The sequence below is a fragment of the Microcoleus sp. D3_18_C2 genome, assembly GCF_036702395.1.
Taxonomy (GTDB): Bacteria; Cyanobacteriota; Cyanobacteriia; order Cyanobacteriales; family Microcoleaceae; genus Microcoleus.
Genome location: NZ_JAUBTG010000015.1, coordinates 1 through 57,671 on the forward strand (window position 1 = coordinate 1; position 57,671 = coordinate 57,671).

The window sequence follows — 57,671 nt, forward strand, 5'->3', positions numbered from 1 at the left end:
ATGATAATTTTATTGGGCAGTTGTACGGGATATTGGGGATATAAGCCCTTAGCTGAATTTACGAAAAATCATCGCTCAACTCTGATAAAACTCTTTCACCTCCCACCAGATATTCGTTTTCCATGCGACTCAACTTTTAGAAACATCATTATCTCATTAGATTTTGAGGTAATTGCCGTCCTTTTTAATATATGGGCAGGGCAGACATTACCGAGCACGCCAGGAGAATTGATGGTAATTGATGGTAAAAGTATCAAAAGTACAAGTTTTGGGGGTAATAGTTCTTACCAAAATTTTGTGAGCCTGGTTTCTGTGTACAGTCACAATCGCGGCTGGGTAGTCCGACATAAAGTCATGGAAAATCAGCAGCAAAGTGAAATCGAAGTTGTCGAAGAACTCGTGCAAGAACTTGCGGGTTCTCAAGTAGTAATTACTGCCGATGCACTGCACACTCAAAAAAAAACTATTCAGTTAATTATTGATGGAGGTAATGACTACATAATTACCATCAAAAAAAATCAATCTAGTTTGTTTAAAGTGGCTCAAAAATTAGTCGCATCTGTGGGCGCGATCGATTCAGCTCAAACCTCAGAACGCTTGCATGGCCGCACCACAACTCGCTCTACGACAATTTATCCCGTATCTACTCAGTTATTACCAGCGTGGGCGGGTGTCAAACATATAATTGCTATCAAAAGAACTGGCAGTAGGTGGTCAGGCAAAAAAAGTCGTCGTCGGTTAGTTGATTTCCATGAAACGCATTATTATTTAAGTAGTAAGGATTGGTCGGCAAGCCAATTTGCGTCGGCAATTCGAGGACATTGGTTAATAGAGAATCGGCTGCATTGGGTTAAAGATGTGACGTTAAATGAGGATAACTGCATCCATCGAGGTGACAATGCACCTGCGAACTGGGCAATGGTCAGACAATTTTTACTATCTCTAGCTTGGATGCTCGGTACAAATACACTTCCTGAAGCTTTAAGATTTATGGCCAATCAACTTGAATATGTTAGCGAATTACTTTTCGGTTTATCTCATCAAGACAAACCAATTAAATCTGGCGCGTGCTCGTCAGCAAATAGCCTAACCCCACTGGTTTACTCTTTTGACAATTAATCCACCCTGCTAAATCCCCCTGATTGTTGGGGAGTAGGGGTTGACTTTGAGAAGATTCTTGTCCCCCCCTTAAGAAGGGGGGCTAGGGGGGATCGAGCCCTAATCGTCAGACAGTTTACCCGTACTACGTTTGACGTTAAGTTGACACCAAGAAGGGCACGGGGCGGTGTCCCTAATTACGCAAAGCCTATGTGTCATGCTGAGTGAAACGAAGCATCAAGCCAGATGCTTCGCCCAAATGCCTAAGTCCTATTTTTCATAACGAACTAGAAGATGCCAGAGAAAGATATCCGGGTCGTCATGAGCTATCATCTCTTTAAACATGGAAACAAAAGGCTCATAGTCCAAAAACTGCATCTCCAAACTGAGTTGTTTTAATCCCGCTTCTTTAAAGATGCGATTTAACCGCAAGGGAGTGTAATAAATCTGAGCCTCTTGCCACTCAGCATCCCAAACTTTATTGCCGTAGACATCGATAAATCCCTCTGTAACACAGTGAGCGTGTTTGCGACTAAAATAGGCAATTTCTAAGAAGCATAAGGTGGTTGGAAAATATCCGTATATCTTGCCACCTGGCTTGAGAACTTTACCAAATTCCCGAATCATCTCGCGGTTGGTTTTATCCTCACTGGAAACCACGGAATTTGCGAGTAGGACGTAATCAAATTTCTCGTTCCACTCCGGTTTTAGTTCGGTGATTCGCGTGGAGTCTACTTCCTCAAACACGATTTGCCGATTGTTGAGTCGGGAATCTCCATCTGCTGTTTTCCAGTCTGCTTGTGCTTTTTCAATGGCTGTTTTGGAAAAATCGGTACAGTAGATTTGTCCAATTTGCGGGCAAAATTCTAGTAAGGTTTTCTGAAGATAAATTTCCGAGCCACAACCGGGAATTAGGACTTTGATGTCAGGCGAGTTGGGAATATCATAGCCGGGAGAGCGCTCTGGACGGATTAGGGTTTTGCAGATTTTGGGGTCTTGGGTGATGCTGAAAGAGGTGTTGGTATAATCTTCATGGTTTTTATCCCAGAGAGCTTTCTCTTCTTCAAGAGATTTCGAGCCTAGGTTATGAGAAGAGGGAATTAGCCATTTGTAATCATTTGTGCCGGTCATAATTTTTAACTCCAAAATATTCAGTACAGGTCAAATCTGTGTGTCATACCAATTTAATGTGAAGTTGCATATATCTCGATCCCCCTAAATCCCCCTTAAGAAGGGGAGTAGGGGTTGACTTTGAGTGAGCGGAATCTTGTCCCCCCCTTATTAAGGGGGGCTAGGGGGGATCGGATTCTATGCAGCCTCATAAAAAATTGGTGTCAACCGCTAACAACCAAGCTGCCGTTTTCCAGCACGTACATGACATCCGCACGCAAGGCATGGGCCATGCGGTGGGTGATGAAAATCACTGTGCGTTCTTTGGTGATGCGCTCGATAGTGGCGAGGATTTCGGCTTCTGTGGCGGGGTCAAGGGCGGATGTGGCTTCATCCAGAATCAGAATTGCTGGATTTCTTACCAAGGCTCTAGCTAAGGCAATTCTTTGCCGTTGTCCCCCTGATAACTGTCCGCCCCTGTCACCAACTGGTGTGTCGTAGCCTTGGGGTAAGGACAAAATAAATTGGTGAATCTCGGCGGCTTTGGCTGCGGCTTCGACTTGTTCGTCAGAGGCTTGTAGATAGCCCATGCGGATGTTTTCCCGCACCGAGCAATTAAAGAGAATTACATCCTGAGAAACCAGTCCAATTTGAGAACGAAGGGAGCGTATTGTTGCATGACGCAAATCAATTCCATCAAACAGAATGCGTCCTTTATCAGGGTCATAAAATCGCGTCAGCAAGTTGACAATTGTACTTTTGCCGGCTCCACTTTCACCGACAAATACCGCGAAGTCTCCTTGGCGAATTTTCAGGGATAGATTTTTAACTCCTCCTCTATCTTGGGAGTAGCTAAAGGTAACATTGTCAAAGTTAATATCACTGAAAAAGTGAGGTAAATCAATCGCACCCGGTGCATCCTGAATCGCCGGAGTTTCTGATAAAATATCGCTGATGCGTTGCAGCCCTGCTACTCCATCGATAAATGCAGGCAGTGACGAAGTTAAACCGAGAATATTGAGATTCAATCCTAGCATTAAAACTTGAAAGGAGGTAAGAGTTCCTACAGAAATTGTGTTCCTGTAGGTCATCACTGCACCAATACTTAAAACGATAAGCTGCGTCATGACAAAACCAATCATGGGAGCTTTCTGCACTAAGTAGGAGAGAAAGGTTGCGCGGACATAAACCTGTTTTAAGTCATTCAAATCCCTGGAAAAATCCTCAGTCATTTGGTTCTCCAGCCCGAATATCTTGACAACGGTTTGCGAGAGGATATTCTCTTCGACGACGCTGGCAATCTGTCCTTCTTTTTGCAGCAACTTATAGCCGACTTCGGTGGCAAGGCTGGCTATTTTTGCTGGGGCAATGGTGCAGAGGGTTAAACCGATTAAACTGAGCAGGGCTAATTGCCAGTTGAGGAAGAAGAGGAAAACCAGAGAAAATAGGAAGTTAGACAGTTCTAACACAACAACTGTCAGCCCCATTGTAATTACACCGTTTTCCACCTTTTGGACATCGGCAATCAGACAATTGACAATATCCCCGGCTGAACGTCGCCCAAAAAACTCCATTGAAAGGCTTTGGAGATGCTCGAATAGAGAGTGTCGGATATTGTTGGTGATTAAAATGCCCAAACGCGCTCCGAGGAAAATTCCTAGCAAACCGATGCAGGCATATAGAATTGCTCCGACGACTAGCAATGACAGGATTAGAACCAGAAGACTATAGTTTTGGGGAACGATGGCGGCATCGATGATAAATTTTAAGCTGGCTCGGAAGACTGAATCGAATGCTGCGTCGAATATCAGGCAGATAAAGAGTAAAATGAATTGCCATTTGTAGGAGGCAATGTATTTGTTGAGGGTTTTAAAGAACCAAATAAGTTCCATGAGTTAGGGGAGTTTGTCTACAGGCACGATTTATACTTTTACTTTGGCAGTTTTAATTTGGATAGCATTCTTATTAAGCAGGGGCTGTTTTAAAGAGCAGAGGTTCGGCAAGTAGGGGAAGGTGGTTAAGGGAGCATCTCATATTTGTAAAAACACTTCTTCTGGCTCCTTCCTTCTGCCTCTTGCCTCCTGCCTCCTGCCTCACAACTTAGATTTCTAGCTGGGCTGCCAAAGTGAGATGCTGCCGGTGGTTAAAGCAGCAATGCTAATCCAACTTGATAAACTGTTGAATTGCCTCTACAACTGGAACCTTTTGGTTCTTATAGTAAACTTCTCCACAATCGAGATAGCATTCAGCGGCATCTTTCAGTTCTTCACAATTGTCAGGATTGTCGATCTCTTCGCTGATTTCTTTAGACTGATTCTTCTGTGTTTTAATGTATTCGTTGTAGGGCTTTTCTCGCTTGGTCAGCGTGCGTCGCAGACGACCGGGCTGTTGTTCTCCTTGGAAGCGCTGGTTTAGATCGAAATCCAAACGCAGATAATCCCCCCCTGTACTTTCCATGATTTGGTAACAGATAGCTTCAGAATTTTGAGCAGCAGGATTCATGAACATATCCGGTAGGCGCCGAGCCCAGCCCAACTGTCCCCACTCATTGATCTCTTCATAGCTGTAGGGACAAGTTGTATTGCCAGTGCCAATGGAGAGGACAGCAATATCGCTCAATTGTAATTTGTTTTGTTTTTCAATCAACAAAGCGTGGGCGATCGCCACTAACGCCGGGTTATTGGCTGAGACACCGCCATCGATATGGGGAAGACTTTGCTCCTCGTTATAGGGGAGGTTGTAAGGGGGGAAAAACGTGGGTGCTGATGCTGAGGCAGTGCAGATTTTCCAGAGTTCAATGTTGTCGTACCACGTTTTTGCATCGGCCGGGTTATTCGTAAACCACGTTGTGTTTCGGGAATAAACGTCATAAGCAGGTATCAGAATATAGGGTCGATCGATCTCGCTCATTTTCGGAGAACCCAACTCCGGGTGAATCAATTTTTTCTGCAATATTTTAGCTAAACCCTGCTCTCCCTGTTCGTGGGGGTATAACAAATTACTGCCGAGAGCTTGACTTACTTTTCTCCATTTTCGAGCCTCACGAACCGACGGTAGGAATATATTTTTTCCCTCTTCTAAGTAGAAATCAATCATTTGCTGAACATTCATCTGACAGGTAATCGCCGCCGCCAGAATTGAGCCAGTGGATGTGCCAGAAATCAAGTCAAAATATTCATGCAATTTCTGACCAGTCTTTTCTTGTATGGTTGTCTCTACCTGCTTGAGAATTGTAGCAGATAATACTCCCCGGATGCCGCCGCCATCTAAGCTGAGAATTTTGAATGTCATGGTATCCTCCCCGATCGGTTAATTTTTAAGTGAACAGTGCCTAACCTTTAGTTAGGATTGGAATTGAGAACGAAATCTTAGCTGTCATTTTTCATTGTTACATTTTTAGACGATCGCCCTGGTGAATATCTGAATTTTTAGAGCTCCGAGAATGGGTTGAGATTACACAGGTGTGTAATATTGCCAGAACCAATATCCTAACCCCAAAAAAGTCAGCCCAACTAACAGAGCGATCGCTATCTTGGTAAAATCAATAGATTTTTCGGGCAAAGTATCTGTTACTTCGATCAAACTTCCTGGCTGGTTGAATTTATCGAGTAACTCGTTAACATCGGCTTGGTTTGTCATGACCAGATCGAACCCTCGCCAAATATATTGGCTATTATAAATATTTGGCTGTTTCTTGACTCCACCTAACTTGGCAAATAACGCATCATCAAAATACGTGGTGTCGGTTACGGCCTGGTTGTGAAAGGCAATTAAGGGAGGATTCGACTCCTTATTAGACAGCGAAAAGTAAATTTTCTTCGTGTGACTAGCGATGCAATCAAAATTAGATGTTTTTTGCCCAAATGCGCGGTCAATCCAAAAACCAGGCTTCACAATTTTGTCATCTGCTCCATGCAAAATTCCAATGGGTAGAATTAACCTACTGCCGATTTGACGGATGTTTATTGGTTTGGCAGTAAACGGAGAATTGAAGATTTTTAAAATCCAGATGGCTATCTGAGGAATGCCCATGTCCGTACTTGGGGCTGGAGCGGCAGTAAGAATCTGTTTGGGTAAAAACTTTTGTTGATTTTCCTCGATATAGAGAGGCCAACTCATGGCTAATAATCCTCCCAAAGAATGACCGAACACATAAAAATCAAACTCCGATTGAGCAAGACTGGGATTATCTTGACCTAATTTTTTCCAAGCTGCATCAGTTAGACCGATAGCTTGTTGAATCCATTCCACTGGGCTGTGCAAAAGACTGAGGTCAACAGTGTAAATAAGCTGCTTCAGATTCTTTCCATAGCGGTTTTTGAACAATTTGATTACTAAAAATAGTACGACCAAGGCTAAGGAAAGGCGAAGGTACTTGAACAGGGTAGGTTTGAGGAGCTTGCGGACAACCGGGCCAATCTTCTTTCGCCGATATTGCAGTAAAGTATCCTCTATCTTGAATTTATCCCATTTTGAAACTACTTTACTCAAAATGTTCAACCAAAAAGATAAGGGTTCTTTTTCTTCACTGGCTTTGTTTGTTGTTATATCGTCGGGATAGCGGCTGTTTTGAAAATCAGGAAAAACTACATAATAGCCTTGCTTAGCCAATTCTTCTAAATGAGATTCATAGAATTTTGGCAGACACAAAGCAAAGCCGTGCAAGTAAGTAATTAACCTCAGTTTTCCTTCCCCATCCCGGTAAGGAGCATCAGGAGCGAAAACTTGGATAAAATTTCCTTTAATGTGACTCCCTGACTGATATATTTTGTAGCCATCTTTGGGGATAATATGCTCCCAGTCAAACGCGGCTTCTGGATTTTTATTGACCATAAATATATTCTCTTGTTGTTGTTGGTTTCTAGCTAGTTTTTTGCCGATTATCTGTACTTTATCCTCTGTTAACAGCAAACTTAGAGCCATTACTAATTCAGATGCGCTACCAGGGAGTGTACCTACTGTAGATGAAGGCATAGCATTACCAAGTAGGGCAATAAATGTTCCTACAAATAACCACGACCATTTCAGCCTGACCCAGATACCGATACCAATCAGTAGCATGAACAAATTAACTACAATGGTAATAATTGGTGGGCCAGTTAAGTTAGCAGGGCTATAACGCAAAATTTCCGCAAAAAACCTTGGCTCCAACTCCAATCCTATGTAGTTGGTGGTAATATCTATCCCCGCGAGTCCGAATGCAACTACCCAAGATAAAACTCGCACTATTGTAGTCGCCCAAGCTGCTCCAGCACGGTGAGCAAGTTCAACACCAATTACAATGAACAGCGGCACAATTAAGTCGTGCAAGAGAAAGCGAACCCTACTGAGAATTTCTAAAAGCTCTCCTTCACCAATTAAATTTCCTACGGACAGAATGAAATTGTCATAGCTAAGGCTGGCTAGCAATAAAGGTAAAACAATCATCGCTAAGCTGGGTGATAGCCGCCACAGCAGAATCCCCCAACCTAGTAATACCCATTCAATCAGAGCTATACCGAGATGTCCAAGGGGATAAATCATGAACAAAATGTTGTTAATCGGCAAGGAATCAGCTATTGATATAACCATATTTGCTAATTTTCTATTGCTAATTTTTCTTGATTACCGTGACTGAATTCAGCAATGCCTTTGCTGTAAACTAACCAAGTGAAGATAGCAACTCCTGCTTCTGTTCCACCTAAGTCATGAAGAATATGAAATAAAGCATTTAAAGCGACTTGGGGGTTGGTATAGGGATCGCCTCCATATTTGTCGAGAAGAAATACAAAAGTTAAGTTTACTCCTACTGAAAAAATTGGGACTAGAATAATCTTCCAATCTTTGAGAAGCTGATAACCTCGGTAGGTCAAGACTCCAAAAACTATAGTAAGTGCAATATAAATTGGCACTTTAAAGGTAGGGTTGTCAGCTTTATAACCTAAAGGGTATAAAATTGATATAACCAACAAACTGATGGCGAACAAAATGTTAACTAATCTCGTGAGGGCAGTTGTCTTGATAACCAGGCCATCTGACCACAATACAAATGCTGAAATCAAGAAAAAGTAGAACATAAAATTCAGCATGGTGAAATCGTTTTGATAATACCAGCATTGGGTAACGTGCCAGCCAATTTCAGCGGCGATCGCTACCATAATAAAAGCTAGACCTAGTTGGGAAGCAAAAATCACTTTGAACCCCAATCCCAAATTTTTTAAACCGTCGTAAAAAATTCTCATTGCTAGCGGAATCAGCGCAAAAGTGAGAATGTGCGTGACAATTAAGCCAAATTTCCAACCGCCAGTAATACAGATTCTATTTGGATTGACTAACTGAGATTGTGCGATTTCTGGCAATATTGTCAGAGTATAACCCAATCCAAATAAAGCTATGAAGAAACAGAATGCGATAAAAGCTAAGTCAGAATTGAATATTTTGCCCCTAGGGCTTTTTTGAATGTTTATCATGGATTAAATGAGTTATTTTCAGTAGTTATATTGCGGCTTTTATGGTTAACTTTATTAGCTGATACCAATTTAATAGGTCGTTGCATATATTTCGATCCCCCTCGCATCCCCCGCGGGAGGGGGACTTTGAGCACCCTCTTGTCCCCCCCTTATTAAGGGGGGTTAGGGGGGATCGGATTCTATGCAGCCTCATAAAAAATTGGTATGAGCAAAAATCGCATAAAATTTAAACACAAATAGTTATATATTGAATAATATTTAGCTATGTGTGTTTGAAAGGACAGCTAGATAAACTCTTTTATCCCAACTAATGAGTGTTATCTTTTTGATTACCCTTAGTTAGATTTGAAGTTAATGCTTAAGATCGCGGGTTCTGTTCCAAAACCACTTCCTTGTGCCTGATATCTGACATCTCCAGCTTCTAAAATCGCTGGTCCACCGCATAATTCAATTAGGTTAGTACCTTGCTGCACTTTGCTAGGCATACAACCAAACTCACGTTTTCCCCCAGGACCAGTAATTTCAATCTTGTCAATTATTCCAGTTGCAGTAGAAGGCTCTAAGGAAACTACAGCAGTGTCAATTCTTTTTGATTCTTTCAGGCATCTTATATTTGTATCAACATTGAAACTTCCGTTATCAATTTTAATCTGTCTCAATGGCTGCGGAATTACAGGATTTTCAGGAGAAGAGCAAGTATCTGCCATTGCTGCTGTAGGAAAACAGAAGATCAAAACTGACAGAGCAAATGCCAAAATCTTGGCCAATCGCATAGTTTTTTTCATTGAATTCATGATGGTGTTACTTGTCGATTTTCTGATTTGAGGCGAGACGAAGTTGTATTTTTGTCTCTACATCTATAAGACGAATCCAGAGGTCACTTTCTGAATTTTTCGAGTTAGGGGCTGTTTTTTCCTAGATCAACGTACCCTCAGCACAAGAATTTTAATTTCCACCCATTGCACCAGGTTTTGTCCTTAACTTAAGGTCAGCAACAAAATATCTAGGGTAGGCGCTGACGGCAGTGCCTACCCTACTACATCAATTTTTAATCACAGATGTTCAATTACTGATAAATATTCCACTATCAGAATTGATTTTTGATGTTAGAATCTCCAGCGTCGCATTATTTTTCTCCTTTTTGCTAGTTTTAGTTGTTGTTTCTGATTGAGGTTTTATCCTCAATTTTGTTCGAGATTAGTCGAGACGAAATTTGATTTTTGTCTCTACACCTATAAGACGAATCCAGAGGTCAATTTCTGAATTTTTCGAGTTAGAGGCTGTTTTTTCCTAACTCAATGCACTCTGAGAGGTTCAGCTCCCCGACTTCTCTAAGAAGTCAAGGATCTACGCTTTAGCCCGATCGCCCTTTCGCCTCTTACCTTTCAGCCGTTTCACAGCCTCCTCAACCTCCCCGCGAAAAGGGTAGAGCAACCGCCGACTCAGCGCACATCGATACGCCTCCACAGCCTCCGTCACATCCCCCAACCCCAACAACGCTCTCCCTTGCCAGTAACAAGCGATAGCCGGGTCAAACTCCATCAATTCCCGGAACTGACAAGCCTTTTCCAACCATTTCCGACTCGCCACCTCATCCCCCAACACTCCATAACTCTCCCCCAGCCACACCGCAGCAGACACAGATTGCAGATAACCCCCCTCTTCTGGTAGCAACTGCCATCCTTGCGCCAAAGCATCCACCGCTTCCCGGTGTTTCCCCGCCAGTGCCAACACCCGCCCGTGACCAAACCAAGCATCAGGTAACTGCGGCTCAAGTTGCGTCCCCTTCGCAGAGACACCACACCCTCGCTCAATCTCCTGAAAACTTTCCACCAACACCCGCCCCGCCGTCGTCCAAACACTCCAGCGTTGGGGAAAACGATCGAGCATCTCTTCTACTATTGATGCAAGGGTTACTTCAGGGTTCGATCCCCCTAAATCCCCCTTAAAAAGGGGGACTTCCAGAGGAGTTCCCCCCGTGCAGTTAGAAGGCTTTGCCTCCTCTAGCTCCCCCCGTGAAGGAGAAGACTTTGCCTCCTCTGGCTCCCCCCTTTTTAAGGGGGATTTAGGGGGATCGAGAGGAGCTGGGGGAGAGGTTAAAGGCAAAATCTCGCACAACGCCCGATAAATTTCACAATCCTGGGGATACAGACGATAAGCCTTCAGCATCGCCTCAGCCGCTTTCTGATATTCCCCCGTATGGAACAAGCACCGCCCATAGGAATACCAACCCCTAGGATGATTCGGGTGTTCCTCAGTAAACCCTTCCAACACCGCAACCCCGTTAGCCGACTCCCCTCGGAAAAGGTGATAATATGCCAGCAACTCGCGGGCATCCGCCGCATCAGGAGCCTGTTGCAGCAAAGAACTAATTATTTTTTTAGTCTGTTTGCCTTCCTCACCCGATACCAATCTCATCCGGCAACGAGTATCCGCCAGTCGTTTGAGCGCTCGGAAATCACCCGGAGCCACCTCTAGCGCTTTGCTCAACCGCCGCTGCGCTTGGCGCACATTCCCCACCGCATGACTCGCGTCATAGCTGTCAATCAGCGCTACAACATCATCTGGCTGAAGGGACAAAACCGTATCAAAGGCTCGCAAAGCTGCAACCGCATCCCCTCTCCCCCTTTGCACCTGCCCCAAGGCCAGCCAGTGAGCCGCATTATCTGGTTCAAGGGTTGCCGCCGACTCAAAAGCGAGTATCGCGGCTTGAGTGTCATTTCTACAGAGTGCGATCGATCCGCTGATATGCTGCCGAGTCGCCTCATTGCGTGCATTGGCCGAGGCACTTTCATAAACCGCTACTGCCTCAACCTCTCGTCCCATAAGCTGCAAGAGTTTCCCCAATTGCAACCGCACGCCAATCAATGGTTGCTGCCGATCGATTACTTGGCGATACTCCTCAACCGCCTGCTCAATACGACCCATTGCATACAGCAGATTCGCCAATTCCAACCGTTTCTTCCATCCCGAAGGATACTGCTGCACGTACTCACTTAATGTTTTCAGCTTCTGGTCAATTCGGGCTGGCTTTTCGTCTAAAACTAGGTAAGCATTCAACTCCACCCCAGAGGACTGAGTGAGGGATACCACCCGGAGTGCAGTGTTTCTAGACATATTGCTGTTACCTGATAATTAATTGTCTCGCCAATGTTCTGAGGGATGGGGGCGATCGAGTCGGATGCGATCGTTTCATCGGATTGTAGGGGCAATTCCCCTGCGTCAAGCGAAGCTATCCCGTAGGGAATCGCCCCACCATCTTGACGCGGTAGGCACGGGGGCACTACCCCTACAGCAAAATCATCCCCGATCGAGGCAACGTCCCCCTTTTGAGACGACTCGGAGGAATCTAACAAACCATCATCCAACCCTGACAAATACCTGCTCAAACGCTTTTGCAGAATTTCTCGTGCCTGTTGAATGCGCTTGTAAACGTTATTGAGCGAGAGAGCAAGTTTTTGGGCAATATCTTGATAGGCAATCTGGTGGCAGTAACGCAGAATAAACGGATTGCGTAATCGAGAAGGAAGAGTATCAATAGCGCGGCGAATGTACTGTCCCAACTCATGATGTAGAAGTGCTTCTTCAGGAGAGTTCAAACCAGAAATAAATGCTGAGCTTCCTGTAGCAGCTACTTCTTCAATATCCTCCATTTGCATTGCTTTCCGGCGACGTTCTCGGTGTATATCTATACAGAGATTATGGGTTAAGCAAAGTAGCCAAGCTCGGAGGTTGGTGATTTTTTCGGCATAGTCTGGTAACTTATCCCAAGCTTTGAGCATGGCGCGACTGAGCACCTCTTCGGCATCAGTAGGATTCCCTCCCATCCACTTGACACAGCAACGGTAAAGATAATCTCGATTCTGCTGCCATAGCTGCCAAAATGCTTTCTCTATATCTTCAGGACAATACCGAATGTCTGTTGCAATAAGTGATTGAGAATTTGACATGATTTTAAAGGTGGTGAAAGATAGATGTGAAGGAACATTTTTCTGTTACTTTTTTCGTTGCACCCCAATCCCGCAAACATCTAGCTGAGTCTAGTCTGAGTATTTATCCGGCTAAAGATTGGATTCAGTGTCCTTAGCCAATATTCAAGGTTTATTGTTGTCAGGGTGATTCATGAATCACCCCGATTCAAGCCAATCAAGCAAAAGGAACCGAGAACAAGACACCGCCCTCGGTATAAGGCGCTTGCAAAGGGCTAACAGGAATACCCGGGAAGTTGCGAGCGGTCATTTCGCTATAGTTCCCCACTGCGGAAATCGCATTCAAAGCAAAATTATTCGACAAACCCAGACTTTCACCCACATTTCCTTCCACTCCCAAAAAGCGGCGAACAACTGGATCTGAGCTATTGATTTCCTGGCGCACATTTTCTGAAGTTAAACCCAGTTCTAACGCTTCATAAAGAGAATAAGTAACGCCAGAAACCACATCCTTCCACTGGGATTGATTCTCGTCCACCACCATTGCTAAAGGCTCCTCTCCCAAGACTTCTGGAAAGGGCTGATGCTGGTCTCGCTGCTCTGGGGGTAAGGTGAGAAGACGAGAGATAATCAGACCTCCATCGCCGGTGAGCGCATCCAATTCGCCCTTGATATAACTATCAAATAGGGTCTGGAAGCTATCTAAGGCTACGATTTCCGCATTAATACCCGAAGCACTCAGTTTTTCTCGCAGAGTTGCCTCAGAAGTGGTATTTGCACTCACGCCAATTCGGCGACCTGCAAGCTGTTCAAAAGAGGTAATTCCGCTGGCGGTTGGTGTTACTACAAATTGAGCATCGTAAGTATTAATGGGGGCAAAATCTACCCCCAGCAAAGCATCCCGCTTGAGGTTGTGGGTGGCATTGCGGCTAGTTACATCAACGATGCCATTGGCGACATCGCTGAAGCGCTGAGCCCCCGTTTTCTGAATTACGAATTCCACTGCGTTGGGGTCGCCAAATAGGGAAGCTGCTAGTCCCCGACCCAAATCCACATCAAATCCGGTTAAATTGCCGTTGGGGTCAGCAAAACCCAGTCCAGGTGCATCATTTCTCACCCCAACGCGCACGAAACCCCGGTCTAAAACTTCCTCTAAAACGTTGCGGTTGTCGTTATTTACTAAGGGTACACTTAATTCGTCAGTCCCCGAAAAGGGTGGATAATAGAGCAGTCCCCCAGGCTCGACAAACATTAGTTCATTGAGCTGGCGCGGCAGCACTTCGGGATTGAAATTGCGATTGTAAATCTCTTCGTAATTACCAATTTGTTGGATAACTTTCAAGGCAAAATCATTTTTGAGTCCCAAAGATTCTCCTAAATTCCCTTCCACGCCTAAAAAGCGCTTACTGGCGGAATTTCCATCAAGAAATTCATTCACATTCTGGGAGTTAATGCCAAAGAATTCGGCTTGGATGGGAGCGTTGACCGCCCACCGCACCACATCAGCCCATTCAGACTGATTTTCCGGCACGATGAGTGCTAAAGGCTCTTTGGAAATGGCTTCATCCAGGATGACTTGATTTCCCGGATTGGATAAGGTGGGAATGCGATTGCTCAGCACCCCGCGATTAATCGAAACTGCACCGATTTGTCCCGCATCGTAAGCGCCAAACAGAGCATCTTGTGAGGGGAAAGTTTGGATGTTGAGGGCGATTCCGGCACGTTGAGCGGCATCTATTAAATTTTGCCCAGAGCGCGTTCCTGCTAATACGCCGATGGTTGTTCCTGATAACTGGTTAACAGAACTAATTCCACTATTACCACGCACCAATACCGCTTGAGTGTCGAAGAAAACGGTAGGCGAATAATCTACTCCTAAACTGGCATCGCGGAGCACAGATTGAGTGGGCAAAGTGGCGGCGATATCCACTGCGCCACTGGCAACACTATTAAAGTCTTCACCGGCTTTGACGACTGCGAATTCTACTGCATTCGGGTTCCCAAACAAAGCAGTGGCAATGGCGCGACTAAAATCAATGCCAATCCCACTAAAAGAACCGTCGGCTTCCCGGTTGCTAAATCCGATCGCATCCTCGTTAACTGCAACCCGCACAAACCCGCGCTTTAAGATTTCTTGAAGTTGAGATCCTGTGGGTGTGGTACTGGCAACGGGCGATCGACCTTCAGCCGCTCCAAACCGCGCATAATGTTCAAATCCGCTTGAGAAACTACCGTTGGCCACTGCTGCTGCTACCTGGGGGTTAGCATCTAGATAAAATTGCTCGTTGAAGGAAATTTGTGGGTTTCTTTTTTCAATAAAACCAAACTTTACCCAATGCTCGAAGCCGTTGGGAATAATGCCTGAAGCTACGGCTTGTGCCACGTCGGGATTTTCTTGCAGGTAGGTAGTTTCGTTGTAGTTAAGGATGGTCATAATCCTGGTAATTAGATAATTTGTGTGTTCAATTAACAGGGGTTCCGATCAATTCTTATTTCTGCTCCAACCGCAGCCTATTTCGGCACGTTGCTATTGTTGGATGGTTTTGTTAAGCAATAGGTGAATTATGCTATTGCTGTTGTGTTAACCGAGCGATCGCTTTGACTTGGAAAACAGCTAAGTGCACCCACTTTCTTCCATATCTTTCAGCATTTTTCAAAAAGAGCGTTGCATATTTGCGGGATGGTTTTGAATTTTATCAAAGCTGAAAACCCTTATTTTTCCGGCGGGATCTTCGATCGACCCTACAAAATTCATCCCAAAATGATGCAATGCTTTTTCTTGAGGCTGTATCCTTTCCATATCTCTATCATCGCTCCCCTCCCCTGCCCCTGTCAGTCGGAAAAGTCGGATCGTAAAGTCGGAAAAGTCGGACGCCCTGGTTTTACTATCTATCTTTAGATGGAGCAGATCGACAGCATGACTGGCACTGTTATCTGTCTTTTGGTAGATGCTATTAATAGTATGTTGGGAATATAGGCATAAAGCAAGTCGGAAAAGTCGGATCATAAAGTCGGAAAAGTCGGATCTTTGCCTAATGGGCATATTTCTGAGTGAGGTTTACACTATCACGCGCTAAAATACATCAGTGATAATACTGAAAATTAATGGAATTGTCGGCGCTAATCGGCGGATGTTTTTATCTGACCATATAAAAACTAATCAAGGCTTGTCTTTTGGATAAATACAAGCCTTGGTAGTGAGTTATACGGTTCTCCGCTAGGTAGCGAACTCAGATTTATGAAAAATGAACCCGTTTTTCAGATTTGTTAACAGCTTTATATATTTCAAAGAGTCGATGTCGTAGGCGTCGAGGGGGTGGCAAGCAACTTAAAAGCCTTGTAGTGACAAGGGTTTAAGCCGATCGCCATCACAAAGAATTAGGGGGGCGCGATCGCTACTTTTGCTTCGACAAGGTAAAATGAGGATCGGGGGCGATCGTCCAGGAGCGTAAGTGTCAATAAGTCTGTCATAATCACTATTAGGAATTTCTCCACCGACTTACTACGGTGTATAACTCAAAGCTAGGGTGCAAAACTGAAAAACCTTACCCGATGAGATTGATTTGTATATGACTTTTGAAGAAGCCCTAGAATTTCTAGAATCAGCCTTAGAGTCCAAAACCAGTAAACCGTTAAATTTTCTTGAGCAGGAAATCTTAAAAGCTGCTTGGAAAAACGCAACTTATAGTGCTGTTGCTGACAGCTTGTACCTCAGCATAGGACATATCAAAGATTTAGCAGCCATCCTGTGGCACCGGCTTTCAGACGTAATGGGAGAAAAAGTTACGAAGAATAACTTTCGCTCTCTGCTAGAGAAGCAAAACACCACAAGTGAGTTCGCCGATGCCAAAGGCGAAGGCAAACTTATGGCGATGGCTGCGGCTGAAACAAGTGACATCAATCAATTAGAAACTCCCAAAGGTAACATCTTAATTGTTGATGACCTCCCAGAAAATCTGCGTTTTCTAACAGAAATTCTCACTAAAAATGGGTATAAAGTTCGCTGCGTAACCAATGGTGCGATGGCCTTGAGAACAGTTCGCAATCATCCCCCCGATGCTATATTGCTGGATATTAAAATGCCAGATATAGACGGCTATCAAGTCTGCGAAGCCCTCAAATCCGATGAAAAAACCTCAGAAATTCCGATTATTTTCTTAAGCGCACTTGACCAAGTATTTGATAAAGTCAAAGCTTTTAAGGTAGGAGGAGTTGACTATATCTCTAAACCTTTTGAGCCGGAAGAAGTGCTAGTTCGCCTCGATACTCAGGTCACTATCCAGCAGCAAAAACGCCAGCTTAAAGAAGCAATCGAGCGACACCAGCAAACCGCAGAAATTGCCTACCAATCTCGCAGCCTGCTGGCAAATTTGCTAAATTCATCTCTGGATGGAATAGCCGCAGTGCAGGCGGTGAGGGGAGATATCGCTGGAGAAATTGAAGATTTTCGCTGCTTGGTAGTTAACCCTGTCTTTGCCAGACTCTTAGGGAAAAAACGAACAGAACTCGCGGGGGAACCCGTGCTCAAAAAACTGTTTAATCAATTAAGTCCCGGAGTCTTTGATTTATTAGTAGAAGTTGTTGAGACTGGAGAATCGCTTGAAGGAGAGGTTCATCTAGAAAGTGATTACCTGGGCAAATGCTATTATTTCACTGCTGTTAAATTGGGAGACGGTTGCTCAATTACCATCCGCGACCTTACAGACTTAAAACTGTCGGCATTAAAGTCAATGATGGAACAGAACCAACCCCGTGCTATCAAATAGCATAAACGGGGCTTACGCAATCTTACCCAGAAACCGGGTTTTTTAGCGAATCAACGGGCTGCAACGCGTCTTTTCGTCAGGATTTACGCACTCCGACGCCTAGAAACCGGGTTTTTTAGCGAATCTAGGGACTTTAACCAAGTATTATCGTAAAAAAACCCGGTTTCTGACCACCCGTGTGTAATTCCTAAAAATATCATCATTCACCAACCAAGGATTCAGTTAAATCGAGAATCTTCTCAAACTGAAACCTCGTCACCCAATTTCTGAGAGTTTGAAGCTCGAAAGCGTGAGATTCAGGAATCTCCTCAAGGAGTTGACAAACTAATTCCGCATCAGCGTCCATAGCTGCTTCATATAATTTTACTATCCATTCTTTTGACATCGCTGCTAATAAATCCGTGAAATTTAACGATTCTCCAGTCACATTAGAAGGGGGAGATGGTAGCTCTTGCTCCTGATAAATATAAAGGACGCCCAAATGTTTAGTCATGATGTCAAAGATGGCCTCTGTGTGGAACGGTTTTCGCACAAAATCATCACAACCAGCCGATAAAATAACTGCCTTTTCTTCTTCCCACACGCTAGCAGTAATAGCAATAACAGCAGTAGCTTGACCTTTGATAGTGCCTTTAATGCGTTTCGTGGCTTCATAACCATCCATAACGGGCATTCTCATGTCCATCCAGATCAGATGAGGTGAGTAGGAATCCCAAATTGCAAGCGCTTCAATACCGTTACTCGCTTCTTGCACTTCAAAACCAACAGGTTTGAGGAGTTTAACTAACAGTTGCCGATTGTAATCTCGATCGTCCACCACGAGGATGCGATATTGGGGTTGGTTAGGCGCTAGCGCAACGACGCGACGACTTTGGGGTTGATTTTGAATTGTGCTGGCATCAGCGATGCCCACAGGAATGTCAAATTTAAATGTTGTACCCGTTGTGTCTTCTAAAAATTCCTTGAGAGGCATTCCAGGGGTGAAAGCTTTACCGTGACTAATGACTGTTATTTCACCTCCCATCAAGCGGACAAATTGACGGCTAATCGTCAGTCCTAATCCGGTTCCTTGCTGCACTTTTTGACCGGATGCTGTTTGCACGAAGGGTTTGAATAGATTCTCCATTTCCTCTACTGCAATGCCAATTCCCGTATCTTTTACTTCAAAGGTAATGGTTGTTGATTGTGGGTTGTTGGTTGTTTTAGTTTCGGCTTCTATTGGGGTTTTTACCTGTTTGTTTTTTACTTTTAAATACACACTTCCAAAAGCGGTAAACTTAACGGCATTACTGATTAAATTAATCAGCACTTGCCGCAACTTAATTTCATCAGCGTAGATATATTTAGGAACATCGGCAGCACATTCAAATCGTAAGTCTAAGCTTTGAGCGATGGCTTTTAAGGCAAACATATCCTCAATTTCAGCTAAAAAATGATGAAGGTTCAAATTGTTTTTAGATACCGTCATGCGTCCAGCTTCAACTTTAGAAAGGTCAAGCACCTGATTAATTAGAGATAATAAATGCTCTCCACTGCGCTGAATGATGTTAAGGTTCTCTTTTTGTTCAGTTAACAGATTGGTATCCTGATTCATCAGTTGCGAAAAACCCAGAATGGCATTCATGGGAGTTCGCAATTCGTGGCTCATGTTGGCAAGGAAAATGCTTTTGGCGAGGTTGGCGGCAACGGCTGCTTCTTTGGCTCGTTCGAGTTCTGCTTCAACTTTTTTGCGCTCACTAATTTCCTGTTCTAAGCGGACATTTTCGATCAGCGTTTTTTGTGCCTGCTTGCGATCGCTAATATCTTGAAAAGCTGCGATCGCGTACTCTACATTACCCGTCTCATTGAAAATTGGCGTACTCGTTGCTTCTACAAAAATGCTCCCGTCGCTGTGGTGGAGTTCCAAGTCATCCGCCTGAGCTTTTTCACCGCCAAGCGATCGCACCAGGGGCAACTGTTCGACTGGATATATCTCCCCTGTCCCTGCCCGATAAATGTGATAGGTTTTTGAGAGTTGCTCGATTTCGGCTTTTGGTAAATCTTGAATATTCAGTAACTGCTGTGAAACTGGATTGGCGTAAACCAGTTGTCCTTTGGCGTCGTGAACGGAGATGCCTAGAGGTATAGCATTGAGGAATTTATTCAGGCGATTTTGGGTAGATTGTACCTGAGTATAGAGTCTAGCGTTGGTAAGGGCGATCGCCGCTTGACTTGACAGCAGTTTAATTAGTTCTAGGCGATCGGGTGTAAAAACCCCATCTGCTAAATTATTTTCCAAGTAAACAATTCCAATTAATTGCCCTTGATTGATCAGAGGGGCGCACAGGATAGACTTGGGCTGCTGTGTTTTGATATAAGCATCTTGGGTAAATCTGCCTTCACGGGAAACATTGGTTTCAATCAATCCTTCCTGAGTCCTTTCAACATAGTGAATAATCGACAAAGGCAAACAGGTTTCTATAGGAGTCGATTGCAAAACCATCACCCGATCTGAGTTAGCCTCACCTGAAGCTTCGACTCGCAGTTGTCCTTGAGACTCTAAAATTAGATAGCCAGTTTGTGCACCGCAGCTTTCCAGCAGGATTTTCATCAAAGTGGTGAGGAGTTTATCTAGCTCAATTTCACTGGCAATTGCCCCAGATGCTTTCATCAATGCTGCCAAATCCAGCGTTTCACCTGAAATGCTGTTAGATGTATCAGACAGGATGTTGCGAGATTTATCCGAAAAATTGGCTTTCGTAAAACGCTTTAAAAGTTCTGGATACTGTTGTTTCAAATCAGTCATTTTAGCTGTTGCACCCCAACGTAAATAACAGTAGTAAGCATTTGTCATATAGGCTCGGGCAACTTGCTCTTTTCCCCAAGCGAGGTAGAATTTGGCAGCCAGTTCATTAGCCAAAGCCTCTTCGTTGAGGTACTCATGTTCTTTCGCTAAGGCAATGGCGCGATCGTAGTAGTCGATCGCCCTAGCATTTTCCCCCAAAACTCGATATCGCTCTGCCTCCACTAGATAGAATTTATGGAGGTGAGTCATCGGAGCAAAGTCCGCCCATTTCTTGATGTTTTTCTGATTGACTTCCACCTTCTGGAGGATGAGTTTTTGCTCGGATTTTGGTGCGTCAGAATAGATAGCCAGATAAACTAAAGAATTGTAGAAATGGTAGAGAGGAATAGTACCTACAGCGCTATCGCTATATTTTTCTGCTGATTTAGCATTTTCTATAGCTTGCTGATAGTCTTGAAAAAGATAGCAGAGAAATAGCTTGTAAAAATAGACCGAGCGACAAAGATTTTGAGCATTCGCCTCTCGATGCAGGGGTAACATTTTTGTTTCGTCATAGCTTTCACCGATTAAACGGCATTTATCTTCAGCCTGTCCCATCAAATTCAATAAAACCTGTCGATTTAGTTGGTTATAGTAATATGATGTTTCTTGCTTCAGTTGGCTGAGGGTATTACTGTACATTGCCATCTCTGCCTCGACTGTTGCCAATTCCTTCCCCAATACATAGGAATGATAGCAGTATACACAAACTGAATAAGCTGCATATTCTAAGTCTCCAGTCTCTAGGGCGATCGAGTAAGCATTCTGCAAAGGGTTTAAAGTTTCCCTAAGATGCTCTTTCCAATGTTTGACAAAGTAATTAACAATAAATATGGTGCGGGCTGTAAGTTCTTTAGTATTAAACTTATCGAGGAGCAAGATAGCAAGTTTCCCAAATTGATAACCAGTCTCAATGTCTCCTACGGTTTCCCCAGACAGAATTAGTCCGTAAGTAGCATAGGCACAAGAAGACACAGAAGTATTTCCGTATTTGATTGATAAATTGACCTGTTTAAACGCAATTAACGGTAGCAATTCAGGTCGGGCTAAATGGGCCGCCGAAAGTATACTTGATAGGATACGCATTGCTGCCAGTTTATCAGGATTAGTCATCACTGGTAGGTCGATTAATTTTTCAACTGGCTTCCCTACTAAACTTAACTTTGTCTTCATCAGTTCAAATAAAATATTTAATTTTGTTGGTTTTTTGGGAAAACGGATACCCAACAACTTTAATACTGAAAGTGCCGTATCTATCGCTTCTAACGGTTTGTTTTGTGCTGTATAGGCTTGAATCTTGACTTCATAGACTTTCACTTTGTCCAGCAATGAAGTAGCTTGTTGAAGCACTAGGTCAGCCAATTTTTCCATGTCCTGAACGTGGCCACTCAAGATAGCAGCTTCTACTGTTTCCACATACAGTGCCAGAGTTAGGTCATACTGACAAAGCCAACTATCTGCACTCAAGCAATTTATACCAATTATTAAGTAATTCCAGGCGGGTTTCCAAGCTGCTGATGCCTTCGCTTTTTTGCCAGCAATCAGATTTAATTGAGCAAGTTTATCTTTTTCTAACTCGATGTCAATTGCTTCAATACCGAAGTTGAGTTGATTGACAATATCAAAAATCTTTTGTTGGAGTACCTGTGGTGGGGTATTTTCTAACAACAGTTGCCCGACTTTCCAGTGAACCGCTTGCTTGTCGTCAGGGGGAATTAGGGAATAGGTGGCTTGCTGAATGCGATCGTGAGCAAATTTATAAATAATTTTTAAGTCATTCGCCTCTCTGTTTGTTTTCAGAAATTTGTAATCATCCCCAACGGGTAAAATCAATCCTGCTTGAATGGCATTCCATAATTCATCAGCCGTTTGTTTTGGAGAAGTTTCATTAATTATTGAAAGAGTTAGTAAATCAAATTGGTTGCCAATGCAAGCGGCTAATCGTAAAATTTTTTGTGCAGATTCTGATAAGGTTTGAATTTGCTCTGCCATGAACTCAACAACGTTATCAGTAATATTCCTAGTTATAATTTGCTCTAAATCCCAATGCCAAGCCCCAGCATTCAAATCAAAAGTCAGCAATTGCTCTGTATAAAGTGACTTGAAAAACTCTTTAATAAAAAAAGGATTACCTTGTGTTTTTTGCCAAACCAACTCGGCTAATCTTTGCGTAGGAACCCACTCGGTTTTCAGCGTATCCGCAATGAATTCATTAACCTGGTTTAAATTTAAGGGTGAAAGGGAGAGATGATTAATTACTACTCCCTGCTTTTTCATTTCAGATAAAGTCAGCATTGCAGGATGAGTTGCAGTGACTTCGTTATCTCGATAAGCTCCGATTACAAACAGATATTGAGTAGTAAAATCTGTCATTATCAACTGGATCAATTGCAACGTAGCGCTGTCTGTCCACTGAAGATCGTCTAGAAATAGGACGAGAGGATGTTCTTTTTGGCAAAAAACTTGAATAAATTTTTGAAAAGCTAAATTAAACCGATTTCGTGCTTCTGTTGCGGGTAATTCGGGGACGGGATTCTGTTTGCCAATAATCAGTTCAACTTCGGGAATGACATCAATAATAATTTGTCCATTGCTTCCTAATGCCCGTCGAATCTTTTCTCGCCACTGTTGTAATTGCCCTTGAGTTTCTGTGAGTAGTTGTCGCACCAATTCTTGGAAGGCAGCAACTAAAGCTTGATAGGGAATATCGCGCTGCAACTGGTCAAATTTACCTGCAATAAAGTAGCCGCTTTTTTGAGTGATGAGCTTATACAATTGCTGAACTAAAGCTGATTTCCCAATACCAGAGTATCCAGAAATTAGCATGAGTTCAGTTTGTCCTTGTACGGAGAGATTTTGTGACTGAGTTGTCGTTGGGTTACTCAGATTATTTGCTAAACCAGCCCCTACTTGTTTTTCTTGTCCCGACGCTACACGATCAAATGCACTCAATAATGACTCAATCTGTGATTCTCTTCCGTACAGTTTTTGAGGGAGTTGCAATTTAGGAGAAATATCTTGGTATCCCAATAAAAAAGATTGAAATTTACCATTTATCAATTGAGCCAGACAAGTTTTTAAATCGGCCTTAATTCCCCAAGCACTCTGATATCTATATTCTGCGTTTTTTGCCATTAATTTTATGACAATTTCTGATAAACTCAAGGGGATGCTTGGATTTATTTTATGAGGTGAATTCGGTTGTTGGGCAATATGGCAATGGACTAATTCAAGTGCATCGACGGATTCAAAAGGCAACTGGTTGGTTAGCAGTTCATAGAAAGTAACGCCGAGAGAATAAAAGTCGGTGCGGTAGTCTAGTGAGCGGTTCATCCTGCCTGTTTGTTCAGGAGATATATAAGCCAATGTCCCTTCTAGAAGATTAGGACTTGTGAGGCTGGGATTCTCTTGGCATAGGATGGTAGATAAGCCAAAGTCAATGATTTTTATTTGTCCTGTTTGAGGATTCAAGACAATGTTAGATGGATTGATATCTTTGTGAATGACCTTTTTTTGATGAACTTTGCCTAACGCATCTGTGATTTGGATGGCTAGGTGGAGAAACTCTGGTAATCCCAAGGGACGGCTATCCAGCAGGATTTTTAAGGACTCTCCTCCAAAATCTTCCAACAACATGAGTTGTGTGTTATCGTATTTTCGCAGTTCGTAGGCTTTAATCGTTTCCTCTAGGTTGAGAAGGCGAGTGATTTCGTATTCCTGCTGATAGCGGTAGAGTTCGGCTGGTGTGGGATAATCCTCTTTGAGGAGTTTCAAAATCAAAGGTTGCTGATTTGATTTGAGGATGCCTCGGTATACGAGGGAATTCGCACTTTCGTAGATTTGGCTGACTATTGTGATATCTGGCAGTGAAATCATGTTGGGAATTATTGCTGCCTAAAAAAAATAAGTATACCAATAAATATAACATGGCTAGGAGCGGGTGAGAGCAGCAGTAAACTCGCTGCGAATATAAATCCTTGCCTTACACCCCTTATAACTTCCGATCTTTTATTATTGCTTTTTTGCTCTGGACTTACTTACGCTATATAGCAATCCTAAATCATTTGCATAATTATTGTAGGGGCAATCCGACCCCTACTCCCCGTGGTTGCCCGATAGATAGGGGGTAGGCACGGGGGGTAGGGGTAGCACTACCCCTAGAAATTTATCTGAATCATTTAGGATTGCTATATTATATGTAGCGTACAAGTGTACTGGCACTTGAAGCGTCTAGGTACTGTGCGATCGCCCAAACTGAAAAATTTCGGAACGGATAATAATTAATGATAAAATAGCTTAAGGATTCAGCTCCCCAATTGTGGTAATCTGACAACCATTCACTTTCCTTCTCGATCGAGTGCGTGCAGCTATGCGAATCGGTAAAAATTTACCAAAGTTTCGGCTTTTCACTATGGCGTTATTTTTCGCAGTATCGCTGTTAATCAAAGTTACTAAATTTCACAATTATTTCGGCATCAACCGCGCCGATCCCGAAGTGAAAGTTGTTGCCCTCACCTACGAGGACGGGCCATATCCTCCCTATACAAATCAGCTTTTAGATATCTTAGACCGCTATCAAGTTAAAGCAACTTTTTTTGAAATCGGCCGCAATATTGAGAAACATCCAGAAATCGTGAAAATGATTGTCGCGAGGGGAGATGAGTTGGCAAACCATTCTTACTCTCACAAATCGCATTTGCCATGCGGATCGCGCCGCAATATCATCTAATTCAGGCATCAAAGTCGGAACTAAAGCTGCCCGAAACTGCATCGGTACAGTAGAGTTACTAGCAATTTCTTTAACCAGTTCCAGGAGCAAAACGAGGTTGTTAGTGGCTTCCAGGAGGCGAGAACCGGGGAGAAGGGCGATCGTCCGAACTGCGGGAATTAACTGCAAATCTTTGCCCGTAGAATTGAGGTTGTCCATGACAGGATTGCCGACAAACTGAGCTTTCTTTAAACCCTGTCGGTTTAAGTCAGCAGCAGTCAAAGCATCTCTAAGTAAAAACGGCCAGACATTTCTCTGAGCAAAGCAACTGCCACAAGATTAAACCCAAATCGACTCGCCCCTCGTAATAACTAGAATGAGCCGACAGAAAAATTATATAGGGGCAGTTGCTGGCATGGGCGATCGCCCCGGCGACAATATCCCCAGTGGCCACGTGGCCACCACCAAATCGCAGCGGCGCGAATGCGTCCAAACAGCTTGCAATTGCTGCCAAGTCAAAGCAATCAGCCCCGCCCCAATATCTTTGAGGAAAAACAGGGGATTCATGTAAAAAACTCCCCCAGACGGCATTTGACTGGTGGGCCCAATAATTGGCACGGTCGATCGGCTGTAAGCAGCCCCGTCAATCGATTTTAGATTTTAGATTTTAGATTTTAGATTGACTTGCGCGAGATAAATGCGGGGGCTTGAGGATTTTCGATTTTGGATTGATTCCACGGATAAATCACGTGGCGGGTACCACATGAAGAAATTCGTGGTCACCGACAACCGGCATCGCCGAAACATCAACATCCGCGCCAGATGCTCTCAAAGCTTTGAGAATTTGACAGTTAATCGCGTCTTCCCCGTGCCCGTTGCTGAGGAAAAGTATCCCCTTCGATTTCATATAATCAGAATACAATCAGAATCAGTGCCGAGCTTTTTTAAAGACAGCCGTGCGATAGCTAAACTCGGGCGGGCTAACTTTTTGTTAGTCTAATTTAAATACATTGTGGAAGTGAAACAGCGTGAATATTGAAATTGGGCGGGGCAAAAGCGCTCGCCGAGCTTACGGCATAGATGAAATTGCGCTTGTACCCGGACAGCGCACCCTCGATCCGAGTTTGGCAGATACCAAGTGGCAGATTGGCGGGATCGATCGAGAAATCCCGATCATCGCCAGCGCCATGGATGGAGTAGTCGATGTCCGCATGGCGATTTTGCTGTCGGAATTGGGAGCAATGGGCGTGCTCAACCTAGAAGGAATTCAAACCCGCTATGCCGACCCCCAGCCAATATTAGAGCGCATCGCCAGTGTGGGGAACCACGAATTTGTTTCCCTGATGCAGCAACTCTATGCCGAACCCATCAAGCCAGAATTAATTGACCTGAGAATTAAAGAAATTAAAGCTGGAGGAGGGATTGCCGCCGTCAGCGGTACACCGGCTGCTGCGAGCAAATACGGCCGGGCGGTTGCTGAATCGGGAGCCGATATATTTTTTGTGCAAGCAACAGTAGTCTCGACAGCTTTCCTTTCCCCTGAAGCGATCGCACCTCTAGACTTAACTAAATTCTGTCAAGAGATGCCGATCCCAGTAATTTTGGGCAACTGCGTCACCTACGAAGTCGCCCTGAATTTAATGAAAACTGGCGCTGCGGGCATTCTCGTGGGCATTGGGCCGGGGGCTGCTTGCACATCTAGGGGCGTATTGGGTGTCGGCGTTCCCCAAGCCACAGCGGTAGCAGACTGCGCCGCCGCGCGGGACGACTACTATCGCGAAACTGGCAAATACGTGTCGGTGATTGCTGACGGCGGTTTAATTACCGGCGGCGATATCTGCAAGTGCATTGCCTGCGGTGCCGATGCAGTGATGATTGGTTCGCCCTTTGCCAGGGCCGCCGAAGCTCCTGGCCGCGGCTTTCACTGGGGGATGGCGACTCCCAGCCCGGTTTTGCCGCGGGGCACTCGCATTCGCGTGGGGACTACGGGTACTGTGGAGCAAATTTTGCGCGGGCCTGCGGTACTAGATGACGGTACGCACAACTTGCTCGGAGCTCTGAAAACTAGCATGGGCACCTTGGGCGCTAAGGATCTTAAGGAGATGCAGCAGGTGGAAGTGGTAATTGCTCCTTCTCTGCTGACTGAGGGTAAAGTCTATCAAAAAGCTCAGCAGTTGGGCATGGGTAAGTAGATTTACCGATCGAATACCAGCATACCTTGACAAAATTTGTTCCACAGTCTCGAAATTTACAGAATATTGTGGAATTATCGAGAAGGAGATGTCACAATAGAAGAAGCGGAGACGCATGTTTCCGTTCACTCCTCACACCACACTCCGCCCGGACTACTGTTCGGGCGGTTCCTTTTTTGCCGGAAATCTTGGCTCTTGCTTACTAGATACACAACTGAGGCTTTTACCTCCGGAGAGGGGGAGAGGGGGAGAGTCTGGGGGTGGGAGAATTTTTTTTCTACATAAGTGCATTCTGCCTTGGGAAACATCAGTGCCTTGTTCCTTAAGGAATGAGAATTAAATAACTTCCAGTCTTGAAAGTGGGATGGGCTCTTATAGCCCGTCCAAAAAAGACGGGCTATAAGAGCCCATCCCACAATAACAATTAAAATTGTAAGTTATTTAATTCGCGATCCTCAGAAACCTTGTGCCTTCTTCCTTCTACCGTCTTCCCTCTTCCTTCTTCGTTCAGAAGCCTTCTCTTGAAATCGTTGACCGAAAGCAGACTCAGGACTGGTGAAATAAAAAACCTGTATCCGAGGAAACTTGCCGAACGTATTTATCCGTGGGGTCAATTCTAAAATCTAAAATCTAAAATCTAAAATCTAAAATCTAAAATCTAAAATCGATTGACGCAAGTGGTTACACTTTTTGCTAGACTTGTTATCCGAGAAATAGTATTTACAAGGATGGCTAGGGATGTCAGCAGCCGCGCAAGTAACCGACTCTACCTTTAAGCAGGAAGTGCTCGATAGCGAAGTTCCAGTTCTAGTGGATTTTTGGGCTCCCTGGTGCGGGCCCTGTCGGATGGTGGCGCCCGTCGTAGACGAAATTGCCCAGCAATATGAAGGGCAGGTCAAGGTAGTAAAAGTTAATACCGACGAGAATCCTAACGTCGCCAGCCAATACGGTATCCGCAGCATTCCGACGCTGATGATATTTAAGGGCGGTCAACGTGTGGATATGGTAGTTGGGGCAGTTCCGAAAACTACTCTGGCCAACACTCTGGAAAAGTACATTTAACTGAACTGCGAGGGGTTTCGCGCTGTTCTTTGTGGGCCGCGAAAGCTAACTCGCTTCAGAACCGGGGCTAAGCTACGGGAAAAGTTATTAGTACCCAGCAGAGCAATTTGCTGGTGGCTATTGGCTTCTAACTTTGGCTTGCCCCTTAATTTTTAGTCGCGACAATTTGTTACCGTTTCGGAAAAATTCATGATTCCTTCTGGGTATGGTCAAGGTTTTGAGTCTCTCCAAGCTGAAGTGATGGAGTTGCTCGATCGCTTGCCAAAGTTGAAGCACTCTGAGTGGATCGAACGATCGCTCTCTACTATAGTGCAAATGGCCGGAGAGGATCTCGATCGGCTAGACTGGAAAATTATTGCGGCGTCGCTCCGAGATATGGAGAACGCTTTTGAGATGTTTTATCCTTACCGCCACGTTCGCAAAATTGTGATTTTTGGTTCGGCGAGGGTGTCACCGCAATCTGTGGAATATTTGATGGCCAGAGACTTTGCGCGGGCGATGGCCCAGCAGGGTTTTATGGTGATTACTGGCGGCGGCGGGGGAATTATGCAGGCGGGGAACGAGGGGGCGACTGCTGAAGGTTCTTTTGGGCTGAACATTCAGTTACCTTTTGAGCAGAGTTCTAATCCTTTCATTGCCGGCGATCCCAAATTGCTCAATTTTAAATATTTTTTCACTCGTAAGTTATTTTTTCTCCGGGAGAGCGATGCTTTGGCTCTGTTTCCGGGCGGTTTTGGCACTCTGGACGAGGCTTTTGAGTGTCTGACTTTGACTCAAACTGGCAAGTTCGGGCCGGCTCCTTTGGTATTGATCGATCGACCCGGAGGAGATTATTGGCACGATTGGAATTATTTTGTGCAAAAACAATTGCGGGGCCGGGGCTTGATTTCAGTCAACGATCGCAGCCTGTATACGATTACTGACGATGTAAATGTCGCTTGCGAGGCGATCGGTAGTTTTTATCTGGTTTATCACTCCTGCCGCTACGTGCGCGAAAAACTGGTAATTCGTTTGAAAACAGAGCTTTCTGAGGAGAATGTCGATCGGCTAAATACTGATTTTAGCGATATTGTCGTCACCGGAAAAATTGAAAAAACTCAAGCTTTGGAACCGGAAATAGGAGATGCAACTTTCGATCTGCCGCGCCTAGTTTTGCATTTCAACCAGCGGGATTTAGGGCGGCTTTATCAGCTAATTGCTACCATCAATCAAATGGGTGCAGCTTCGCCGGCTGCGGCGCATCCAGAAAAAAAGTAGTTATTAGTCAACAGTCATTAGTCATTAGTCAACAGTCATTAGTCAACAGTCATTAGTCATTAGTCATTAGTCTGTTGGGGCGGGTTTCACGAGAAATATTTCTAACTTACTCAGGGGATAAATAAACCCGCCCCTCTGATGGAGATAAATTTGACCACGAATTTCAAAGGTTGTACAAACCCCCGCATTTATCCGTGGAATCAATCCAAAATCGAAAATCGAAAATCCTCAAGAAAGAGCATTTATCTCGCGCAAGTCAATTCTTTAATCTAAAATCTAAAATCTAAAATCGATTGACTACTAACTCAAAATGCTAGACCTGCTGCTAATTGCAATTTTGGGATTTCTCGGCAGTTTCGGTCACTGCGCGGGGATGTGCGGCCCGCTGACAATGGCGTTTTCTCTTTCTAATTCCCGCAACGATAAATTAGCTGCTTTCCGCTTTCATTTGCTGCTAAATTTGGGGAGAATTGCTGCTTACGCTTTGGTGGGTGCAGCAATTGGCGGAGTGGGTTCGGTGTTAATTGCTGGCGGACTTTTGGCAGGTACGGGCAGCGAATTTCGGCGGGCGATCGCACTTCTCACGGGCACGATGCTGATTTGGTTCGGAGTAGTGCAAATTAAACCGAACTTGCTGCCGAGATTGCCGCTGCTGCACCCAATGTCGCACGATCGAGTCGGACAAGCAATGAGCAAGCTTTCGGCACAAAAAAAATGGTGGGTGCCAATTGCTTTGGGTTTGCTTTGGGGTTTGATTCCCTGCGGTTTCCTATACGCGGCGCAGATTAAGGCGGCGGAAACGGGAAATTCGGTTTTGGGTGCGGCGACGATGCTGGCTTTTGGACTCGGCACCTTGCCAACTATGCTGGGAGTGAGTTTTTTTGCTGGCAGATTGAGCGCGGACAAGCGCAGTCAACTGTTTCGTGCGGGTGGGTGGGTGACGGTGGCGATCGGGATTCTTACCTTGCTGCGAACCGATGAAATGGTTGATTTTACGGGCCACGCAGCGCTGCTGTGCTTGATGCTAGCACTGTTGGCGCGTCCGGTTAGCAAGTTTTTGCCGCAACTGTTGCGCTACCGCCGCGCCTTGGGTGTGGGCGCGTTTGTCCTCGCAGTCGCCCACACGTTTCATATGCTGGATCATACGCTGAAATGGAATTTTGATGCTGTGTCCTTCATGTTGCCGCAGCATCAGTTGGGAATGGCGGCGGGGATGACGGCGCTACTGTTGATGTTGCCGGCCGCGGTTACAAGTGTCGATCGTATTCAAAACTATTTAGGCCAACTGTGGCGAATCCTTCACCTGTTAAGCGTTCCAGCTTTCTTGTTGTGCGCTGTACACGCGGCACTCATCGGTTCCCACTATCTCGGCGGTTTTGAATGGAAGTTGCACAATCAACTGCTGACAGCCGTGTTAGCGGTGGTTGCGGTGTTAGTTACGTTTGTGCGATCGCGCTTGTTTTGGTCAGTTTTATCACTAGAAAATTTCTATGTTTCACCTGTCAAACAAAAGTAAAACTTTAGGATTGTTAGTATTTTTGGGATTGCTAATTGAAGCAGAAATTCCCAGTGCTCAGCAGTTAAACTCAATTTCAGTTTTAGCGCACGAAGTCGAAGTATCGGGAGATGTAGCAGCTACCTTTCACCTAGAACCCAACCACAATCCCCGCGCCGGACAGCCTGCGAAAGTGTGGTTTGCCCTAACTCGCAGGGGCGGTCAAATTATCCCACTAGAGCAGTGTAATTGCAAATTAGCAGTTTATCCGAAAGAGCGCAAAGAAGGAGATAAACCCCTGATGCAGCCGCCTTTAAAAGCCATCTCTGCGGAAAAATATCAAGGAATACCGGGAGCAGATATCGTGTTTCCCAAGGCGGGGATTTACGAACTTGAATTGAGCGGAACAGCCAAAAACAAAGCTAATTTTAAACCCTTTAAACTGAGTTATACGGTCACGGTTCGCTAAGATAATCTTTCCCTCACCGAACATCAATCTTGTAGGGGCGGGTAAACCTGCCAATAAATGCCTAAAACCCACAATCTCATAAACCCGCCCCCACCCAACTAAGATAATCTTTCCCTCACCGAACATAAATTTTGTAGGGGCGGGTTCACCGAAAATAAATGCCTAAAACCCACAATCTCATAAACCCGCCCCCACCCAACTAAGATAATATTTCCATCACCGAACATAAATCTTGTAGGGGCGGGTTCACCGAAAATAAATGCCTAAAACCCACAATCTCATAAACCCGCCCCCACCCAACGACAAAGCAGAATCTACCTATCTTAACATACAAAAAAAATACAACCGAAATCTGTATAAAACCTTAAAAGTTGCCAACTCTACAAAATGTCATAAATTTTTACACTACATTATAACCAGTGTCCATTATGTAATTTGTGCAAGCTAACCTCTTTTGAACTGAGCAAAGGATATAACGATGGATATCTTATCTAACACCGTGGCGCTATCACGGATGCAATTTGCGCTAACCGCCATATTCCATATGCTGTGGCCAGTTCTGACTACGGGAATGGGAATTTATCTGGTAATTGTTGAAGGAATGTGGCTGAAAACTCGCAATCCTGACTACTACCATCACGCTCGTTTTTGGTCTAAACTCTACGTCCTCAACTTCGGTATTGGAGTAGCTTCAGGCATTCCGATGGAATTTCAGTTTGGCACGAATTGGGCACCATTTTCCGAAGCAGTTGGTGACTTTTTTGGCAGCATTTTAGGCTTTGAAGCTTCAATGGCATTTATGTTAGAAGCCGGCTTTTTAGGCATTATGCTGTTTGGTTGGGAGCGCGTTCACCCGATCGTCCATTATTTCGCTACAATCATGGTAGCCTTCGGCGCTAACCTATCCACAGTATGGATTTTAGTCGCTAACTCTTGGCTACAAACTCCAGCAGGCGGAGAAATGGTCAATGGCAAGTTTATTGTCAGCGATTATTTTCAAGCAATTCTGAACCCGTTCGCATTAAACAGCATTCTCCATATGTTTTTTGCGACGTTAGAAACTTCGCTGTTTGTCATTGGGGGAATTAGCGCTTGGTACATTCTCAATCAGCGCAACCAAGCCTTTTTTTCCAAATCTTTAAAAATTGCCATAGCCACCGCCATCGCCGTTGCACCTTTGCAGATATACATCGGACATTTGAGCGCCGAACAAGTTTATCACTACCAACCAACTAAATTAGCAGCAATCGAAGCTAAGTGGGAAACTTCACCAGCGGGAGAGTCAGCCGATTGGACTTTGCTAGCTTTACCTAATGAAAAAGCCCAAAAAAATGACTGGGAAATTAGCGTACCCAACGGCTTAGGATACGTTCTGGAATTCAAACAAAAACTCTCCGAACCCGTACTCGGATTGAAGGAATGGAAGCCAGAAGATAGACCCCGGATGGTGGGTTTAATCTACTATTGTTTCCGCATCATGTCCGGGATTGGATTCTTCTTTTTAGGACTGATGCTGTTCAGTATAATTCAGTGGATGCGAGGCAAACTTTCTGCTGAAAATATCGCCAGTCAACCTTGGCTGATGCGCGCTTGGGTATTAGCTGCTCCCCTGGGATATATTGCTGTAGAATCGGGTTGGATTGTGCGCTGTGTCGGCCGACAACCTTGGGCTTTATACGGGCAAATTCGCACTGCTGATGCGGTGTCAAACATCCCCGCCAGCAATGTTTTAACTTCTCTTAGTTTCTTTGCCGTTGTTTACAGCTTTTTGTTTGTTTGTGCCTTGTATTTTGGCAGCCGAATTATCCGCCAAGGGCCTAATTTAACTCTGCCGGTACCGGGATTAGACAATGAACCTGCCATCGAAACTCAACCCGCAGAACACATTCCCGATCAACGTCCCTTAGAAGCACAACAATAGGAGATTTTATGCAAGCTTTGGAGCATTTTCTCCCGCAAGTTTGGTTTGTAGTTTTGGCTTTGTTTCTCCTGCTATATGTCATGCTAGACGGTTTTGACTTAGGAGTAGGAATCCTGTCTCTGACTGCTTCCGACGAGGAACGCCGGGGCATTTTAATGACGAGTTTGGGCAACGTTTGGGATGCGAACGAAACTTGGCTGGTGTTGATGGGAGGCGCTCTGTTTGGCGCATTTCCCCTCGCTTACGGCACGATTTTAACAGCGCTGTATATACCAATTTGCATGATGCTTTTTGGTTTGATATTTCGGGCTGTAGCCTTTGAATTTCGCGAGCATTCTAATCGCAAATTATTCTGGAATTATGCCTTTGGTGCGGGCAGTTTTTTAGCAGCTTTAGCTCAAGGATTTGCCTTGGGTGCTGTGCTCGAAGGCATTGCGGTTGATGAAGCCGGTCATTTTGTGGGTTCTACTTGGGATTGGCTGGATTGGCGATCGATCTTGGTTGCTTTGACGCTGATTCAAGGCTATGTTTTGATCGGTTCAACCTATCTAATTATGAAAACGGAGGGCGAACTGCAAACAAATCACTATCGCACGGCTAAAATTGCGGCGGTGACAACTTTAATCGGAGCGATTTTAATTACGATCGCCACTCCGATTTTTTACGAAAGTGCTAGATCCAGGTTGTTTGAGAAACCGCTAGTTTATGTTTTTGCCACAATTCCTTTGCTGGGAGTGCTGTTGGTAGGACTGTTGCTGAAAAGTCTCGCCAGCAAAGAAGAACGCACGCCGTTTATCTGGACCATTCTAATTTTTTTGCTCACTTTCATCGGCTTAGGATTGATTGTTTTTCCCTACATTATTCCCTCGAAAATCACGATTTACCAAGCCGCTGCTTCGCCCAGCGCCCTGGTATTTATGATTGTGTTCATCGGCTTTCTGATCCCGATTATGATTTTTTACAACATCTACAATTATGTTGTTTTTCGGGGTAAGGTTGTCGGCGGTCACTACGGGGAATAAAGCATAATACAACCGCAAATGTAGGCAAATATACGCAGATAGTATCAAGTTTATATCCGGGTTTATCTGCGTATATTTGTGGTTAAAAAATACAAATTATTGTTTTCTGATACCATCAGAACTTAGGAGCGCGAATTAAATAACTTACAATTTTAATTGTTATTGTGGGATGGGCTCTTATAGCCCGTCCAAAAAGGACGGGCTATAAGAGCCCATCCCACTTTCAAGAGTGGAAGTTATTTAATTCTCATTCCTTACACAACCATACTATACATAACATAGCGCAAATAGTGCGGAGTAGGCAAAGGAACTAATTTAGGATTAGCGATCGCACGTCATGCGATTTGAAATTGGAAATTTGAGATTTAAGATTTGAGATTGCTCGCACGGATGAGTCCGGGGGTGGCGATCGGGATGGCGAGCTTTTTTTACAGGTAAACGGATGAATCCGGATGCTTGTGACCAAATTGCTTTGGGTAAAAGAATAGTTGATAAACATTGGGAAAAAATTACAGTTAATTCTGTCCCTACCGAGGCTGCAGAGTTGGCGATCGCTATCTTTGTCAAATAATAAAATACAATGGAATAGAAGGTTTTAATTTAACTGTTGTATAAACGAGTTATGGATGCGATCGCAAATTTGTCAGGTTATCAGATTACAGAGCAACTTTATGCAGGTACACGTACCCTAGTTTATCGAGGCATCCGTACCCGCGATCAATACCCAGTCGTCATCAAACTGCTGCGAAATGAATACCCCACCTTCAACGAAATCGTCCAGTTTCGCAACCAATATACCATTGCCAAAAATCTCGACTTCCCTCACATCGTCAAACCCTTGACGCTGGAAGTATACCAAAATAGCTATGCCCTCGTAATGGAGGACTTTGGCGGAGTCTCCCTATCTACTTATCTAAAAACAGCAACAAATAACACCCAACCATCTCCAGCTTTACGTTTAACCGAATTTCTCCAAATCGCCATACCACTAACAGACATTATTCACTATCTATACCAAAACCGAGTCATTCACAAAGATATTAAACCCGCTAATATTCTCATTAAGCCAGACACCAAAGAAATTCAACTAATTGACTTTAGTATTGCATCCCTCCTACCACGAGAAACCCCAGAAATTCAGAATCCCAATATTTTAGAAGGAACATTAGCCTATCTCTCCCCCGAACAAACAGGACGGATGAATCGAGGCATTGACTATCGTAGTGATTTTTATTCCCTGGGTGTGACCTTTTATGAATTGTTAACAGGACAGTTGCCATTTGTCTCAGATGATCCGATGAAATTGGTGCATTGTCACCTCGCTAAACACTCGATACCGAGCCATCAAATAAATCCAGAAGTTCCCCTAATTTTATCTAAAATTGTCAGTAAGCTGATGGCGAAAAATGCCGAAGACCGCTATCAAAGTGCATTGGGCATCAAGCACGATTTAGATAATTGCTTATTTCAGTTACAACAAACAGCCTATATTGAATATTTTGAACTAGGAAAGCGAGATATTAGCGATCGCTTTACTATCCCTGAAAAGCTCTACGGTAGAGAAAAAGAAGTCGATAAACTATTAGCTGCATTTGAGCGAGTCAGCCTGGGAGCAACGGAAATGATGCTAGTAGCTGGTTTTTCGGGAATTGGGAAAACCGCCGTTGTTAATGAAGTTCATAAACCCATAGTCCGTCAGCGTGGTTATTTTATCAAAGGCAAGTACGATCAATTTCAACGCAACATTCCCTTCAGTGCCTTTGTGCAAGCCTTCCGCAACTTAATGAGTCAATTGCTATCCGAATCAGATACCCAACTGCAAACATGGAAAACCCAGATTTTAGCAGCAGTGGGAGATAACGGACAAGTTTTGATTGACGTGATTCCTGAGTTAGAACGCATAATTGGCGCTCAACTTGCTGCAACAGAATTGTCAGGAAGTGCCTCCCAAAATCGCTTTAATCTGCTCATGCAGAAATTCGTGCAAGTTTTCACTAGCAAAGAACATCCTTTAGTGATGTTTTTGGATGACTTGCAATGGGCGGATTCAGCTTCCCTGAATTTGCTACAATTATTGATGATGGATACAGGGTATTTATTAGTATTAGGAGCCTATCGAGACCATGAAGTTTCGCCAGTGCATCCATTTATTTTGACAGTGGATGAGATAGTAAAAACTGGGGCAACTGTGAATACGATTACTTTGCAACCGTTAAGCCAAACTGATATGAATTTGTTGGTGGCGGATACGCTCAATAGCGAATCATCTCTTGCCCAACCTTTGACCAAATTAGTATATCAAAAAACTCAGGGAAATCCTTTTTTCGCCACTCAGTTTCTCAAGGCATTACATGACGAGCAGCTCATTAGCTTTAACTGGGATATTCGGCATTGGCAGTGTGATATTGCCCAAGTCAAAGCCTTAGCAATCACTGATGATGTCGTTGAATTCATGGCTTTGCAATTGCAGAAGTTGCCGCCAGCAACTCAGGAGGTTCTCAAATTGGCTGCTTGTATTGGATCGCAGTTTGATTTGAATACCTTAGTAATTGTCAGTGAGCAATCTGCTGCAATGACGGCTACGGCTTTATGGAAAGCATTGCAGGAAGGTTTAGTTATTCCCACAACCAAAATCTATAAGTTCTTTACCGAATCGGATAGTGATGAAATTTTCCAGGCTTCAGCTAATCCCACTTATCGATTTTTACACGATCGCGTCCAGCAAGCCGCATATTCCCTGATTCCCGATTCAGATAAAAAAGAAACTCATCTCAAAATCGGACAATTACTTCAGCAAAATTGTTCAAAAATAGAGCAAGAAGAAAAACTGTTTGATATTGTCGGACATTTGAATCGAGGAATTGAGTTAATTCCCCAACCGAGCGAACGAGAAGCATTAGCTAAACTGAACTTAGAAGCCGGTTGTAAAGCCAGAAATTCTACCGCCTACACAACAGCTAGAGTTTATCTGCAAACAGGGATTGATCTACTAACAGCCGACTGTTGGCAAAGCCAGTATGAATTAACCCTGAAACTCTATGTTGCTGCTGCTGAAGCAGCCTATTTGAATGCTGACTTTGACAGCATGGAAGAGATTGCAGCACAAGTTTTGCAAGCAGCCCAGACAATCTTAGACAAAATCAAAATTTACGAAATTCAAATCGCCGCCCAGACAGCACAAAGCAAGTCACTAGAAGCCATTGCAGTAGCAAGAGATGCACTCTGGCAATTGGGGATTGAACTACCCAGTGCACCTGACGAAGCCTTGATTAGCCAAGCGCTACAAGCTGTTGCTAGCCAACTCCAAGGTAGACGGATTGAAGACCTAGCTAATCTGCCGATGATAACTGATGCCAAGGCTCAGGCTGCCATGCCACTGTTAGGAACGTTATATTCTCCCATCTTTCTGGGAATGCCCGGTTTGCTGCCCCTACTTAGCTCCAAGATGGTGAGTTTATCGCTCTCCTTTGGGAACACGCCAGCATCGACGGTGGGGTATGGCATTCACGGACTGGTGTTGTGTGCCTTTTTGGGAGAGGTGGAAACGGGGTATGCCTTTGGTAAATTGGCACTTTCATTGCTGGATAGGTTTAATGTCCGGGAATTCAAGTCCATGATTCTGAATCTATTTGGAGCCTTTATTCAGCATCGCAAAGAAGCAATGAGGGCTGTGATGCTGACGACGAAAGATAGCTATACGGCTGGCATGGAAACTGGCGATTTTCTAAGCGCTGGCTACAGCATGGTCACTTACAGCTATATGAACTTTTTCAGTGGAGTAGAACTGAGCAATTTGGAATCAGAAATAACAAGTTACAGCGCCGCCTTGGCTCAGGTAAAGCAATATTCGGCTCAGATTTATGTAGATATGGTGCGGCAGACGGTGAATAACTTAAAGGAAGTTGAGATTCTGTCGGATTGCTTAATCGGCCTAGCCTACGATGAAACAGTGATGATTCCCAAGCATAATCAGGATTATGAATTCACTGCCATCGCCGAGGTTTATATCTACAAACTGTTGCTTGCTTACTGCTTTGGTAACTACAAAGAGGCTAGCAATTACGTTAGCCAAGCCCAGCCCTATTTGATAGCAGTACCAGGATGTATTTTTATTCCCATTTTCCATTTCTATGCAGCCCTGACGCACTTGGCGCTTTTACCCACACAGCCAGAAATTGAGCAAGCTGATATTTTGGCATCTGTGGAAATCCATCAAACGACTCTGCACCAGTGGGCGCAAAATGCTCCCATGAATCATCTCCATAAGTGGTATTTAGTTGAAGCAGAAAGGCAGCGGGTTTTGGGTTACAAGGCAGATGCACTGGAAATGTACGATCGCGCGATCTCCCTCGCTAAAGAAAATCTCTTCCTCAACGAAGAAGCCCTCGCCAACGAACTCGCCGCCAAATTCTACCTAAAATGGGGCAAAGAAAAAGTAGCTCAAGCCTACATGATTGAAGCATATTATTGTTATGCCCGCTGGGGAGCTAAAGCCAAAATTGACGATTTGGAAAAACGTTATCCTCGCCTACTCGGTATTATCATTCAGCAAGCTCAAGCCTTTAGTTCATTAAAGGAAACGATCGCCCGCGGCACAATTACTTATAATACCAACTCTTCTAGCAGCAACTCTGAATTTCTCGATTTGCCTACTCTGATCAAAGCCTCTCAAGCCATTTCTGGGGAGATTGAACTAGATAAACTCCTGACTACTCTCCTAAAAATAGCGATCGCGAATGCTGGCGCCACTAAGTGTGTCTTATTGCTCAAACAAAAACAGTATTTACAGGTAGCGGCGCTTGTAGCAGAGGGACAGGAACCTGAGCTATTACCATCAATACCTCTAGAATCAAGTCAGGATGTAGCAATTAGTTTGGTTAACACTGTCAAGCGTAGTTTGAAACCTTTGGTAATAGTTGATGCTAGGGTAAGTTCCCAGGTTGGGAGCGATCGCTATATTGAACAGCACCAGCCGATCAGTGTTCTTTGTATTCCAATTCTTAATCAAGGCCAGTTGATAGGAGTTTTTTACCTGGAAAATAACCTGACGGTTGGGGCCTTTACGAGCGATCGCATTGAAGTGCTAAATTTGCTAGCTTCTCAAGCTGCTATTTCCTTAGAAAATGCCCGTTTGTATCAAGAATCTCAACAAGCATTCACAGCTCTCAAGCAGGCACAATTAACAATTGTTCAAAGCGAAAAGATGTCAGCATTGGGAAACTTAGTGGCTGGCGTGGCTCACGAAATTAATAATCCCGTTGGTTTTCTGGGGGGTAATATTCAACCAGCCTTAGATTATATCAAAGATTTGTTTGGATTGCTCGATTTGTATGAAGAAAAATATCCCCAACTCGATCCAGAGATTCGAGAGGAAATCGAGAACATCGATCTGGAATACATCCGGGAAGATTTACCGAAATTAGTAGGTTCGATGCGGGAAGGCGTGAAGCGGATTCGGGATATTAGTACCAGTCTAAGGACATTCTCCCGTGCCGATACTAACTATCCCGTAGCTTGCAATATCCACGATGGCATCGATAGCACCATTATGATCCTGAAACATCGCCTCAAGGCTAACGAAACTCGTCCAGAAATTCAAGTGATTAGGGAATACGGTAATTTGCCACCCGTGGAGTGTTATGCCGGACAGTTGAATCAAGTATTTATGAATTTGTTAGGTAATGCGATCGATGCTTTGGAGGAATCAAATCAAGGACGTAATTATGCAGAAATACTCAACAAAATTATAATTAAAACCGACATTTATCGGGATCGAAAGCAAGCGATACTTTGCATTAAAGATAACGGTGTCGGCATGAGTGAAGCAGTGCGAGAGAAGATTTTTGATGAGTTATTTACTACCAAGGAAGTAGGAAAAGGCACGGGGTTGGGATTGGCGATCGCACGGCAGATTGTAGTTGAGAAACACGGCGGTACAATCGAGGTAAATTCTGTATTGGGAGAAGGGACGGAGTTTAGAATTTTATTGCCGATGAAAGGATAAGCATATCTTGATAGATCGCCATCTTTATCCTCAAAATAGAAAAAAATAAAAGCGGTAGAGTTGGTATGCTGGGGATTTCGCACGCAGTTCTATTTTTCTCAGACTTGACGAATAAAAGTGTATACTTAGTGGCAAGAGTCAATGTCTGAGATGGAGTAATCCAGATGAATGCAGTAGTGGATTTAACGAACCGAATTTCGGGATATCATCTGGGCGATCAATTATACTGCGGTTCGAGAACCCTAGTTTATCGAGCCATCCGAGAAACAGATCAGCTTCCGGTTGTCATTAAACTATTAAATCGAGACTATCCCAGCTTCAGCGAACTGCTGCAATTCCGCAACCAGTACACCATCGCCAAAAACCTAAGTCTGCCCGGAGTCGTTGAACCCTACAATTTGGAATCCTATCGCCACAGCTATGCCCTAGTAATGGAGGATTTTGGCGGTATTTCTCTGCGAGACTACGCCCAAGAGCACTCGCTGACTCTAGCAGAAGTATTGGAAATTGCCATTCAAATAACTGACATCCTTGACGCACTATACCGAAACCGAGTCATCCACAAAGATATTAAGCCAGCTAACATCCTAATACATCCCGAAACTAAACAAATTAAACTCATAGACTTTAGCATCGCCTCCTTACTGCCAAGAGAAACTCAAGAAATTCAAAATCCCAACGTTTTAGAAGGAACCCTCGCCTATATTTCTCCCGAACAAACTGGACGAATGAACCGAGGTATCGACTACCGCACTGACTTTTATTCTCTGGGGGTCACATTTTACGAATTGCTGACAGGAAAACTGCCATTTGAATGTGAAGATCCGATGGAGTTGGTTCACTGCCATATTGCCAAACAACCTCCGGCAATAAACAGCAAAGAAATCCCGCAGGTGGTTTCGGATATTGTCATGAAGCTAATGGCAAAAAATGCCGAAAAACGCTATCAAAGTGCCTTGGGGTTGAAGCATGACTTAGAACGATGTTTGCAGCAGTGCCAAGAAACTGGAAAGATTGAAACTTTTGAGTTAGGAAGGCGGGATGTCTGCGATCGCTTCCTGATTCCTGAAAAGCTTTATGGTCGTGAAACTGAAGTAAAAACCCTGTTGAGTGCCTTCGATCGCGTGGCAAGTGGCACATCCGAATTAATGCTAGTCGCTGGGTTCTCCGGGATTGGAAAAACGGCTGTCGTCAACGAGGTACATAAACCGATTGTCCGGCAGCGGGGCTATTTCATCAAAGGCAAATTCGACCAGTTTAACCGCAACATTCCCTTCTCGGCATTTGTCCAGGCATTCCGCGATTTTATGGCACAATTACTCAGTGAAAGTGATGCCAAACTCAAGGCGTGGAAAAATAAGATTTTAGAAGCGGTTGGGGAAAACGGACAAGTAATTATTGAAATCATCCCCGAATTAGAAAAAATTATTGGTCAACAGCCAGCCGCCCTTGAATTATCAGGAACTGCTGCCCAGAATCGCTTTAATTTATTATTTCAAAAATTTACTAAAGTCTTTACCAGCTTAGAACATCCATTCGTAATGTTTTTAGATGATTTGCAATGGGCAGATTCAGCATCACTAAAGTTAATGCAGGTCTTAATGGGTGATACAGGTCATCTTTTATTAATTGGTGCGTATCGTGATAACGAAGTCCACCCAGCGCATCCATTAATGTTAACTTTGAGTGAGATTCAAAAAACACCAGCAACGATTAATAGGATTACTTTAGCAGCACTCAATAAAGTCACAGTAAATCAATTAGTTGCTGATACCCTTAAATGTACTGAAAGTTTGGCATGGACTCTTTCTGGATTAATTTATCAAAAAACTCAAGGAAATCCGTTTTTTGCTACTCAATTTATCAAGGCATTACATCAAGATGAATTGATTTATTTTAACTGGGAAGAGGGTTGTTGGCAATGTGATATCGCACAAGTAAATCAGCTTGTTTTTACAGATGATATTGTTAGCTTTATGGCCTTGCAATTAGAAAAATTGCCTACCTCAACTCAACAGGTGTTACAGCTAGCAGCTTGTATTGGAAATCAGTTTGATTTGGCTACTTTGGCGATGGTTTCTGAACAATCCCAAACCGAAGTGGCTGCAAGTTTATGGAAAGCCTTGCAGGAAGGTTTGATTTTAGCCCAAAGTGAAGTTTATAAGTTTTATGTTGGGGAAGAATATCAATTACTTGACCCAGAAAATTCTGAGATTGTTGCATATAGATTTTTACATGACCGGGTGCAACAAGCGGCATACTCCCTAATCCCCGCCGATGAAAAACAAACCGTTCACCTGAAGATTGGACAGTTAATCCTGAGTAACACCCTCGAAAGCAACCGGGAAGAACGCATTTTTGAAATCGTCAGTCAACTTAATGTTGCGGCTGAATCAATCGTCCAATCCGCAGAACGTCAAAGATTGGCGCAATTTAATTTGATGGCAAGTCGCAAGGCAAAAGCAGCGATCGCCTATACTGCCGCCTGCAAATATGCCGAAGTGGGCATTGGGTTACTCACTCAAAACAGTTGGCAGCATCAGTATGAGTTGACGCTAGCACTCTATCAAGTCGCCACAGAAACCGCCTATCTGAGCGGTGATTTAGAGAAAATGGCAGCCAATGCCCGCCTTGTCCTGAAGCACGCCAAAAGCCCATTAGATCAAATCAGCGTTTATGAAGTGAAGATTGAGGCATTCACTGCTCAAGGTCATTTTACTCAAGCGATCGCGGCGGCACTTGCCATCTTAAAGCAATTGGGAGTGGAACTGCCTGCAGCCCCTACCCAGGAAGATGTGGCGGCTGCCTTTAGTACCGTCTCCGATGCGATTGGAGAGCGTTTGCCTGGTGAGTTACTCAACCTCAGCGAAGCAAGGGATGTGAACATCTTGGCAGCGGCTCGAATTTTGACATCGGCAGCACCGGGCGCTTATCTTTCTCAGCCACTGTTGTATTTACTGGTGATTTTAAAAAAGGTTTATCTGTCCATCGTGTATGGCAATGAGTCAACCTCGACCTTTTGTTATGCCTCTTATGGGATATTGATGTGTGGTGTGTTGGGAAAAGTTGAATTAGGTTATGAATTCGGTCAGTTAGCCCTTGACCTGCTATCACGTTATCCCAATTCCGAATTAAAGGGGAAAACTTTATCACTCGTCTATGTGTACACAAGGCATTGGAAAATGCACCTGCGTGAGACATTACAGCCCTTGCAGATGGCTTATTGTAGTTGTTTAGATGTAGGCGATTTGGCTTTCGCGGGCTACTCTGCCTATAACTACGGTTTTTACTCCTATTTTGCAGGGCAGAATTTAACGCAACTGGAGCCGGAAGTTGCCGGATATTGTGAATCGCTCAAGCACCTCAAGCAAAATCTAACTCTGACTTATTCCCAGTTGAATCGACAAATTCTGCTGAATTTAATGGGGGATGCAGATAACGTGGTGGTGTTGAGCGGTGCAGCGTACAATGAACAGCATCAACTTCCATTACATGAAACAACGGGCGATCGCACCGGATTAGCATTGCTGTGGATTAACAAACTGATTGTGTCCTATCTGTTTTCAGAGTTTGAAGAAGCTGTAGAACAGGCTGGGCAGGCAAGACAGTATTTGGATGCTGTCCTTGCTTTTTTATATGTACCAATCTTTCATTTTTATGAGTCTTTAGTCCAGTTAGCATGGTTTGGCCAATTTTCGGATCCAGAAGAGCAGCAAATGAAAGAATGCGTCGCTGCTAACCAAGAAAAACTAAAATACTGGGCAACTTATGCGCCGATGAATTTTTTGCACAAATTTCATTTAGTCGAGGCGGAACGAGAGCGAGTACAAGGTAATAAAGCTGAGGCATTAGAGTTGTACGATCGCGCGATCGCAGGAGCCAAAGAAAACGAATACCTCCAAGAAGAAGCGTTAGCAAACGAATTAGCTGCAAAATTCTACCTAGATTGGGGAAAAGAAAAAGTTGCCGCCAGCTATATGCAGGAATCATATTACTGTTATGCCCGTTGGGGAGCTAAAGCCAAAGTTGAACACCTAGAACAAAGCTATCCCCAATTACTTCATCCCATCCTGAATCAGCCGAAACTTCGCTTTAATCCTCTAGAGACGTTGGTAACGATTAGCCAGTCTTCGCACATTTCTACCACCAGCAGCACCAGTATTTCCGATGCCCTTGATTTCGCATCTATTGTGCAAGCTGCTCAAGCTTTATCGAGTAAAATTCATATTGATGAATTACTCGATACCCTCAATCAAATTATTTTGAAAACTTCTGGCGCAGAAACTTGTGCTTTGCTACTCCCCCATCGGGATGAATGGCAAATCCGGGCCATAACTCACATCAATCCAGATAATGAGTTACCCACAACCTTACTGCAAACCCAATCTATCGATGGCTCGGAGATGATTCCGCTCAAGCTGGTTTATTATGTCAAACACACCCTGGAAACTGTGGTTATTGAAGGTGGCAAGACGGATATTCCGGGTTTAATGAATGACTGTACGCTCCAGTATCACTCTCAGAGTATGCTATGTACTCCGATTATCGATCGCGGGAACTTAGTTGCGATACTTTATCTCGAACATAGCTCGACGAAAGGAGTGTTTACTCGCGATCGTCTCCTCATCCTCAACTTCCTCTGCACTCAGGCTGCCATTTCCCTAGAAAATGCGCGATTGTATCAGCAAGCGCAGGACTACGCCCACCAGGTTGAACAATCACAACTGCAATTAGTGCAGAGCGAAAAAATGTCGGCTTTGGGCAATTTAGTGGCCGGGGTTGCCCATGAAATTAATAATCCCGTGGGATTTATTTCTGGCAATATTCATGAAGCGATCGCCGCCGTCAAAGATATTACAGAATACTTGCAGCTATATCAAGAAAAATTTCCGAGTCCCGGTGAGGAGATTGAAGAAAAAGCTGAAGAGATCGATATCGAATATCTTTTAGAAGATTTGCCAAAAATGTTGCATTCTATGCAAGTCGGGTGCGATCGCATTCAAGGTATCAGCACCAGTCTTCGTACCTTCTCCCGAACAGACAAAGATTACAAAGTTTCTTTCAATATTCATGACGGAATTAACAGTACGATTTTGATTCTCAAACACAGATTGAAAGCGAACGAACAGCGTCCAGCGATTGAAGTTGTGAAAGAGTACGGGAACTTGCCCTCTGTCGATTGCTTCCCCGGACAACTCAATCAGGTGTTTATGAATATCTTGGCAAATGCCATTGATGCACTGGAAGAATCTAATCGGGAACCGAGTTTAGATAAGATTAAAACCCCAGCCCATTGCATCACGATTCGGACAGAAAGACAGTCTTCTGAGTGGGTGAGTATTCGCATTTATGACAACGGAACAGGCATAGCAGATGAGATAAAATGTCATATTTTTGACCACTTATTTACAACTAAAGGTGTGGGTAAAGGCACGGGGTTAGGATTGGCGATCGCACGGCAGATTGTAGTTGAGAAACACGGCGGTAAAATCGAGGTAAATTCTGTATTGGGAGAAGGGACGGAGTTTACAATTTTATTGCCTACAAACGGATGAAGTTAATTATGCGATCGCCGCCTTTAACCCTTACACATAGAGGCGCACATTAATTTTTAGCAGTCACTATTTGAGATGAGGAGAGCCAAAATGAATGCAGGTATAGATTTAACCAGTCCAATTGCCGGATACCGTCTAATCGAGCAACTGTACAGTGGTTCTAAAACCCTGGTTTACCGAGCTTTTCGAGAAATCGATCTGCTTCCCGTTGTCATTAAACTATTCAATAGAGACTATCCCAGTTTCAGCGAACTGCTGCAATTTCGCAACCAGTATACCATCGCAAAAAATTTACGTCTGCCGGGAGTCGTTGAACCTTACTGTCTGAAATCCTACCACCACAGCTATGCCCTAGTGATGGAGGATTTTGGCGGCATTTCTCTATGGCAATACGCCCAAGATAGATGCCGAAGACGGATCGGTGAAGCACCTACGCTGACTTTAGCAGAAATATTGGAAATTGCCATTCAAATAACTGACATCCTTGACGCACTATACCGAAACCGAGTCATCCACAAAGATATTAAGCCAGCTAACATCCTAATACATCCCGAAACTAAACAAATTAAACTCATAGACTTTAGCATCGCCTCCTTACTGCCAAGAGAAACTCAAGAAATTCAAAATCCCAACGTTTTAGAAGGAACCCTCGCCTATATTTCTCCCGAACAAACTGGACGAATGAACCGAGGTATCGACTACCGCACTGACTTTTATTCTCTGGGGGTCACATTTTACGAATTGCTGACAGGAAAACTGCCATTTGAATGTGAAGATCCGATGGAGTTGGTTCACTGCCATATTGCCAAACAACCTCCGGCAATAAACAGCAAAGAAATCCCGCAGGTGGTTTCGGATATTGTCATGAAGCTGATGGCAAAAAATGCCGAAAAACGCTATCAAAGTGCCTTGGGGTTGAAACATGACTTAGAACGATGTTTGCAGCAGTGCCAAGAAACTGGAAAGATTGAAACTTTTGAGTTAGGAATGCGGGATGTCTGCGATCGCTTCCTGATTCCCGACAAAATCTATGGACGAGAAACCGAAGTAAAAACGCTCATACAAGCCTTTGAAAGAGTCAGCAAAGGTGCAACAGAAATAATGCTCGTTGCGGGTTTTTCAGGAATTGGCAAAACTGCCGTTGTCAACGAAGTTCATAAACCCATTGTGCGGGAACGGGGTTATTTTATCAAAGGAAAATACGATCAATTTCATCGCAACATTCCCTTCAGCGCCTTTGTGCAAGCATTCCGCGATTTAATTGGGCAATTGCTATCCGAATCAGATTGGCAATTAGAAACATGGAAAAGCCAGATATTAACTGCATTAGGAGACAATGGACAAGTCTTAATTGACGTAATTCCTGAGTTAGAAAATATTATCGGTAAACAGCCAGCCGCCCTTGAATTATCGGGAACTGCAGCCCAAAATCGGTTTAATCTCCTATTGCCCAAATTTGTGCAAGTATTTACCAGTAAAGAACATCCATTAGTCATGTTTTTAGATGACTTGCAATGGGCAGATTCCGCATCACTTAACTTGCTGAACTTATTGATGCAAGAGGCTGGGTATCTATTAATATTAGGTGCTTATCGAGATAATGAAGTCTCCCCCGTACATCCATTTATTTTAACAGTGGATGAAATTGTTAAAACTGGGGCAACGGTGAATACAATTACTTTGCCACCGTTAAGGGAACCTGATATGAATCAGTTAGTGGCAAATACACTGAATTGTGAATTATCCCTAGCCGCTCCTTTGACAAAATTAGTGTTTCAAAAAACTCAAGGTAATCCTTTTTTTGCGACTCAGTTTATCAAAGCATTACATGATGACAAGTTAATTAGCTTTGATTGCAAAAAGCAATATTGGCAATGCGATATTGCCCAAGTGAAGGCCTTAGCAATTACGGATAATGTGGTTGAATTCATGGCATTGCAATTACAGAAATTGCCCCGAGAAACTCAGGATAGTCTCAAACTAGCGGCTTGTATTGGGGCGCAGTTTGATTTGAATACCTTAGCAATTGTCAGTGAGAAATCTGCCGACAGTAGCGCCACAGCTTTATGGAAAGCCTTGCAAGAAGGTTTGGTAATTCCTACTACCGAAATTTATAAGTTCTATACCCAATCTGATAGTGAAGAAGTTTTCAATGATTCCGCCAATCCGACTTATCGATTTTTACACGATCGCGTCCAACAAGCGGCTTATTCATTGATTCCTGACGAGCAAAAACAGCAGACTCATTACCATATTGGGAAACTACTCCAACAAAACTTATCAGAAATAGAAAAAGAGGAAAAGCTGTTTGATATTGTCGGGCATTTGAATTTAGGAATTGAGTTCATGACTCAAGCTGAGGAACGGGAAGCCTTAGCCAGATTGAACTTAGCAGCCGGACAGAAAGCCAGAAATTCTACAGCCTATACAAGCGCCAGAAGTTTTGTGAAAACAGGGCTGGAGTTACTCACTGAAAACTGTTGGGAAACTCAGTATGAATTAACCCTGAATCTTTATGTGGCTGCGGCTGAGAATGCCTACTTAAATGCCGATTTTAATGGCATGGAAGAAATGGCAGCTCAGGTTTTGCGATCGGCCAAAACAATACTAGATAAAGTCAAGATATTTGAGATTCAAATCAACGCACTGACAACTCAGAGTCAGATGTTAGAAGCGATCGCGATCGGCACTAATGCCCTAGCACAATTGGGGATTGAACTCCCCTATGAAACTGACGAAGCCTTGACACGCATTGCATTACAAAACCTTGCCAACCAACTGGAGGGCAAACAGATTGAGGAACTGGTTAACCTTCCCGTGATGAGCGATCCTCGGACAATCGCGGCGATGCAATTGTTAGGCATCTTGTTTCCGGCTATTTTTATGGGAAATCCTGCCTTGCAGCCTCTGCTTTGTGCCACAATGGTCAGTCTATCACTTGAATTTGGAAATACACCAGCATCAACAATCGGGTATGTGGGTTATGGCATTGTGCTGTCTGGTTTTTTATCAGAAGTAGAGAAAGGTTATCGCTTTGGGCGAGTAGCACTGAGCTTACTCAATCAGTTGAATTGGCCAGAATTTAAATGTATCACTTTACTTTGGTTTGGCTGTTTTATTCAGCATCGTCAAGAACCACTGAGGGCAGGAATCCCAACTGCGAAAGAAGGCTATTTAGTCGGAATGGAAACAGGTGATTTTCTGAATGCTGGTTACTGCGTCAGTAGTTATTTATATAATAATTTTTTTTCGGGAGTAGAGCTTGATGATTGGCACGCAGAAATAGAAAATTACTGTGTTGTCTTAGCGACTGTGAAGCAATATTCTCCTATGGTTTACCTGAAGCTGGCACAACAGGCGGTGCATAACTTGAGCGAAATTGTCAAGCAACCGGATTTGTTAATCGGTGAGGCTTATGATGAAAAGGTGATGTTTCCTCAGCACAATCAGAATAGTGAGCTTACTGCACTCGCTCTTGCCTATAACTACAAACTAATGCTTGCCTATCTCTTTGGCAATTACACCAACGCCCTAGACTACATTGCCCAAGCAAGCCTTTATTTGAAGGTAGCGGCAGCAATGATTCATACTCCGGTTTTCCATTTCTATGCAGGGTTAACCTACTTGGCACTCTGCTCTAGGCAGTCAGAAATTGAGCAAGGGAACACTCTCGCTTTGGCAGAAACCCATCAAACCACTCTGGCTCAATGGGCAAACCCTGCCCCGATGAATCACCAACATAAAGTTAACTTAGTAGAAGCAGAAAAATGCCGAGTTTTAGGCAAGAATTACGAAGCTGGAGATTGGTACGATCGCGCCATTTCAGGAGCCAAAGAAAATGGTTATATCCAAGAAGAAGCTTTAGGCAACGAACTAGCTGCAAAATTCTACTTAGATTGGGGGAAAGAAAAAGTTTCACAATCTTACATGATTGAGGCGTATTACTGTTATTCTCGTTGGGGTGCAAAGGCTAAAGTCGCTTATTTAGAACAACACTATCCACAACTACTGAAAGCTATTCTTCAACCTACTAAATTTGTCATCCCCTCTGGAAAAACTATCAACCAGACCAGGATGGGAAGCCTAACTAGCGTCAGTAGTAGCGAGAATTTATGGTTAGATTTTCCAGCAGTAATGAGGGCCGCACAAGCCATTTCACAAGAAATTGAATTAGAGAAACTATTAGCCACTTTGATGCAGATTACGCTCGCGAATGGGGGAGCACAAATCGGTTGTTTAGTTCTTCTCCAAGACTGCCAATGGTTAGTCGTCGCTCAAGCCGTTGAAAAGCAGACAAAAATATTAGAAATTCCTCTGGAACAATATCAGGAAATTCCTCATAGTTTGATTTATGCGGTGGCACGAACTCAAGCGACGGCTGTTTTTGACAACTTAAGTACAGCCGACCAATTTGCAGGCGATCGCTATATTATCGCTCATCAACCTCAATCAGTTTTATGTACTCCAATTATTCGGCAAGGAAAACTCGTCGGTATTGTGTACTTAGAAAATAACTTAACAGTGGGAGCATTTACTAATGAGCGAGTAGAAATTCTCCAGATGCTCTCAGCTCAAGCGGCGAATTCTATTGATAATGCTCGTTTATATAAACAAATAGAGAAATATTCCCAAAGCTTAGAAGCAGAAGTAGCGCAAAAAACGGAAGATTTAAGGCAAAAAGCTTTTGATTTAGAGCAAGCCTTTAAAAACTTACAACAAACGCAAGCACAATTAATTCAGAGCGAAAAAATGTCATCTCTGGGTCAACTGGTAGCTGGGATTGCTCACGAAATCAACAATCCAGTAACATTTATTCGTAGTAATGTTGGACATATAGAGGATTATGTCAAAGATTTGCTTATTTTACTTAATATTTATCAACAAGAGTATCCTGAAGCCAGTAAAGTAATTAAAGCGAAAATAGAAGAAATGGATTTAGAATTTATCTGGGAAGATTCAATTAAAATTCTGCAATCTATGAAAGCAGGGAGCGATCGCATTAGCCAAATTATCCTGAGTTTGCGTAACTTTTCCCGCTTAGATGAAGCCGACATGAAAGCAGTAGATTTACATACCGGAATTGAAAGCACTTTGCTAATTTTACAAACTCGCTTAAGACTGAGCGATGGCAAATCAGAAATACAAGTTATTAAAGAGTATGGAAATCTGCCCAAGGTCATTTGTTATGCTAGTGAGATAAATCAAGTATTTCTGAGTATTATCAGTAACGCTATTGATGCTCTTCAATCAATTGATACAACAGACAAAAGTCCTGCCATCACGATTCAGACTGAAGTTATAGAAAAAGACAGGGTTACAATTAAAATAACTGATAATGGTGCCGGTATTCCGGCGAATATTCAATCCCGAATATTCGATCCATTTTTTACAACTAAACCAGTGGGTAGCGGTACTGGTTTGGGTTTATCTGTTAGCTATGGTATTGTCAAAAAACATGGGGGAAAATTAACCTGTAATTCGAGAGTTGGAGATGGTACAGAGTTAGCGATCGAGATTCCTATCAGGTATATTAGAACCTAAAGAAGGTTCTTAGGAATGAGAATTAAATAACTTCCACTATTGAAAGTGGGAGGGGCTCTTATAGCCCGTCCACTCATGACGGGCTATAAGAGCCCATCCCACAATAACAATTAAAATTGTAAGTTATTTAATTCGCGATCCTTACTCCTACACCCGTTGGGAGGTCAAACAAAAAATATTCGATCATTTATTGACGACGAAAGCGGTAGGGAAAGGAACGGGATTAGGATTGGCGCACGGCTGATTGTAGTTGAGAAACACTTTAGTATGCTAGAAGTCAACTCAACTTTAGATCGCGGTACAGAATTTATAATTTCACTGCCATGTTGAACATTACCTGGGTAATTTATAGCCAATTTTGGGATTTTTATTGAAAATTGAAAGTTTTTTACACCCGACTTTACAATTTATAGTGAGGGATAACTTCTGCCAAAGTCTTGATACTTCCGTCGGGCTAATTCATAAAGGAATCTCGATCGCAAATTCCGTACCTTCTCCTACGGTGGAACGGCAGCTTAAGGATCCGGCGTGTTTTTCCGCGACAATTCGGTAACTGATGGCTAACCCTAAACCAGTGCCTTTTCCCATCGGTTTTGTCGTGAAAAACGGGTCAAATAATCGGCTACGCACGTCTTCTGTCATGCCGATCGCATTATCGGAAATGCGAATACAAATACTATTTTCGTTCAGGGCTTCTGTGCGAATGCTAATAGTTGGTTCCCAATCGTCGCCGCCGGCTGCCGCTCGCCTTTTTTGGTTGCAAGCATCTTCCAATGCGTCAATACTGTTGCTCAGCAGGTTCATAAATACCTGATTTAGCTGACCTGCATAACATTCTATTAAGGGGAGTTTACCGTAATCTTTGATTACTTTAATTTCTGGATAGTCGCCTCTGGCGCGCAGTTTGTTGTGTAAAATTAGCAGCGTATTGTCTATGCCTTCATGAACGTTGGTAGGCTTTTTTACCGAGTCGTCTAAACGCGAGAAATTTCGCAAGCTCAGAACTATTTCGCGAATGCGATCGGCTCCCATTTTCATCGAAGATAATATTTTCAGTAAATCTTCTCTCAGAAATTCTAAATCGATATTGTCAATACATTCTTGAACTTCTACCAGCGGCTGAGGATAGTGTTTTTGGTAAAGTTCTACAAGCTGCAACAAGTCTCTGATATATTGGCTGGCGTAGGAAATATTGCCGTAGATAAAACTGACAGGGTTATTAATTTCGTGAGCTACTCCAGCTACCATTTGACCGAGACTTGACATTTTTTCGGTATGAATTAGATGAGCTTGAGTTTCTCGGAGTTCTTTGAGAGCGATTTCTAGCTGCTGGGCTCTGTTGTTGGCGATCGCCTCGGAGAGGCGCAAAGCATCCTCCGCTGCTTTGCGCTCTGTGATGTCAAAAATGGCGCCGTTGAGGGATAAAACTTTACCGTCTGCGTTGAAAAGGGCTTGACCTTTCTCTGCAACCCACCGCACATTTCCGTCGCAGTGAATTAGGCGATATTCGATGATGTAAGGTTGTTTTGTCTTAATAGCCCGATCGATAATTGTCTCGATTTGCTCCACGTCATCGGCATGAACTATACTCGGAAAAGCCTGCACCGGTTTTTGCATAAAGTTAGCTGCCGGATAGCCGGAAATAGCTTCGATGCCACTGCTGATAAAAGTTACGCTCGATCGCCCCGCAGCACTGCAGCGGTAAACCGCACCGGGAATGCTAGAAACTAATGACCTAAATTCTTCTTCCCTTTCTCGCAAAGCTGCCTCAATCCGCTTGCGTTCGCTAATGTCACGAGCAAACGCACACTGATATTCTTTGCCGTTAAATTCCAAATGGTTGATGGTAATTTCTACGGGAAAAATGCGACCGTACTTAGTGAGGTGGTGAACTTCAATATTAACCGAACCGCAGCGTTTTAAGACTTTCCAGTGCAAACTCCAAGCAGTTTGGGGAAAATCTGGATTGATGTCGTGCACGGTCATCGAGAGCAATTCTGCGGCAGAATATCCTAATGAAGTGCAAGCAGCGTCGTTGACGTACAAAAATTTACCGTCGGGCCCGATCCAGAATATCGCATCTGCCGATCGGTCGATCGCAAATTGAGTCAGTTGCAACTTTTCCTCAACCCGCTGGCGATCGGCAATTTCTTTTTCTAACTGTTCGTTAAGCGAATTGAGAGCTAAAGTGCGATCGACAATAGTATCTAAAGGGTAAATATCGAGCAATTGTTTTGCCAATTCTCCTTTCTCGATATCATATTCGGGCTGATTTTGTTCTACTTTTTTTAAAGACATTTGTTGAAATTTTTCTTTTTGATTGAAACCAGACTCGGCAAGTGCTTTCGGCATGAGGGCGAGGGCAGTTGCGGCTAAAAGCAAAGAAATCAAAGCACTTGCTGCTTTGAGAGTTATCAACAGCCAATATATGGAATGCCAAAGCGTCCAAACTTCCGTCAATTTAGCGGCGCTCCAGGCAAAAAAAACAATGGCAAACAGCCGGAAAATCTTGCGCTGAGAACCTTGGCGGGTAAAATAAACTAACGATAGGGCGATCGAGCAATAAGCCAGTGCCGTCAGCGAGTCAAAAACAGCGTACAATCGCAACTCCGGCACCAGGTTGCAGGCGAGTCTAGAAGATACAGCAAGTGTGGAAAAAAAAATTGTTAATTGTTCTTGCATAAAGTTCAAGAAAAAAATTATCTGTACCAATGCAAATCGGATCAAATCTAATTATTTGATTTCGGCTAGTGAAATATTTACATAATTATATACTTTTTTCATTTTTTATGAAACAGCTATTTTTTCAGGAAATGTCAAAACTGTCGAGGTGGGGCCCTGGGAACGAAGTTTTTCCCAAGCATGAGCCATGCCGAGCGTCACGGCTCGCAACGTAAGCATTGCTCCCTGTGACGGAATACATAGGTTTGCCTACTGATTGCTTCAGAAACATTTAAATAGTTAACGATCGCTATTAAATTTTCTTTGAGATTACTTAAGCAGTGAGCCAGGGGTTAAAAACCCCTGGCTCACAGATGGACTAACAGACTTTTAAGGCAAAGAAAATCTCAATTTTTCCGCTGGAAATCCACAATTAAGCACCGCCCAGCGCCCAATGCACCAAAGTCCGAACACCAAAACCAGTAGCCCCAGGGCCATTATAGCCATTTTCTTTGTCAGTCCAAACCGGGCCGGCAATATCTAAATGCGCCCATGCAGTATCCTTTACAAACTGCTTCAAAAATAGCGCCGCCGTAATCGAACCGCCGGGACGCGGGCCAGTATTTTTCATGTCGGCGTGCAATGCTTTCAACCCCTCAAAATACTTCTCTTCCATCGGCATCCGCCAAAATTTTTCGCCGGCCAATTCTGAGGCGGCGACTATTTCGGCAGCGACGCTATCTTGAGGACTCCACAAACCCGCGATATCGTCGCCTAAAGCAATTACGCAGGCCCCGGTTAGAGTTGCTAAATCTACTATTGCGTCAACTCCCAATTTATCAGCAAATACCAAAGCATCAGCCAGGGTTAAACGACCTTCAGCGTCGGTATTGTTGACTTCAATTGTTTTGCCGTTGGAAGCTGTAAGAATGTCTCCAGGGCGCATGGCGCGGCCGCTGATCATGTTTTCTGTGACGGCGCTGATAAAGTGAACTTCCACATCGGGTTTGATGTGACCGATCGCCTTTGCCGCTCCCAAAGTAGCCGCAGCGCCGCCCATATCTACTTTCATCATTTCAATGCCGCTGCCCGCACCTTTGATGTTCAAACCGCCAGAATCAAAGGTCAATCCTTTGCCGACAATTGCTATTTTGCGGCGCGGTGTGCCTTCGGGTTTGTAAGTTAAATGGATGAATTTAGGCGGTAAATCAGATGCTAGGGCAACGCCGAGAAAGGCTCCCATTCCAAGTTTTTCGCAGTCTTCTCGCTCCAATATTTCTAATTCTAAACCGCATTCGGTAGCTAGACTTTGAGCGGTTTCTGCCATGGTAATCGGGGTGACAAAATTTGCAGGCGCTGCGACTAATTCCCGTGCTAAAATGACTCCGGCAGTGATTTGGCGGGCGCGGACGATCGCACTTTCGGTACCGGCAAAACCGAGCAAATGAATTTGTTCGAGTTGCGGGCTTTTGTCTTCCTGTTCCGATTTGAAACGGTTGTCTTGATTCAAGGAGAGTTCTACACCTTCGGCGATGGCGCTTGCTGTAGAATCCGGCGCGTTTTTCCACACCGGAAAGCTAATTCCGAGGGTTTTGCATTTCTCTTTTTTGGCTAACTTGGCGCAAACGCCTGCAGCTTGCCGCACGGTGTCTAATTTTAAGTCCTCTGTTTTGCCCAAACCGACGATCGCAATTTTGCGAATGGGATTATTGCCGCCGACGCGGGTGATGGCGCTCGTGCCCACTTTGCCCTTAAAATCTACTTCCAGTAGCAGCTCTTTCAAAGTGCCTGCAAGCTTTTCATCTAATTGTGCCAGCTCGCCGGTGAATTCCAAGCCGTCCTCAAATAGACCAATTGCCAGGGCGTCTCCTGTCCAAACAGAGCGGGGCGTATCGGTGACTAGAAATTCCATGTTTTGATTTACACTTTAGATTTTAGATTTTTGATTGTACTTTGCAGTGGGTGGTTTGTGGTTTTTCGTTGGTGCGGGGAAATAGATCGATCGCACAAATTTTCGGCTCCACATCAAAATAAATTCTGCTACTATATCAGCCAAGTCCGCCTGCGATCGGATCTTCCACCAATCTCAATCATCTGTTTGGGGGTCGGCTGTCCGTTTTTGCCCCACTATTAACATTTATTTCTCGTTGAACAGGCATCCTGCCTGTGATGGCGTAGAACACCCATCCTGCCTCTGATGGCTCTTGACAAACGATCGGTTCTCTATATCTTATTCTCTTAAATTTTCCCATGCTAAAACGACGCCGGGCCCGATTTTCTGTTTTAATCAGCGTTTCAGTTTGCGTTATTGCGATCGGCTCTTTGGTTGCTGCGATGAAATTGATGGGTTTGGGCTCATCCCAGAAGGCCGAGCAGCCCCAGAATGCAGCGAATTCCGAATCGCAAGTCAAGATGCTGGTATCGCTGTCACCGAGCGAGCGATCGGCGAAATTAGTTGAAATTGCAGCCAGTCAGCCTCCTGCAAGTACGAACCCGCAGCAGCAAATCTCCCCTCAAAGCCGCGCCCGCTACCTGCTGGCCAGCGATTTAATCCAGCAAGGAAATGCCGCCAAAGCATTAAAATTATTGGACAAATTAGAGCAAGAATATCCGGTTTTAGCCTCTCACATTGCCCTAAAAAGGGCCCGAGCTTACCAATTGAGCGGCGACAAAGGCAAAACTAAAAAAGCTTGGGAGGAACTGCTCAAAAACTATCCGAGGGACCCGGTAGCAGCGGAAGCTTTATATGTTTTAGGCAAGTCAAAACCGGAATATTGGCAACAGGCAATTACTGAATTTCCCGCTCATCCCCGCAGCGTAGAAATTGCTCTCGGCAAGTTAAAAGAAAATCCCAATCAGCCCCAGTTAATGCTGCTAGTAGCAAAACACGGTCATTATGTCAAAGATTACGGGACAATTGTGGAACAACTGGTGCAGCGAAACAGCGCAGGTTTGAAACCGGAAGATTGGGAAGAAATTGCCTTTGGCTATTGGGAAAAACAAGATTATGGCAAAGGAGCTATTGCTTACGGGAAAGCTCCCCGCAACGCCAAAAATCTTTACCGCAAAGCTCGCGGTTTGTGGCTCGACGGAAAAATCCCGGAATCGAGAATTGCCTATCAAGAATTAGTGCGCGATTTTCCCGATGCCGAAGATACTGGTTTGGGTTTAATTCGGCTATCGCGGCTGAGCGAACCGAAAGAAGCGATCGTTTTGCTCGATCGAGTTATTAGCAAATTCCCCAATCATGCCCCCGAAGCTTTGTTAGATAAATCCCAACTTCTCGACAAAGCACGCAGTGGTCAATCCGCCTCAGATACCCGGAAGTTGCTCTTGACAAAATACAATAATTCTGATAAAGCAGGCGAATTGCGGTGGACGATCGCCCAACAGTTTGCCAAAGGCGGAGATTTAAAATCAGCTTGGCAGTGGGCCAGAGAATTAACCACCCATAATCCCGACAGCGAACAAGCTCCAGAAGCAGCATTTTGGGTCGGGAAATGGGCACAGCAACTCGGTCGGCAACAAGACGCCAAGACTGCATTTGAGTACACTATATTACGCTATCCAGAATCATATTTTGCGTGGCGATCGGCTGTACTTCTCGG

At 44.0% G+C, this 57,671-nt stretch carries 28 protein-coding genes and 1 pseudogene (1 of these 29 running past the window's edge); 15 read left to right on the forward strand and 14 right to left on the reverse strand.

Annotation, left to right across the window (positions count from 1 at the left end; genetic code table 11):
- On the forward strand, nucleotides 1-1,119 hold a 1,119-nt coding region (locus QUA88_RS12025; RefSeq protein WP_333271859.1), incomplete at its 5' end, for an ISAs1 family transposase.
- A 249-nt stretch (nucleotides 1,120-1,368) separates the two neighbouring features.
- On the opposite strand, the gene QUA88_RS12030 is transcribed toward QUA88_RS12025, so the two are convergent.
- The 9 genes from QUA88_RS12030 to QUA88_RS12070 all read right to left on the reverse strand — a co-directional run bounded on the left by QUA88_RS12030 (nucleotide 1,369) and on the right by QUA88_RS12070 (nucleotide 15,020).
- Nucleotides 1,369-2,229, reverse strand: coding sequence for a class I SAM-dependent methyltransferase (locus QUA88_RS12030; RefSeq protein WP_333233731.1), 861 nt, complete (start codon nucleotides 2,227-2,229; stop codon nucleotides 1,369-1,371).
- A 203-nt stretch (nucleotides 2,230-2,432) separates the two neighbouring features.
- Nucleotides 2,433-4,100: an ABC transporter ATP-binding protein gene (locus tag QUA88_RS12035; protein WP_333057350.1), complete on the reverse strand. Its 1,668-nt coding sequence runs from the start codon at nucleotides 4,098-4,100 to the stop codon at nucleotides 2,433-2,435.
- Between the two features lie 265 nt (nucleotides 4,101-4,365).
- Entirely contained in the window at nucleotides 4,366-5,499 is a 1,134-nt protein-coding gene (locus QUA88_RS12040) for a patatin-like phospholipase family protein (protein ID WP_333057349.1), read from the reverse strand.
- A 162-nt stretch (nucleotides 5,500-5,661) separates the two neighbouring features.
- A complete protein-coding gene (locus tag QUA88_RS12045) occupies nucleotides 5,662-7,731 on the reverse strand; it encodes a hypothetical protein (RefSeq protein ID WP_333271863.1) in 2,070 nt (689 codons plus the stop codon).
- Nucleotides 7,732-7,784: 53 nt separating this feature from the next.
- On the reverse strand, nucleotides 7,785-8,657 hold the full coding sequence (locus QUA88_RS12050) for a hypothetical protein (protein WP_333057346.1): 873 nt from the start codon (nucleotides 8,655-8,657) through the stop codon (nucleotides 7,785-7,787).
- Between the two features lie 335 nt (nucleotides 8,658-8,992).
- Nucleotides 8,993-9,442 carry a hypothetical protein gene (locus QUA88_RS12055; protein ID WP_333207846.1) on the reverse strand — a complete coding sequence of 150 codons (450 nt, stop codon included), beginning with the start codon at nucleotides 9,440-9,442 and terminating at the stop codon, nucleotides 8,993-8,995.
- A gap of 562 nt (nucleotides 9,443-10,004) precedes the next feature.
- Complete coding sequence (locus QUA88_RS12060; RefSeq protein ID WP_333271867.1) at nucleotides 10,005-11,774, reverse strand: tetratricopeptide repeat protein; 1,770 nt, start codon at nucleotides 11,772-11,774, stop codon at nucleotides 10,005-10,007.
- Nucleotides 11,714-12,607 (reverse strand): RNA polymerase sigma factor, encoded by an 894-nt coding sequence (locus tag QUA88_RS12065; RefSeq protein ID WP_333207843.1) that lies wholly within the window; start codon nucleotides 12,605-12,607, stop codon nucleotides 11,714-11,716. The genes QUA88_RS12060 and QUA88_RS12065 overlap by 61 nt, the downstream gene beginning before the upstream one ends.
- A gap of 196 nt (nucleotides 12,608-12,803) precedes the next feature.
- Entirely contained in the window at nucleotides 12,804-15,020 is a 2,217-nt protein-coding gene (locus QUA88_RS12070; protein WP_333207842.1) for a transporter substrate-binding domain-containing protein, read from the reverse strand.
- A 1,135-nt stretch (nucleotides 15,021-16,155) separates the two neighbouring features.
- Here QUA88_RS12070 and QUA88_RS12075 point away from each other — a divergent pair.
- On the forward strand, nucleotides 16,156-17,352 hold the full coding sequence (locus tag QUA88_RS12075) for a response regulator (RefSeq protein ID WP_333057340.1): 1,197 nt from the start codon (nucleotides 16,156-16,158) through the stop codon (nucleotides 17,350-17,352).
- Nucleotides 17,353-17,551: 199 nt separating this feature from the next.
- Here the strand turns inward: QUA88_RS12075 and QUA88_RS12080 are convergent, their stop codons facing one another.
- Nucleotides 17,552-24,052: an AAA family ATPase gene (locus QUA88_RS12080; protein WP_333271870.1), complete on the reverse strand. Its 6,501-nt coding sequence runs from the start codon at nucleotides 24,050-24,052 to the stop codon at nucleotides 17,552-17,554.
- 535 nt (nucleotides 24,053-24,587) lie between these two features.
- On the opposite strand from QUA88_RS12080, the gene QUA88_RS12085 reads away from it, so the two are divergent.
- Nucleotides 24,588-24,905 (forward strand): polysaccharide deacetylase family protein, encoded by a 318-nt coding sequence (locus QUA88_RS12085; protein ID WP_333233738.1) that lies wholly within the window; start codon nucleotides 24,588-24,590, stop codon nucleotides 24,903-24,905.
- Between the two features lie 372 nt (nucleotides 24,906-25,277).
- On the opposite strand, the gene QUA88_RS12090 is transcribed toward QUA88_RS12085, so the two are convergent.
- Both QUA88_RS12090 and QUA88_RS12095 read right to left on the reverse strand, forming a co-directional pair.
- A complete protein-coding gene (locus QUA88_RS12090) occupies nucleotides 25,278-25,451 on the reverse strand; it encodes a hypothetical protein (protein ID WP_333271875.1) in 174 nt (57 codons plus the stop codon).
- A 178-nt stretch (nucleotides 25,452-25,629) separates the two neighbouring features.
- The gene (locus QUA88_RS12095; RefSeq protein WP_333057336.1) at nucleotides 25,630-25,791 is read right to left on the reverse strand and encodes a hypothetical protein; all 162 of its coding nucleotides are present in this window, start codon (nucleotides 25,789-25,791) and stop codon (nucleotides 25,630-25,632) included.
- A gap of 121 nt (nucleotides 25,792-25,912) precedes the next feature.
- On the opposite strand from QUA88_RS12095, the gene QUA88_RS12100 reads away from it, so the two are divergent.
- The 11 genes and pseudogenes from QUA88_RS12100 to QUA88_RS29495 form a co-directional block, all read left to right on the forward strand.
- Entirely contained in the window at nucleotides 25,913-27,076 is a 1,164-nt protein-coding gene (locus QUA88_RS12100; RefSeq protein ID WP_333057335.1) for a GuaB3 family IMP dehydrogenase-related protein, read from the forward strand.
- Between the two features lie 738 nt (nucleotides 27,077-27,814).
- On the forward strand, nucleotides 27,815-28,138 hold the full coding sequence (gene trxA, locus QUA88_RS12105; RefSeq protein WP_006631199.1) for a thioredoxin: 324 nt from the start codon (nucleotides 27,815-27,817) through the stop codon (nucleotides 28,136-28,138).
- A 189-nt stretch (nucleotides 28,139-28,327) separates the two neighbouring features.
- A complete protein-coding gene (locus QUA88_RS12110) occupies nucleotides 28,328-29,395 on the forward strand; it encodes an LOG family protein (RefSeq protein ID WP_333057334.1) in 1,068 nt (355 codons plus the stop codon).
- Nucleotides 29,396-29,705: 310 nt separating this feature from the next.
- Nucleotides 29,706-30,911 (forward strand): urease accessory protein UreH domain-containing protein, encoded by a 1,206-nt coding sequence (locus tag QUA88_RS12115; protein WP_333057333.1) that lies wholly within the window; start codon nucleotides 29,706-29,708, stop codon nucleotides 30,909-30,911.
- Entirely contained in the window at nucleotides 30,886-31,359 is a 474-nt protein-coding gene (locus QUA88_RS12120; RefSeq protein ID WP_333207839.1) for a hypothetical protein, read from the forward strand. Before QUA88_RS12115 ends, QUA88_RS12120 begins: the two co-directional genes overlap by 26 nt.
- 478 nt (nucleotides 31,360-31,837) lie before the next feature.
- Nucleotides 31,838-33,280: a cytochrome ubiquinol oxidase subunit I gene (locus QUA88_RS12125; RefSeq protein WP_333056365.1), complete on the forward strand. Its 1,443-nt coding sequence runs from the start codon at nucleotides 31,838-31,840 to the stop codon at nucleotides 33,278-33,280.
- Between the two features lie 8 nt (nucleotides 33,281-33,288).
- Nucleotides 33,289-34,302, forward strand: a complete 1,014-nt coding sequence (gene cydB / locus QUA88_RS12130; protein ID WP_333056367.1) for a cytochrome d ubiquinol oxidase subunit II — start codon at nucleotides 33,289-33,291, stop codon at nucleotides 34,300-34,302.
- Between the two features lie 622 nt (nucleotides 34,303-34,924).
- Entirely contained in the window at nucleotides 34,925-40,306 is a 5,382-nt protein-coding gene (locus tag QUA88_RS12135; RefSeq protein ID WP_333208007.1) for an AAA family ATPase, read from the forward strand.
- Between the two features lie 164 nt (nucleotides 40,307-40,470).
- Nucleotides 40,471-45,861 (forward strand): AAA family ATPase, encoded by a 5,391-nt coding sequence (locus tag QUA88_RS12140; RefSeq protein ID WP_333056368.1) that lies wholly within the window; start codon nucleotides 40,471-40,473, stop codon nucleotides 45,859-45,861.
- Between the two features lie 90 nt (nucleotides 45,862-45,951).
- Entirely contained in the window at nucleotides 45,952-51,402 is a 5,451-nt protein-coding gene (locus QUA88_RS12145) for an AAA family ATPase (protein ID WP_333056369.1), read from the forward strand.
- 160 nt (nucleotides 51,403-51,562) lie between these two features.
- Nucleotides 51,563-51,732, forward strand: a pseudogene (locus QUA88_RS29495) (sensor histidine kinase); the annotation flags it as partial.
- A gap of 129 nt (nucleotides 51,733-51,861) precedes the next feature.
- Here QUA88_RS29495 and QUA88_RS12150 read toward each other — a convergent pair.
- Both QUA88_RS12150 and QUA88_RS12155 read right to left on the reverse strand, forming a co-directional pair.
- Nucleotides 51,862-54,084 (reverse strand): PAS domain S-box protein, encoded by a 2,223-nt coding sequence (locus QUA88_RS12150; RefSeq protein ID WP_333056370.1) that lies wholly within the window; start codon nucleotides 54,082-54,084, stop codon nucleotides 51,862-51,864.
- A 412-nt stretch (nucleotides 54,085-54,496) separates the two neighbouring features.
- On the reverse strand, nucleotides 54,497-55,975 hold the full coding sequence (locus QUA88_RS12155) for a leucyl aminopeptidase (RefSeq protein WP_333056372.1): 1,479 nt from the start codon (nucleotides 55,973-55,975) through the stop codon (nucleotides 54,497-54,499).
- Nucleotides 55,976-56,313: 338 nt separating this feature from the next.
- Between QUA88_RS12155 and QUA88_RS12160 the strand changes: the two genes are divergently transcribed.
- Nucleotides 56,314-57,671 carry the 5' portion of a transglycosylase SLT domain-containing protein gene (locus tag QUA88_RS12160; RefSeq protein WP_333056373.1) on the forward strand. It continues 844 nt past the right edge of the window, so the window shows 1,358 of its 2,202 coding nt (coding positions 1-1,358); it begins with the start codon at nucleotides 56,314-56,316; the stop codon falls past the right edge of the window.

Bases quoted from the DNA above. Each gene is read 5' to 3' on its own strand.
- QUA88_RS12030 (WP_333233731.1), bottom strand. From the start codon at position 2,229: ATGACCGGCACAAATGATTACAAATGGCTAATTCCCTCTTCTCATAAC.
- QUA88_RS12035 (WP_333057350.1), bottom strand. From the start codon at position 4,100: ATGGAACTTATTTGGTTCTTTAAAACCCTCAACAAATACATTGCCTCC.
- QUA88_RS12040 (WP_333057349.1), bottom strand. From the start codon at position 5,499: ATGACATTCAAAATTCTCAGCTTAGATGGCGGCGGCATCCGGGGAGTA.
- QUA88_RS12045 (WP_333271863.1), bottom strand. From the start codon at position 7,731: ATGATTTATCCCCTTGGACATCTCGGTATAGCTCTGATTGAATGGGTA.
- QUA88_RS12050 (WP_333057346.1), bottom strand. From the start codon at position 8,657: ATGATAAACATTCAAAAAAGCCCTAGGGGCAAAATATTCAATTCTGAC.
- QUA88_RS12055 (WP_333207846.1), bottom strand. From the start codon at position 9,442: ATGAAAAAAACTATGCGATTGGCCAAGATTTTGGCATTTGCTCTGTCA.
- QUA88_RS12060 (WP_333271867.1), bottom strand. From the start codon at position 11,774: ATGTCTAGAAACACTGCACTCCGGGTGGTATCCCTCACTCAGTCCTCT.
- QUA88_RS12065 (WP_333207843.1), bottom strand. From the start codon at position 12,607: ATGTCAAATTCTCAATCACTTATTGCAACAGACATTCGGTATTGTCCT.
- QUA88_RS12070 (WP_333207842.1), bottom strand. From the start codon at position 15,020: ATGACCATCCTTAACTACAACGAAACTACCTACCTGCAAGAAAATCCC.
- QUA88_RS12075 (WP_333057340.1), top strand. From the start codon at position 16,156: ATGACTTTTGAAGAAGCCCTAGAATTTCTAGAATCAGCCTTAGAGTCC.
- QUA88_RS12080 (WP_333271870.1), bottom strand. From the start codon at position 24,052: ATGATTTCACTGCCAGATATCACAATAGTCAGCCAAATCTACGAAAGT.
- QUA88_RS12085 (WP_333233738.1), top strand. From the start codon at position 24,588: ATGGCGTTATTTTTCGCAGTATCGCTGTTAATCAAAGTTACTAAATTT.
- QUA88_RS12090 (WP_333271875.1), bottom strand. From the start codon at position 25,451: ATGAATCCCCTGTTTTTCCTCAAAGATATTGGGGCGGGGCTGATTGCT.
- QUA88_RS12095 (WP_333057336.1), bottom strand. From the start codon at position 25,791: ATGAAATCGAAGGGGATACTTTTCCTCAGCAACGGGCACGGGGAAGAC.
- trxA (WP_006631199.1), top strand. From the start codon at position 27,815: ATGTCAGCAGCCGCGCAAGTAACCGACTCTACCTTTAAGCAGGAAGTG.
- QUA88_RS12110 (WP_333057334.1), top strand. From the start codon at position 28,328: ATGATTCCTTCTGGGTATGGTCAAGGTTTTGAGTCTCTCCAAGCTGAA.
- QUA88_RS12115 (WP_333057333.1), top strand. From the start codon at position 29,706: ATGCTAGACCTGCTGCTAATTGCAATTTTGGGATTTCTCGGCAGTTTC.
- QUA88_RS12120 (WP_333207839.1), top strand. From the start codon at position 30,886: ATGTTTCACCTGTCAAACAAAAGTAAAACTTTAGGATTGTTAGTATTT.
- QUA88_RS12125 (WP_333056365.1), top strand. From the start codon at position 31,838: ATGGATATCTTATCTAACACCGTGGCGCTATCACGGATGCAATTTGCG.
- cydB (WP_333056367.1), top strand. From the start codon at position 33,289: ATGCAAGCTTTGGAGCATTTTCTCCCGCAAGTTTGGTTTGTAGTTTTG.
- QUA88_RS12135 (WP_333208007.1), top strand. From the start codon at position 34,925: ATGGATGCGATCGCAAATTTGTCAGGTTATCAGATTACAGAGCAACTT.
- QUA88_RS12140 (WP_333056368.1), top strand. From the start codon at position 40,471: ATGAATGCAGTAGTGGATTTAACGAACCGAATTTCGGGATATCATCTG.
- QUA88_RS12145 (WP_333056369.1), top strand. From the start codon at position 45,952: ATGAATGCAGGTATAGATTTAACCAGTCCAATTGCCGGATACCGTCTA.
- QUA88_RS12150 (WP_333056370.1), bottom strand. From the start codon at position 54,084: ATGCAAGAACAATTAACAATTTTTTTTTCCACACTTGCTGTATCTTCT.
- QUA88_RS12155 (WP_333056372.1), bottom strand. From the start codon at position 55,975: ATGGAATTTCTAGTCACCGATACGCCCCGCTCTGTTTGGACAGGAGAC.